Source organism: Streptomyces sp. NPDC047117 (assembly GCF_040643545.1).
Classification (GTDB): domain Bacteria; phylum Actinomycetota; class Actinomycetes; order Streptomycetales; family Streptomycetaceae; genus Streptomyces.
On record NZ_JBEYUN010000023.1, the window covers coordinates 55,801 to 112,530 of the forward strand.

Consider the following 56,730-nt stretch of genomic DNA (forward strand, 5'->3'; position numbering starts at 1 on the left):
TGTGGGGATCCTGGGCGTCCTGGCTCCACTGGCTCATCCCCGAGGTGACGGCGGTGAGCCCCAGGCTCGCCCGGCCGCCCCACTTGCCGACCGTGAGCCACTTGCTACGGCTCGCGGCCGCATACGGCTTGGCCTGCCAGTTCGTGCTCTGCATGCGCCGGTAGGTGTTCTTCCACAGCGGCTCGTTCTTCCACGGCAGATAGCCGTACCCGCCGCCCGGCAGAAATCCCCTGGGCGCGAACTTCCCGTACTTGTAGTAGCCCATCCACGACACGGCGGCCCCGAGCCCCGTCGTCCCGTAGCCGCCGAATCCCAGATACTGGCGCCCCCGCTCGGCCCAGTGGGTGCCGGGGCCGTCATTCGTTGTGTTGATCTTGTCGGCCGCGGTCCGGCAGGCCTCGTCGTACGTGGCGGTCCTGACGCGGACGGCCGAGGCAATACGGTCGTTCTCCTCGACCAGGTCCGGCTTCGTCCGCCAGCCGTCGCCCAGTGGCCTCGCCTTCGCGACCAGGCTCTCGGCATCGCGCTTCAGCTGCTTGAGCGCCTTCTTGACCGGCGCACCGGCATCGACGTACGCCTGCAGGGCGTCCGCGGTGGTCAGCGCGGCCTGGGAGACCTTGCTCGCCTGCTGCTTCACGGGGACCAATTTCTCGGCGAGGACCGCGCCGTTCGGCGCGAGGTAGTTCAGGCCGACGGCCGCGGCCCACGAGCCGTCGATTTCCCCGCCGCGGCGTTCCAGTCCGGCGGCGGCCGTCCGCATCCTCTTGACCGCCGCTTCCACATCACCGAAGTGCACGTCGTCCAGGGACGGGATTTCCGCCGGATCGATCAGCGTGTCCGCCATTCAGCGACCGCCGCCCCGCCCGTACCCACCATTTCCCGGGGAATCCGCGTGTTCGTTTCCCCTGTTCGCATGGCATTTCATCTCGTGGTCACCGTCCACGAAGATGCCGGTCGCCCGGCCGGCACCGTCCACCGTGCTCCCCACCCTGGCCGACATGATGCCCGTCTTCTGCTGGACATCCCCGGAGAACCTGGTCACGGCCCCGGCGACCGCGGCGTCGCTCGCGCATCCCGCGTCATGGAGGGCATCGAGCAGCGTCCGGACCTCCGAGGCGAGGTCGTCGCCCTGCCCGGTGGTTTTCCGACCGGTCGTATGCATACCGCTCGGCGAAATATCGAATTTGAGGCTCACCCCGTTGCCCTCTCACTCGGCTGTGCGAATGCGTCCACCCGCACCGCCCCAGTCAACCGGACCGGGCGACACCAGGACAACCCAGATCCCGAAAGGGCCGCACGCTATTGCCGGGCCGACCTGCTATTGCCAGCCCTACCGGTTATTGCCGGGGATGTCGGACACCGCAGGACGAGCGCGACATCATTCCCGCCCGCACAGCGCCGAGCACCAATGGAAATACATACGGAGGTAAATAATTCGCCAATGGCGGACGCTCCCGCCTCGCTCCGAAGCGGTCCTCGTCGGCGTCGGACAGTGGGCCTCGTCAGGCAGTGGGCCTCGTCAGGTGGTGGGCCTGGTGGCCCCGAGGTCCACGTCGAGGTCCTCGGTCTCCGTCCAGAAGCCGTCGTCCGCCTCCTGGAGCCGCGCCGCGGCGTGCTTCAGGTGGCGGCGGGCGGCGGTGCACGCGGCGTCGGCGTCGCCGGCCTCGATGGCGGCCAGGATGGCGTGGTGCTCCTGCCGCACCGCCTCGAAGAAGTCCTCCCGCCGCGCCTCGTTCGCACGCGTGACGCGGATGCCGCTGCGCAGCACCTCGCCGAGGTACCGCAGTGTCGAGACCATCACCGCGTTCCCGGTCGACTCGGCGATGGACCGGTGGAAGGCGAGATCCTCGTCCGCACCGTCACCACCGGCCGCGACCGCGGCGTCGATGCCGTCCAGGGCCTGCCGCATCCGGGCGAGATCATCGGGGGTGGCGCGGGTGGCCGCCAGCGAGGCGGCCTCCCCCTCGATCGCCCGGCGCAGCTCCACGATCTGCCGCACCTTCGCCGTGGTGTCGGCGGCCTCGGCCTCCAGGTCGAGCGGCCGCGTACGCCGGGGCATGACGAAGACACCGCGGCCCTGGCGCGGTTCGACCAGGCCGGCGTTGCGCAGGCGGGAGACGGCCTCGCGTACCACCGTGCGGCTGACGCCGAGCTGCTTGACCAGCTCGACCTCGGTCGGCAGCTTGTCGCCCTCGGCCAGCCGCCCGGACTCGATCTCGTCGGTCAGCACCGCGGCTACCCGGTCCGCCAGCCGTACGGGACCACTCAACTTGGACAGCATGGTTTCAGTTTACGGACGGGGACTCGTCGCCACGGGCGGGGCGTCGGCGGCGGCCACCGCATCGGCAGCCACCCCATCAACGGTCACCGCGTCGGCGGCCACCCCATCAACGGTCACCGCGTCGGCGTGGTCCCGCACATAGTCCCGTACCACCGATTCGAAGCTCGGGTCGGGCGCCAGCCCCAGCGCGGCGGCCCGGGTGTTGTCGAAGCGGGCCGGCCAGGACCCCACGATCGCCTCGACATCGCGGTCCGGCGCGACCGTCACCAGGTCGGCGACGGCGTCACCGGCCACTCGCCGCAGCGTGTCCAGCATCTCGCCGACCGTGACCGTGAGCGCCGGCAGGTTGACGGGCAGCCGGCCGTCGAGCCGGCCGGGGCCGGTGCCCCGCTCGGCCTCCGCGACGCGCAGGATCCCCTCGACCGTGCGCCGCGGCGAGGCCAGGGCCACCTCCAGGCCGGGGTCGACCGGGCAGGTCGCCGGAAGGCCCGCGAGCGGCTCGCGGACGATGCCGGAGAGGAAGCCGGAAGCCGCCGCGTTCGGCTTGCCCGGCCGCACCGAGACGGTCATGAGCCGGGTCACGCGGCCGTCGATGAAGCCGCGCCGGGTGTACTCCGCGACCAGCTGCTCGCACACGAACTTCTGCACCCCGTAGCTGGACCGGGGCGTCGGCAGGGTCGCTTCGCTCACCACCGGCGGCAACGGCAGCGCGGGGTCGGGGCCGTAGATCGCCACACTGCTGGAGAACACGCTCCGCGGCGTGGGACCGCCGGCGGCCGACTGTGCCCGGGCGGCTTCGAGCAGCGCGCGAGTGGTGTCCACGTTCGCGCTCATACCGAGGTCGAAGTCCGCCTCGCACTCGGCCGAGACCGCGGAGGCCAGATGGATCAGTACGTCCACCGGCTCCGCGAACAGCTCCTGCAGACGGTCCGTCAGATCACCCCGCACGACGTCTACGAGGGGGTCGGCCGTCTCCGGCGCCTCGGACGGTACAAAGCGGTCGGCGAGCACCAGCCGGTCGATCGGCGCACCGCCGAAGGTCCGCGCCTTCAGCAACGCGCCGGCGACCTGCCGTCCCAGGAAGCCGAACCCACCCGTGATGACGATCCTCATGCCTGCTCTCCTCGGTAGTCGTTCAGCCAGCCGAGGCCCTCGCTCGTGCCGGCGCGGGGGCGGTACTCGCAGCCGATCCACCCGTCGAAACCCACCTCGTCGACGACGCCGAACAGATGGCGGAAGTCGACCTCGCCGCGGTCGGGTTCGTTGCGGTCGGGTACCCCCGCGATCTGCAGATGGCCGACCCGGCCGGTCGGTACGTCGCGGCGCAGGGTCGTGGTGAGGTCGCCCTCGACGATCTGGCAGTGGTAGAGGTCGAGTTGGACCTTGAGGTTCGCGGCACCCACTTCCTGCACCACCGCGTGTGCCTGCGCCTGCGTGCGCAGGAAGTAGCCCGGCATGTCCCGGCCGTTGATGGGCTCGATCAGGATGTCGACGCCCGCCGCCGCGGCCCGCTCCGCGGCCAGGGCGAGGTGGTTCAGGTACGTCGCGTGGTGCGCGTTCCGCTCCGCCGGCGACGCGTCCGGCCGTACCAGCCCGGCCATCACGTGCACCCGCGGACAGCCCAGCGCGGCGGCGTACTCCAGCGCCCGGTCGAGCCCGGCGAGCGCCTCGGCCTCGCGCCCGGGCAGCGAGGCGATCCCGCGCTCGCCCGCCTCCCACGCTCCGGGAGGCGCGTTGAAGAGCACCTGCCGCAGCCCGTGGTCGTCGAGCCGGCGGCGCAGCTCGGTGGCGTCGTGGTCGTAGGGGAAGAGGTACTCGACGGCCTCGAAGCCGTCCGCCGACACCGCGGCGAAGCGGTCGAGGAAGTCGTGTTCGGTGTACATCATGGACAGGTTCGCGGCGAACCTTGGCATGGTGGCTCCTGCATTCGGGGCGGACCGGGGGGCCGGTCAACGATTTCGCGTCGGACCGGCTCCGGTCAGCGGTTGACGACCTGCTTCTTGGTGGTGAGCACCGCGGCGGCACCGACCAGGAGGCTGAGCGCCAGGACGTACATCGGGATCGACGCCGAGCCGGTGGCGTCCTTGAGCGCACCGATCATGTAGGGGCTGACGAAACCGGCGAGGTTGCCCACCGAGTTGATCACGGCGAGACCGGCCGCCGCCGCGGTGCCGCCCAGAAACGCGGTGGGAAGTGACCAGAACAGCGGCGCGCAGGTCAGCACCCCGGCCGCCGCGAACGACAGCGCGATCAGGGACAGTACGGTCGACCCGGCCCAGCCGGCCGCCAGCGAGAATCCGACGGCGCCCATGAGGGAGGGAATGACGAGGTGCCAGCGGCGCTCGCGGCGCTTGTCCGCCGACGCGCCGAACACATTCATCGCGACGAGTGCCACCACGTACGGCACGGCGCTGAGCACACCGATCGTGAGGTTGTCCTTGATGCCGGTGGACTGGACGAACGTGGGCATCCAGAAGGTCAGGGCGTACTGGCCCATCACGAAGCAGAAGTAGATGAGGCACATGAGCCACACCTTGGGCTCGCGGAACGCGTCCAGCACCCGCCCGTGCACCGTGTGGTGGGCCGCGTCCTTCTCCAGCGCCCCCTCGACGACGGCCTTCTCCTCGTCGGTGAGCCACTTGGCGCTGCGCACGCTGTTGTCGAGGTAGAACAGCGTCGCCACACCGACGGCGACCGCGGGCAGTCCTTCGAGCAGGAACAGCCACTGCCAGCCCTGCCAGCCGTTCGCACCGTGGAACCGCTCCATGATCCAGCCGGAGAGCGGGTTGCCGAAGATGCCGGCGACCGGGATGGCCGACATGAACATCGCGATCACCCGGGCACGGCGGTACGAGGGGAACCAGTACGTGCAGTAGAGGATCACCCCGGGGTAGAAGCCCGCCTCCGCGGCACCGAGGACGAACCGGAGCACGTAGAACGTCGCCTCGTTGGTGACGAACATGAACGCCGCCGAGACCAGGCCCCAGGTGATCATGATCCGGGCGATCCAGGTGCGGGCGCCGACGCGCTGCAGCATGAGGTTCGACGGAACCTCGAAAAGAAAGTAGCCGATGAAGAAGAGACCGGCACCGAGGCCGTACGCCGCTTCGCTGAACCCGAGGTCCGCGGACATCTGCAGCTTCGCGAAGCCGACATTGACCCGGTCCAGGTAGGAGACGACGTAACACAGCATCAGAAAGGGAACGAGGCGTCTGACGACCTTGCGGAAGACGGCGTTCTCACGGGCGAGACCAGCGGCCTCGGGCGCCGTGGCGGCGGAAGAAGGCATGAGGAACCCTTCGTGCGGCTCAGGGATTCTCTGACGGGGGAATGTCGTGCGTGGGAATGGGGGGAGGTCCGGGGAAGGAGGATCGGGGAGGAAGGGGTCGGAGGGGCTCGTCACCAATCGGCGCCGAACGCCTCCCTCAGCTCCTCGATCGCGTCGGCGGGGAGCGGTTCGGGCTGACGTCCCGTAGTCAGCCAGAGGCGCGCCGTCTCCTCGAGTTCTTCGAGGACGGCGAGAGCCGCCGCCGGGTCCGGGCCCCAGACCACGGGGCCCAGCCGGTCGAGCAGGACGGCTCTGATCGGTGTGCCACTCGCCGCGCGATCGGCGATGCGAGCGGTCACCAGGTCGGCCACGCGCGGGTCGCCGGGCCGGTGGTACGGAATGAGGGGAACGTGCCCGACCTTCATCACGTAGTACGGGGTGAGGGGCGGGAGCACGTCGTCCGGGCTCCACACACCGGCCAGGGTCAGCGCGACCAGGTGCGTGGAGTGGGTATGGATGACGAACCGGGCCGTGGGATCGGCGGCGTAGATGCGCCGGTGGAGCGTCAGCGTCTTACTGGCCCGGTCCCCGGCGAGCTGCTCACCACCATCGTCGACCAGCGCAAGACGGTGCGGTCGGAGGAAACCGAGCGCGGCATCAGTGGGAGTAATCAGATAACAGTCGTCCACCCTGGCACTGATGTTGCCGGCACTGGCGTGAACGTACCCCCGGTCAAACAGACTGGTACCCACCCGAACAATCGCGCGCCGCGCTTCCTCGACGGCGGTATCGGATTGCTGCTGATTCACCAGATCAAGGTCTTTCACGAGGTCTCCTGACCCAGGCGAGCAAATGCGTCGGTGAAAAACTCGGGCCCGCCGAAGTTGCCTGACTTCAGAGCCATGTGAAGCGTGCCCCCGTCGGGGAGGGCGGCCGCGCACCAGGGCACACCGGGGTCGATCTGCGGCCCGATGCGCAGCCCGGTGACGCCGAGCGCCTGCACGACCGCTCCCGAGGTCTCGCCGCCCGCGACAACCAGCCGGCGCACACCGCGCTCGACCAGCCCCTGTGCGACACGGGCGAGGGTACGCTCCACGAGCTCACCGGCCTCGGCGGCACCGAGCCGGCCCTGCACGGTGCGGACCGCGTCGGGCGCCTCGGTGGAGTAGACGAGGACCGGCCCGTCGGCAAGCTGCGACGCCGCGAATTCCAGAGCCTCACCGGCCACGTCCTCGTCGTCCGCGATACGCAAGGGATCCACACTGAACGCGGGCCGCCCACTGCGCAGGAACTGCCGGACCTGCTCGTTCGTGGCAGCGGACACCGACCCGGAGACGACGGCCGCGTGCCCGCCGGCCGGCGGCAACTGCGCGGCGGCGCGGGACGGCTTGAACCCCCAGTTCGCCGGCAGCCCGATCGCCAGCCCGGAACCGGCGGTCACCAGCGGCATCCCCTTCACAGCAGCGCCCAGGCGCACAAGGTCGTCATTGGACACGGCATCAACAACAGCGACCCGACGCCCTTCCGCACGCAGGACGCCAATGCGCCCCCGTATCGTCTCTTCCCCCTCCCCCACCGCCGCATGGTCGATGAGGCCGACCGTTCCCTCCATCTGCGCACCAAGGACGGAAACCAGGTTGGAATCGGTCATCGGGGTGAGCGGATGGTGCCGCATCCCGCTCTCGCTCAACAACACATCCCCAACGAAGAGATGCCCCTTGAAAACCGTACGCCCGTTATCCGGAAACGCCGGAGTAGCCACGGTGAAGTCGCTCCCCAGAGCATCCAGCAAAGCCTCGGTGACCGGCCCAATATTGCCGTCCGCCGTGGAGTCGAACGTCGAGCAGTACTTGAAGTAGATCTGCTCGGCCCCCGCGGACCGCAGCCAGGCCAGCGCCCTCAGCGACGCCTCGACGGCATCGGCGGCCGGCACCGTTCGCGACTTGAGCGCAATGACCACGGCATCCGCGTCCACTACCCCCTCCGCGCCGACCTCCGGCACATCGATCAACTGAATGACGCGCATCCCTGCCCGCACCAGATTGTTGGCCAGATCAGTGGCGCCGGTGAAGTCATCGGCAATGCAGCCGAGTCGGATTCCCATGTTCAGTCAGCCCTCCGTCGACTCGGGGAGTTCGATCCCCGGAAAGATCTTGATGACGGCACTGTCGTCCTCGGCTCCCAGCCCGGACGCCGCAGCCTGCAGAAACATCTGATGCGCGGTGGCGGCGAGCGGGAGCGGGAACTTCTCCGGCCGGGCGGAATCGAGCACGATCCCCAGGTCCTTGACGAAGATGTCGACCGCGGAGAGGGGTGTGTAGTCACCGGCGAGCACGTGCGCCATGCGGTTCTCGAACATCCACGAGTTCCCGGCGCTGTGCGTGATGACCTCGTAGAGCGCGTCGGCCGGAACGCCGGCCTTGATACCCAACGCCATCGCCTCGGCCGCCGCGGCGATGTGCACGCCCGCGAGCAACTGGTTCACGACCTTGACCTTCGACCCGAGTCCGGCCTGCTCCCCCAGGCGGTAGACCGTACTGCTCATGGCCTCCAGCACCGGATCCGCCACCGCGTACGCAGCAGCCGACCCCGAGGTCATCATGGCCAGCTCACCGACCACCGCCCGAGCGGACCCACCGGAAATAGGGGCATCCAAATACAGCACGCCCCTCTCGGCCAACCGCCCTTCAAGCGCGGCGGACCACCCCGGATCAACCGTCGAACACATCACGAAGACAGCTCCGGGCCTCAGCCGGTCGGCCGCCCCCTCAGGGCCGAACAACACCGACTCAACCTGCTCCGCATTGACCACCACACCGACCAGCACATCCACCCCGGCCGCCAACTCCCCAACAGAGCCGAACGCCGCCCCACCCTCCCCCGCGAAGGCCGCAGCCACCTCAGCCCGCAGGTCATGAACCCCTACGTCATACCCCGCCCCGCGCAGACTCCGAGCCATCCCGAGCCCCATGGCCCCAAGCCCCACCACACCCACACGCGGCCGCCCCGCCCCGCCCACCTCGTCCATGCCCACCCTCGCACTCACTACGTCGTCACTACGGCCCCGCTGCATCCCGCCACGGCCAGGACCTCGCCCACTCGGAGGGGGCAACGCGGTCAGGTCATATGATGACCTGAGGACGCGCGATGGGTACATCGTGATGTCGGTCACATTGATGCGGGTCGGGGGCATCGCTGCGGACACGCGACGCGAGCAGTTGACCTGCCCTACGCGCTGCCGTATGCGGACTCCCCACGCAAATTCGGCTTGCTGGGTCGCCTGTCCGCCCCCACTGCGACCGTCAAGCCGCCTACGAATGCGCTCGCAGTGTTTCCGAAGGTGACTCGCCGAATTGTTGGCGGTAGGCGAGGGAGAAGCGGCCCGGGTGGTGGAAACCCCAGCGGGAGGCGACGGCGGTGACGGTTGTGGCGCCCGGGTAGGAGGCCAGGAGTTCCTTGCGTACGCGGTCCAGGCGGACCTCGCGGAGGTACGCGAGTGGTGTGGTGTCGAGGTGCCGGCGGAAGCCTTCCTGGAGGGCCCGTACGCCGACGCCGACGCATTCCGCGACGTCCGCGACCGTGAGTGGTTCCGCGGCGTGTCCCTCGATGATTTCCATGGCGCGGCGGACCGCGGGCGGTGCGACGCGCGGCTGCTCGCCGAGCAGCGCCGGTGTGTAGTTGTTGGGTTGGGCCATCAACAGCTGGGTCATGAGGAGTGACTCGAACTGCTTCATCACGAGCGGCCGGCTTGTCATGTCGCCGGGGCCCTCCGCCTCCCGGCGCATGAGGTCGACGACGTTGAGCCAGGAGCGGGAGCCCGGCGTGGTGAGGTTCATGCCGAGCGAGAAGAGGATCGGGCGGCGCACGGTGCGGCCGAGCAGACTGCCCAGGTGCGATTCCAGGGACGCCCGGTCGAACCACACGATCAGCTGCGGATTGCCGCCACCCCAGCGCATGTCCACCTTTCCGGTCGGAGAGGGGACGGAAGCGAGTTCGGGGGAGGAAATGATCTCCTCGCGGCCGCAGGCGATTTCGGCGTAACCGGCGAGCGGGATCTGGACGAGGAAGAAGCTCTCCAGGTCGCCCGGCGTGATCCGGACTTCCGTTCCGTAATCGAGGTAGTACAGGCCCGTCCGATCGAAGGACGCGCCGTGCAGCCGGGCGTCGAGCGTCGCCGAGCGCTGCACGATGCGCAGCTCATGCGGGCAGAAGGCGCGGCCGACCTCGGCTCGCGCCTCCCAAATGTCCGCTGTGTGGAACTGCTGGTGGTTTGCGAGGGGGAGCTCTTCAGCGGGCATGTGAACCTCCACCGCCGAGATACGCGACCGGGACAGCAACCCGCGTGATCCGGATAGCGAAGGTGATCTTGCCATACCAAGGTTGATCCCCGACCGCCGCGGACCCGAGAAGAAGCCAGGGAATCATTAATGCAGGGAGTGCCGGGCCGGACTGCGCTCGTCACGGGCGGAGTCACGCCCAGCGGACAGCCGGTGGCGTATGGACGGCCCGTGGCCATCGCATACGGACGGCCCGTCGCGTACGCGCTGCGCGTGCCCCGCGCGACGAGAGCCGCCGAGGCCGTACCCCCGCGCGTAGCCCCACCCTTGCGGCGCCGGATGCCGCCGCTCGCCGAGTCGGCCGGTCCCCTCTAGCCGGCCGGGTGCCCCGGGACCCTTCCCCCGGCCCTGGGCAACCCGGCTGCCCGCGGCTGCCCGCCGGACCCCCCGCCGGCGGGCAGCCGCCTTCCGTATCACCGCAGCCCCACTCCGTATCACCGCAGCCCCGCTCCGTATGACCGAAGTCCCACTCGTTGACGCCGCCACGTCAGCGAAGCGCACGACCCGAACCCCCTAACCACTCGTCCCCGCCCCGGAGGCCACCTCATGCGCAAGATCACCATCGTCGGAGCAGGCCAGGCAGGCCTCCAGCTCGGTATTGGCCTGCTCAGCCACGGTTACGACGTCACCCTCGTGTCCAACCGCACCGGGGACCAGATCCGCGAGGGCCGGGTGATGTCGAGCCAGGCCATGTTCGGCACCGCGCTGGCCCACGAGCGCAACCTCGGCCTCGACTTCTGGGGCGACGCCTGCCCGCCGATCGCCGGGCTCGGCGTGAACATCTCCGACGGCCAGGGCGGCCGGGCGCTCTCCTTCGGCGCCCGCCTCGACGCCACAGCGCGCTCGGTCGACCAGCGCGTCAAGATGCCCATCTGGCTGGGCGAGTTCGCGCGCCGCGGCGGCCGTCTGGACTTCCGCGAGGCCGGCATCGAGGACCTGGAGCGGTACGCCGCCGAGTCCGACCTGGTGATCGTCGCGGCCGGCAAGGGCGAGATCGCCGGGCTGTTCGAGCGGGACGCCCAGCGTTCTCCGTACGACGCTCCGCAGCGCGCGCTGGCCCTGGCGTACGTCACCGGCATGGCGCCGCTGCCCGACCGTCCCGGCGTCAGCTTCAACGTCATCCCCGGTGTCGGCGAGTACTTCACCATGCCCAGCCTCACCACCAGCGGCCCCTGCGACATCATGTTCTTCGAGGGCATCCCGGGCGGCCCGCTCGACTGCTTCGACGGGCTCACCCCCGACGAGCAGCTGGCGAAGTTCCAGGAGCTGCTGCGGACGTACGTCCCGTGGGAGGCCGAGCGCTGCACCGATGTCGCGCTCACCGACCAGAACGGCACCCTCGCTGGCCGCTTCGCGCCGACCGTCCGCAAGCCCGTCGCCACGCTGCCGTCGGGCGCGCAGGTGCTCGGCCTGGCCGACGTCGTCGTCCTCAACGACCCGGTCACCGGCCAGGGTTCCAACAACGCATCGAAGTGCGCGGCCGCCTACCTGGCCGCCATCCTGGACCACGGCGGGCGCCCGTACGACGCCGCGTTCATGGAGCTGGCCTTCGGCCGCTTCTGGGACAACGCGCAGTCCGCCACCGCCTGGACCAACGCGATGCTCGGCGCCCCGCCGCAGCACGTCCTGGAACTCTTCGGTGCGGCGAGCGCCAACCCCCGTGTCGCCGCGCGCTTCGTCAACGGCTTCGACGACCCGCGTGACTTCTTCCACTGGTTCATGGACCCGGCCGCCGCGAAGAACTATGCGGCGGAGGTCGGCGCCTGAACGTTCGGCAGTGTCAGCGGGGCCCCGCCCCATCAGGCTCTGACGATGCGTCAGCAACAGTACGTACGTAACGAGAGCAGGACAGCAGGACCATGAGAAGGATCGCGGTGATCGGCGCCGGGCAGGCGGGGGCCCAACTCGCACTGGGGCTCCAGGCGCACGGCTACGACGTCACCCTGGTCACCGACCGCGGCCCCGACGAGGTACGTCGCGGCCCGGTCATGTCCAGCCAGTGCATGTTCGACACCGCGCTGCAGAGCGAGCGCGGCCTCGGCCTGCACCACTGGGAGGACCGGGCCCCGGACATCACCGGCATCGCGCTCTCTCTCATCGGTCCGCACGGCACTCCGGAACTCTCCTGGCGTGCGCCGCTGGAGGGCCCCGCCCACTCCGTCGACCAGCGGGTCAAGTGCGCGGCCTGGATGGAGCAGTTCGCGGAGGGCGGCCGCGGCGAGATCGTGCTGCACGAGGCGGGCGTCAACGACCTTGAGTGGTACGCCCGTACGCACGATCTCGTCGTGGTCTCCACCGGCAAGGGCGAGCTGAGCCGCCTCTTCCCGCGCAACGCCGAACTCTCCCCGTACGACCGGCCGCGCCGCGTGCTGGCTCTGACGTACGTCACGGGAACGGCACCGCGGGAGGGGGAGGACGCCGTCCACTACCGCATGGTCCCCGGCGTCGGCGAATACTTCACCTTCCCCGCCCTCACCACCACAGGACCGTGCGACATCATGGTCTTCGAGGGCGTCCCCGGCGGCCCGATGGACTGCTGGGACGACATCCACACGCCCGAAGCCCATCTCGGCCGCTCCCTGGAGATCCTCCGCCGGTTCTTCCCGGACGAGTACGAGCGCTGCCGGCACGCACAACTCACGGACAGCGGAGGCGTGTTGCGGGGCGCGATCACTCCGACCGTCCGGCATCCCGTCGCCCGGCTCGCCTCCGGACGGCACGTGCTCGGCATGGCCGATGCCGTCGTACTCAACGACCCGATCACCGGCCAGGGGTCCAACAACGCCGCCCAGGCCGCGTCCCACTACCTCGACAGCATCCTCCGCCACGGCGCCGCCGAGTTCACCCCGCAGTGGATGCAACGCACCTTCGACAACTTCTGGCGCGGCTGGGCCCAGTGGGCCGTCGGGTGGACCAACTCCCTCCTGGCCGACCTGGCCCCCCACCACCGCGAACTCCTCTCCGCGGCGGCCGAAATCCCCTCGGTGGCCGGTGCACTCGCCGCCGGATTCGACGACCCGCGCACGCTGTACCGCTGGTGGTTCGAGGAGGGGGAGGCGCAGCGCTTCCTCGCCGAGAAACGTGCCCAGCACGCCGCTCGCTTCGACAACCGCGAGCTGCGCCGCGCGCTGGGCCAGTACGCCACCGGCGTGACCGTGGTGACGGCTCGCGCCCCCGACGGCCGCAACGTCGGCATGACCGCGAACTCCTTCACCTCCGTCTCCATGGACCCGCCCCTCGTCCTGTGGTGTCCCGGCAAAAACGCCCCGAGCCTGCCGGACTTCACCGACGCCTCGCACTTCGCCGTCCACGTACTGGCCGCCGACCAGCACCACCTCTCCCGGCAGTTCGCCACCCCGGCCGACGACAAGTTCCGCGGTATCCCCACCACCCCCGGCATCGCGGGCACCCCGCTCCTGGACGGCGCGGTCGCCCGTTTCCAATGCCGCACCGTCCAACGCATCGACGCCGGCGACCACATCATCTTCCTCGGCGAGGTCGAACAGTACGAGGCCGACGGCGGCGCTCCCCTGGTGTTCCACTCCGGGTACTACCACGTGGCGACGAAGCATCCGGATCTGTGAACGAGAGGAACGAGAGGAGCGAGAGGAACAAGAAGACAGTCGGCACCGTGCCGTGTCAGGCGCTCTCCCTGATGGCGTCACGCGATGAGGCGGCCATGGGCGGAGAGGTACCCCAGCTCCATGGCGAAGGCAGCCAGCTCGCCGGCCCCGCGGAACGCGCGTACCCACTCGGCCTGGTGGACGGCCGCGCAGATTACCGGCTTCCATACCCGGTCCGAGCGCCTCGGGGACTTCGGGCGCCTCGACGTCCGCCGAACGATCCTGAACCTCACCCTGGTCCTGGCCCTGATACGGCGAGCGTCTGAACGAGGTCACATTCGACGGGGTACGGGTACCGGTCGGCAATCGCATCGGTGACGAGAACGACGGGTGGCAGGTGGTCGGATCGGCACTCGCGGTCGAACGGCACGTCCAGTTCCCGCCGAAGCGGATTCGGCGGGAACTGCAGGACCTCCTCGACTGGGCGGAGAAAACGGGCCTGTGCCGAGATCCCGCCGTCCGCCGACGGCTCACCGACCTTGCCGTGAAAGTCACGGAGGTCGAGGCGCTGGCACTGGCCTTGCTCGGCGAGATCACCAGCGGTCAGCCATCGGCGGTCCCGGCGGCGTATCACAAACTGGCCGGCACACTGCTCACACAGGAAATCGCTCGTTCGGCCATGGAATTCGGGTCACCCGAGGCACTCGTCAAAGGCACCGATGTCGAGTTCATGCGGCGCCAGACGATCCTGGAAACGATCGGTGGCGGAACATCGGAGATGATGCGCGGCCTCATCGCACGACAGGCGTTCGGCCTCGAAAGCAAGGTCTGACCGCCGAAGGCTGAACGCTACCCCTGCGGGCTCTCCCCCGCCTGAGACGTCTTTCCTCCGGACCGTGCCCCGTTAATGTACTGATCGGCCCAGGCACTGATGATGTGGGCGGCGCGCTGTGCCTGTCCTCGTGCGGTCAGGAGGTGGTCCGCGCCTTCGAGCGAGACGAAGCTTCGCGGGTGCCGGGCCTGGCTGAAGATCTCCCCGGCGTTGTCGATATCGACGGTGTTGTCGGTGGGGGAATGCAGGACGAGCAGCGGCATGTCCAGCTCGGCGATCCGGTCGCGCAGATGGGCACGGCGGACGTCTTCGACGAAGGCGCGCTTGAGGACCAGAGTCCGCCCGCCGACGAACCACTCGTGCTCCCCTTCACCGAGCACACGATCGACGACCGCATCGTACTGTCGCTCGACATGGCTGGGGTCAGCAGGCGCCCCGATCGTGGCGACCGCGCGGACGCCGGTCGCCTCGGCCGCCGCGGCGATGGCAGCGGCGCCACCCCAGGAGTGCCCCACCAGCAGGTCCACCGGCGTACCCCGCTCCGCCATCAGAGCTGCCGCCCGGACCGTGTCCTGGACCTTGACGGTGAAGGAACCGTCCCCCCAGTCGCCGTCGGAGTCGCCGATCCCGAGGTTGTCGTAGCGCAGCATGCCGATCCCCTCGCGTGCCAGCTGCTTGCTGACGCGCGCGGCGGCCGGCGAGTCCTTGCCGAGTGTGAAGCCGTGCACAAAGAGCCCCCAGCCTCGGATCTCGCCGTCCGGGAGGTCGATCGTTCCGGCCAGTTCGGGGCCGACGACACTCTGGAATCGCACTTTTTCACTCATGTTGTGTTCACCTGGGGAGAGGGCTGTTCATGGGGACGAGGGGAGGCGAGGGCGACACCGGGCGGTTCCCCGCGCGCTCCGAGCGGTGGAACAGCGAAAGCGGTGGCCGTCGCTCTCAGTACATCAGACGGTCGGCCTCTGCCCGGTGTCCGACTTCTGCACGTCGGCCGGCTCGGTGGTGAGCAGTGCGGTGATCTCGTCGGCGAGGTGCGGGCCGAGCGTGCCCCAGCCGTCCTTGTAGCCGTACACGCCGGCCAGCGTGCGGGCTTCGTAGTCGCCGTTCATGATCTCGATGTCGGTGGCCGTGATGAGTGCCGGGTGGGCGACGCCGACGGCCGCCGATATCTTCATCAGCTCCTTGCGCAGGGTGCGCAGGTAGTCGGCGGTCCGGGTGGCCTTCGAGGCCGGGTCGATGCCGCGGGCCAGCCGCGCGTTCTGGGTGGCGACGCCGGTGGGGCACTTGTCGGTGTGGCACTTCTGCGCCTGGATGCAGCCGATCGACAGCATCGCCTCACGCGCCACGTTGATCATGTCGGCGCCCAGCGCGAAGGCGACCGCGGCGTTCTCGGGCAGGCCGAGCTTGCCGGAGGCGATGAACGTCAGGTCGTCGGTCAGCCCCCGTTCGGCGAAGACGCCGTAGACCCGCGAGAAGCCCATCCTGAAGGGCAGCGACATCGAGTCGCTGAAGGTCAGCGGCGCCGCCCCGGTGCCGCCCTCGCCGCCGTCGATGGTCACGAAGTCCACCCCGCGGTCGCCACGCGCCATCAGCGTGGCCAGTTCCTGCCAGAAGTCCATCTCGCCCACCGCGCTCTTGATCCCGACCGGCAGACCGGTCTCGGTGGCGAGGAGTTCGACGAAGTCGAGCATCGAGTCGACGTCGCTGAACGCGGTGTGCCGCGACGGGGAGGCGCAGTCCTCGCCGAGCGGGATGCCGCGGATGTCGGCGATCTCCGAGGTCACCTTCGCGCCCGGCAGCATGCCGCCAAGACCCGGCTTGGCGCCCTGGGAGAGCTTGATCTCGATCGCCTTCACCGGGGCGCCGGCGACCACGTCCTTGAGCTTGTCGAGGTTGAAGCTGCCGTCCTCGTTGCGGCAGCCGAAGTACGCCGTACCGATCTGCAGGACGAGGTCGGCGCCGTTGCGGTGGTACGGCGAGAGGCCGCCCTCCCCCGTGTTGTGCATCGCGCCTGCCAGTGCCGCCCCCTTGTTGAGTGCCGTGACCGCCGCGCCGGAGAGCGATCCGAAGCTCATCGCCGAGATGTTGACCACGCTCGCCGGCCGGAACGCCTTGGCCCGCCCTCGCGGCCCGCCCAGCACCTTGGCCGACGGCAGTGGGGCCTCCGGGTCGTGCATGTCGGGCAGCGCGCCGGCGAACGTCCGCTGCTTCAGGTACGCGTGCCCCTGCATGTGCTCGACGTCGTTGTCGGTGCCGAACCCGAAGTAGTTGTTCTCCCCCTTCGACGACGCATAGATCCAGGTGCGCTGATCACGACTGAACGGGCGCTCCTCGTCGTTGGAGGTCACGATGTACTGCCGCAGCTCCGGCCCTATCGTCTCCAGCATGTACCGCGCGTGCCCGACCACCGGGAAGTTCCGCAGCAACGAGTGCTTCTTCTGAACAAGGTCACGGGCGGCCACCAGCCCCAGTGCTGCTGCGGTGGCTACGGCTATGCTCCGGGCGCGCATGTACGTATCTCTCCTCGATGCTCGACTCCATCGCCATGCGGTGGACGTCGTCGTGCCATGGCAGGCGTTGAGCGGCGGACACAGCAAGCAACGCCAAGGTCCGTCGGAGAACGCGAAACGATAGTAGAGGTCACACAGCCACCCATGCGGCCAGGGGCAGCGACGGCAGGCCCGCACCGAGGGTGACGTTACCGGCGCGTTCAGGCGTACCGAGCGTCGACCCAACGCAAAGTGCTGGTCGGGATAACTCCCGGCCAGCACTTGGTGGTGAATCTTATGTGTCCGAGGGGGGACTTGAACCCCCACGCCCGATAAAGGGCACTAGCACCTCAAGCTAGCGCGTCTGCCATTCCGCCACCCGGACTAGGTGTCGTCGGCGCGGGGCCTTGCCCGCGGCGACATGGACAACAATACCAAGGTTTCGGAGTGGGTTTCACATCCATATCCGCGCAGGCATAAGGGTGGCTTATGACTCGGGTGTGGCGGTGACCTGGCGTGCTTCGTTCGACGTTTCCGCTGATCACAGCATGTGTGGCCGGTCTGTACGGATGGTGATCGAGAGGGTGATCAACGTGACGGTCGGCTGTGGGAGTGGCGGGGCGGCCGGGCTGTGGCTGTTTTCGCTGTTTCTGAAGAGAGTGGCGGAACGCGTGGGGGCGGCGCTTGATCACCGTACGCTCGTCGCATGACTGTGCGATCCACTGACCACGAATCGCCTCGACCGTTCCCGCCCGGTCTCACGGTGCGGCATCCGCGGCCCTCGGACCACGCGGTGCTTCAAGGAGCGCTGACCGACTGGTGGGGCGGTCAGGGGGGTGAGGCGGGGGCCCAGCAGCGGCGTCTTCTGGTGCCGCGGCTGTTCCTCCAGCACTTTGCGGGGACGAGCCTTCTTGTGGAGGAGGGCGGGGCCGCCGAGGGGGCGGCGCTGCGGGCGTTCCTCATCGGATTCTTGTCGCAGACCGACCCCGAGACGGCGTACATCCACTTCGTGGGCGTGCACCCGGAGGCGCAGCGTGGCGGCCTGGGCAGCGCGCTGTACTACCGCTTCTTCGACCTCGCCCGAGGGCACGGCCGGTCTCGCGTCCGCTCCATCACGAGCCCGGTCAACCGGAACTCGATCGCGTACCACTCCCGGATGGGCTTCCGGGTCGAGCCGGGCGACCGCGTGGAGGACGGGGTGGCGGTGCATACGGACTACGACGGGCCGGGGCTGGACCGCGTCTCCTTCGTAAGGGAGCTGTGACCGTACGCACGCCAAGCGCCGGTAGCGGTGTCAGCGGGCGCGCTCTTCCGCTTCTGCGTTCTGGGCGATCGCTTTGTGGTGTCGGACGACCTCTTCGATGATGAAGTTGAGGAACTTCTCGGCGAAGGCCGGGTCGAGTTTGGCGTCTTCTGCGAGGCGGCGGAGGCGGGCGATCTGCGTGGACTCGCGGGCCGGGTCGGCGGGCGGCAGGCTGTGCCGGGCCTTGAGTTCGCCGACCTGCTGCGTGCACTTGAAGCGCTCGGCGAGCAGGTGCACCAGCGCGGCGTCGAGGTTGTCGATACTGCCGCGCAGGTACAGCAGCCGCTCCCGCGCCGCCTCGTCCGATACGGAGGCCGCGTGGGAGCGCGGGTCTCCGCCGGCCGTGGTCGGCGTGGCGGGCGTCCACTCGCTCATGTCGTGTCGCCAATCTGGGTCGGGTAGTGCGTGATCGTGGGGCACACTACCCGGCCCGGACGAGGAGCACGTAAGGGACGGAACCGCCGTCTCACGGAGTGGCTGCCCGGAGCGGCGGCTCCCCTACCTGCACGAAGGCGGTGCTATCCACGCAGGTGAAGGAGGTGCCGCGCGGAGCGGCGGGCCGTGGTGAGGGAACCGGCGGGGTTGGCGGCCGGGTCGACGGCGTCATCACGTTCGACGAGCCAGTTGTGGCGCTGACGGCCCGGGAGGCGGTCCACGCGGCTGATGAAGCGGCGGTAGTCGATGTCGCCGTCGCCGACGTCGACCATCCGGTAGCCGTCCCGCTCGGCCTCGTCGTGCTCGCCGTCCTTGACGTGGAAGAGCGGATAGCGGGCCGGGTCGGCGAGGACGTAGTCGAGCGGCTCGAAGGGCGCCGCGGTGCCGTCCGGACGCTTGGAGAAGCGGTACTGCGCGACGTACGCCCAGTAGATGTCCATCTCCAGCTTCACGAGGCGCGGGTCGGTCTCGGCAAGAAGGACGTCATAGAGCCGCACCTTCGGGTTGTCGGTGGCGAAGGCGAACTCCTCCGCGTGATTGTGCTGGTAGAAGTACATGCCGCGGGCCCTGGCGGCCGCTCCGTAGGTGTTGAAGTCCTCGGCCGCGCGCTTCCAGCCGTCGACGGTGTTGCCGTAGCGGTCGGGGCCCGAGGCGGTGCCCACGTACGGCAGGCCGAGGGCCTCGGCGTCGTCGAGCACCTTCGTGAGGTTGGTGGCGAAGGTGTACGCGTTGGGGTCGGAAGAGTAGTAGCCGACGTGGCTGCCGATGCCCCGCAGGCCGTTGTTCCGCATGAGGCGCTTCAGCTGGGCGAGCGTGATGGCTCCGGCCGAGCCCTGTGTGTACCCGGCGAACTCGACCTCGTCGTATCCGTAGCGGGCCAGTTCCTCGAAGACTCTGGCGAAGCCCAGGGACGAGGTCTTGTCGCGGAGTGTGTAGAGCTGGATGCCGAGGCGGCCGGGCGGGACGACGGGGCGGTGGCCGCCGGCACCGGCGGGCTCGGGGCGCGCGCCGGGCTGCGCGGCCTGAGCCTGCGAGGCGCCGAGGACGGCCGCCGCGGTGGCACCGGCGGCCACGCCGAGGAATCCGCGGCGGGCGAGGGTGCGCGCGAGCTCGGGGTGGCGTGAGGTGCGCGGGTTGGGAACGTCGCTGGTCATTGCGGCTCCAAAGTCGATTGTCAGTGCCGTGCGGCAAGCTTGAGGAGCAAGGACTTCACTTCGGTCGCATCAAGGGGGGTGGTGAGCGTGCCTGCGGTGGAGCAGATCAGGACGGGCCCGTCGTCCTCGTGGTCCGGGATACGCCCGTGACTGCCGCGCACGGGCTCGGGATCGAGGGGGACGACGGCCATGCGATAGCGCATGCCGGTCTTCTTGCGGGCCAGTGCGGTGGCGGCGCGTAGCCGTACGTAGGGGTCGCGCGGGTCCATGAAGAGTTCGGCGGGGTCGTAGCCGGGCTTGCGGTGGATCTCGACCAGGCGCGCGAAGTCCGGTGCGCGCGCGTCGTCGAGCCAGTAGTAGTACGTGAACCACGCGTCGGATTCGGCGACGGCGACGAGTTCGCCGGCGCGCGGGTGATCCAGTCCGTGCTGCTTCTTGCCCTCGTCGTCGAGGAGTTCGGCGATGCCGGGCAGGTCCGCCAGGGCTTCGCGGGTCGCGTCGAGGTCTTCGGGGCGGCGTACGTAGACGTGCGCGATCTGGTGGTCCGCGACGGCGAAGGCGCGGGACGCGGTCGGGTCGAGGTATTCCATTCCGTCCTGGGTGTGCACCTCCAGCAGGCCGGCCCGGCGCAGTGCGCGGTTGATGTCGACGGGGCGGCGGGCGCGGGTGATGCCGTACTCGGACAGGGCGACGACGGTGACGCCGGCCGAGCGCGCGTCGTCGAGGAGGGGGGCGATGACGGTGTCGAGTGCGGCGGCGGCCGCGTGCGAGCGGGGGTCGTCGGGGCCGTAGCGCTGCAGGTCGTAGTCGAGGTGCGGGAGGTAGCTGAGGGTGAGATCGGGATGGCGGGTGCGCAGGATGTGGCGGGTCGCGTCGGTGATCCACCGGGAGGAGGTGAGGGAGGCCGTGGGCCCCCAGTAGGTGAAGAGGGGGAACGGCCCGAGCAGCTCGGTGAGTTCGTCGTGGAGGGCGGGCGGCCGGGTGTAGCAGTCGGGCTCCTTGCGGCCGTCGGCGTAGTAGACGGGCCGCGGTGTGACGGTCCAGTCGACGTCCGCGCCCATGGCGTACCACCAGCAGACGTTGGCGACGGTGTAGCCGGGGTGGGCGCGGCGGGCCGCGTCCCACAGCTTGTCGCCGCCGACCAGGGCGTTGTGCTGCCGCCAGAGGTGGACCTCGCCGACGTCGCGGAAGTACCAGCCGTTGCCGACGATGCCGTGCCGGGAGGGGAGCGTGCCGGTGAGGATCGTGGACTGCACGGTGCAGGTGACGGCCGGCAGGACGGTACGCAGCGGGACGTACGAGCCCTCCGTGGCCAGCGCCTTGAGGTGCGGCATGTGGTCGAGGAGGCGGGGGGTGAGGCCGACGACGTCGAGGACCAGGAGGGGCTGGGGCGGTGGCGCGGGGTCGGCCGGGGCCGCGGCGGTGTCTTCGGCTCCGTCGGGGGCGCCGGGGTCGTCGGGGTGGCTCTCGTGCGCGGTCATGGCAGTTCCTTGAGGCCGAGGTCGATCAGCAGGTCGCGGGCGAGGGAGAGCTCGGCGGCGATGCCGTCGGCGAGCCGGGCGCGGGTGCGCGGCCGGAGCTCGGGCGGCAGGGCCTGCCAGGTGTACGTCTCGACCTCCAGGTGATGCGTACGCGGCGGCGCGGCCGGGCCGACGAGACGGGCGAGCGTGTCCTGAAGCACCGGCAGCGTGGAGGTGAGGGGCGGCTGCGGCGGCGCGTGCAGCGGTACGTGGAAGTGGGCGCGCCACGGCGCTCCGGTCGGCAGGCCCGTACCGCTCCCCCGGTCACCGAGCGCCTCGTCGAGGTCGTCGGTGGCGAGCAGTGCGCCCTGCGCGGAGCGGGTGCGGGTCTGGTGCAGGAAGCGCGGTTCGGCGAAGGCACCGAGCGCTTCCAGGACGTCCGCACGCGCGGGCTCCTCGGCGTGCAGGGCGGCGGAGAGCTGAGCCTTGACGACGGGGATGCCCGCCCGGTGCAGGGCGTCCAGCGCCGGGCCGGGCTCCTCGAAGGAGGTGGCGAGATGGCAGGTGTCGACGCATACGCCGATGCGGTGGGTGGGGACGGTGGCGGCCGGTGCGGCTGGCGTGTCTGGGATACCTGAAGTGTTCGGATGGCCTGGGGTGATCGGAGTACCTGGGATACCTGGCGTGATTGCGGTGTCCGTAGTACCTGGGGTGCCGGGGGTCCCGGTCAGGGCTTCCAGGGCGTCGGCGAGGGTTTCGATGGTGCAGCCGGGCTCCGGTTCCAGGCCGACGCGGATGGAGCGGCCGGTGGTGTCCTGGAGCGCGTCCAGGCGTGCGCCGAGGGTGTGCAGTGCCTTCAGTGCGACGGTGCGCCGGTGCTCATCGAAGTCCGTGCGCCAGGCGAGCGGGAGGGTGGAGATGGTGCCTTCGGTGGCATCGTCGGGCAGCAGTGCGGTCAGCAGCCGGGCCAGGTCGGCGGTGTACTCCAGCCGGGCGGGCTCGGTCCAGTCCGGCCGGTAGACCCGGTATTTGACGTGGCTGTCGCCGAACCCTTCGTACGGGAAACCGTTCAGCGTGACGACCTCCAGGCCGCGCACGTCCAGCTCCTTGCGCAGGAGGCGGAGGGCCGCGGGGTCCGCGGTCAGTGCGCGGGCCGCGGCACGGGCCAGCCAGAGGCCGATGCCGAGCCGGTCGCGGCCGAGCCGTTTGCGCACGGGCTCGCAGTGGTCGCGCAGCTGGTCGAGGATGCCGTCCAGGGTCTCGGCCGGATGAACGTTGGTGCAGTACGCGAGGTGGACGGTCGAACCGTCGGGGTGCCGGAAGCGCATGGGTCCGCCCGCCTCCTCATTCCCCGCCGCGGAGGATGGAGTTGCCCTCGTGGAGGGCGCCGGGATCGGCGATGTCCAGGGACAGCCGCCCGCTCTGGCCGTAGAACTCGACGGGGTTCCGCCACAGCACCTGGTCCACCTCGTCGTCCGAGAATCCGGCGGCGAGCATGGCCTCGCCGACGTGGCGGGTCTTGAGCGGGTCGCTGCGGCCCCAGTCCGCCGCGGAGTTGACGAGCACCCGCTCCGTGCCGTGCACGCGGAGGATCCGCACCATCCGCTCCGGGTCCATCTTGGTGTCCGGATAGATGGAAAAGCCCAGCCAGCAGCCACTGTCAGTGGCGTCCCCTACCGTTGTCTCATTGAGGTGGTCCAGGACGACGCGAGCGGGGGGCAGGTCGGATTCGCGCAGGACGTCGAGGGTGCGTTTGAGCCCGGCGGCCTTGTCGCGGTGGGGGGTGTGGACGAGGGCCGGCAGGCCGTGGTCCACGGCGAGTTGGAGCTGAGCGGCCAGGGCGTTGTCCTCGGCCGGGGTCATCGAGTCGTAGCCGATCTCGCCGACGGCGACGACCGAGTCTTTTACGAGGTAGCGGGGCAGTGCATCGAGGACGGGGGTACAGCGGGGGTCGTTCGCCTCTTTGGGGTTGAGCGCGATGGTGCAGTGGTGGGCGATGCCGTGCTGGGCGGCCCGGAAGGGCTCCCAGCCGAGAAGGGAGTCGAAGTAGTCGAAGAAGCTCGCCGGTGAGGTCCGCGGCTGCCCCAGCCAGAAGGCCGGCTCGACGAGGGCGCGCACGCCCGCCGCGTACATGGCCTCGTAGTCGTCGGTGGTGCGGGAGGTCATGTGGATGTGCGGATCGAAGATACGCATCGGGGTTACGCCTCCTCGGAGGACGGGCCAGGGGACGGACTGCCGGACGAGCCGATGGACGGGTTGCCGGAGCGGTCGGCGGACGGGCTGACGGACGGGCTGGCCGACGAGTCGGGGGAAGTGTCGGCGGACAGGGGGGACATCTGGGTGAGAGCGAGAACGCGAGGGAGATCGTCGGGTACGGGACGGCCGGCTGAGGTGCGTTCACGGGCGTAGTCGCCGAGCATGCGGGCGAGTTCGCCGTCGCCGCGGGAGCGTTCGGCGAGACCGGCGACGGCGTCCACCGACACACCGGTGAACAGGCACTTGAGCACGGCGTGCCGCCAGGCGTGCGCATCGAGGTGCCGTGCGGCGTACGGGCCCACGGCCGCGGCGACCAGCCGCGTGTCGTTCGTCCGCAGGGCGTCCTCGATGAGCGGCAGGCCGGGGCGGCCGTCGGTACCCAACGGCAGCCGCGGCAGTGCGAGGAGCACGGCCCGGCGCTCAGCGGCCGTGCCGTGCTCGTAGAGCCGGGTGACGGTGGGGCCGTCGGCACGGGCGGTGCAGAGGATCAGCACGCGCGCGGCTTCGGTGGCCTCCGGGTCGGGGTGGCGCGACGGTTCCTCCCGTACGCACCACCGCCCGGCGGACGCGAACCGCATCTCCCACGCGGCGGGGGTGCCTGCGCCGCGGGCTTCGCCGGCGGCGGAGTGGGCGAAGGCATCGGTCGCGGCGGGGGCGTCGGTTGCAGCGGCGTGGCCGGTGGCTCCGGGCGCCGCATGGGCGGTGGCTTCGGCGAGGGCCTCGTCCAGCCAGGCGCGGGCGTCAGCATCGAGGCGGTCGCGGAGTGCCTTGGCCAGACGGGCGATCCAGGCGTCGTCGGGGGTCAGCACGGTGCACCTCCGTTGCGGGTGACGGCGGCGGTGGTCGCGGTGGCTCGGAGCGGGGCGCCTTCGGTGCGGGTGGTGGTCGCGGCAGTGGTGGCCGTGTCAGCGGTGGACGTGACTGTGGTGGGCGTGACTGTGGTGGGCGTGACTGTGGCGGGCGTGACTGTGGCGGGCGTGACTGTGGCGGGCGTGACTGTGGCGGGCGTGACTGTGGTGGGCGTGGCTGTGGTGGGCGTGGCTGTGGTGGGCGTGGTGGCCATGTCAGCCGTGGTCGCGGCAGTGGTGGCCATGTCAGCGGTGGTCGCGGCAGTGGTGGCCGTGTCAGCCGTGGGCGTGGCTGTGGTGGCCCTGGCAGCGGTGGGCGTGGCAGGGGTGATCGTGGAGAGAGCTGAGTGGAGGTAGTGGAGGGAGGTTTGGGCCTGGGTGGGGCCGGCGTGGGAGTGGCGGGGCAGCTCGACGCTCACCAGGCCCTGGTAGGCGGTGTCGCGGAGGGCGGCGAGTACCGGCGGGAAGTCGATCTCGCCGTCGCCGAAGGGGAGGTGCTCGTGGACGCCGCGGCGCATGTCCTCCAGCTGGACGTGCCGGGTCCAGGGGGCGGCGGCGCGTACGCAGTCGGCGGGCGGCAGTGGCTCCAGGCACTGGCAGTGGCCGATGTCCAGGGTCAGCCCGAGTACGTCCGGGTCGGGCTCGCCCAGCAGCGTACGGAGGTGATGGAAGCCGGCCAGGTCGGAGAGGAGGTGGCCGGGCTCAGGTTCCACGGCGAGCGGCAGGCCGGCGTCGGAGGCCGCTTCGGCGACCGGGGCCAGGGCGTCAGCCAGGCGCTGCCAGGAGTCGGTGTCCGGGCTGCCGGGATCGCGTACGCCGCTGAAGCAGTGGACGGCGGTGGCGCCGAGGTCGGCGCCGATGCGTACGGCGGTGCGCAGCAGGTCGGCGCGGGCGGCACGGGCTTCCGGGTCGGGATCGATGAGGGCGGGGTGGTGTTTGCGGCGGGGGTCGAGTACGTAACGGGCGCCGGTTTCGATGGCTACGGCGAGGTTCGTGGTCCGTAGCGCTTCGGCCACTCGCGCGGTGCGGGCGGCCAGGCCCGGGGCGACGGGGTCGAGGTGCATGTGGTCGAGGGTGAGCGCGACGCCGTCGTAGCCGAGGTCGGAGAGGAGGGCGAGGGCGTCGGTCAGGCGGAGGTCGGTGAGGCCGTTGGTTCCGTAGGCGAGACGGAGCGGTGACAGCGTTGTCGACGGCCGCGGGGGTGTCGGGGTCATGTCGGGCTGACCTTCCGTGACAGGCGACGGGCGACGGGGATGAGCGCGAGCACCGCGGCGCCGGTGACCGGCGCACCGGCTCGTGCGGCGAGGGCCGCCTGCAACGGGATCATCGCGCGGATGCCGCCGCCGACGGCCCGTTGGAGGAAGTGGGGCGAGGGGTTGAGCGTCGCGAGGAGAAGGGGGCGGGCGGCGGTGGCTGCGTAGGCGACGGCCAGGATCCGAGCCGCCACCTCGGCGGGAGCGAGAGCGGGAGCGGGAGCCGGAGTGGGAGTGGGAGGAGGGGCCGGGGTCGGGGATGCGGGGAGGCGGACGAGGGAACGGGCGCCGGCCGCGGTGTGGGCGAGGGCGGTGACGGCTGCGAGGGACAGCAGGGGCAGGGACGAGGACGAGCCCTGGGCCTCGCGGCGGGAGACCGTGGTGACGGTGAAGGTGTGCGCGCCGAGCAGAGCGGCTGAGGGGAGGGCGCGGCGAGCGACGGGGCTCGCGGGAGAGTCGGGTGCGGTGGTGGCGACGGCGCCTTGGAGGAGGTCGAGGGTGCGGGCGCAGGCCATGGCCGCGGGGCCGGCGACGGTGTTCTTGAGGTGCAGGTCGTAGGCCCAGACGGTGGCGGCCAGGGCGGTACCGGCGACCAGGGCCGGGCGGCCGGCGGCTGCCGCGCAGGCGAGGCCGGCCGCTGTGAGGCCGCCGGCCGCGGCGAGGGCCGCGCCGGGGGTGATGCGGCCGGAGGGGATGGGGCGGTGCGGGCGTTCCACGGCGTCGATGTCGCGGTCGGCCCAGTCGTTCAGGGCCATCCCTGCCTCGTACAGGAAGAGGGAGGAGAGGGTGGCCAGGGCGGTACGGGTGTTGGGGCGCAGGCCGGCGGCCGCGGCGCCGGCGAGGAGGTCGCCGGGGACGCTGGCCGGTGCGGAAATCCGGAGCAGTTCCGCCCAGGCCCGCAGCGATCCGGAGGAACGAAGGGAGCGGAATGGGTGGCGGGAGGACCGGGAGGAGAGGGCGTGGAGTGCGTGAGTGGGGAGGAGGGCGCGGAGGGCGGTTGAGCTGCGGCAGCCGCATACGGCGGGGTGGGGCGACGCGTGGTGATCGCCGGGCGCGGGGGCGGGGGATGCGAGGTCCGTAACGTTCGTAGGCCCCGGGGAACCCGCGGAGTTCACGGCAGCCAGGAAACCTGCGGAAGCCGGGGGGCTCGTACGGCGCCCGGGGCCGGTCAGGCCGACCGGGGCGTTCAGGTCGGTGGGGCGGCGGGGCGAGGGGCGGTGGGGGCGGGAGGACGGGCGGAGGAAGCGCGGGAGGGGGATCATGCGTGGGCCTCCCGGAGTCGGGTGGCGAAGGTGGTGGTGAGGGCCGTGTACTGGTCGGCCAGTGCGGCCGGGCCGCCGTCCGGGTCCTTGAAGTAGAAGCCGAGTTCGGGGAGCGGGCCGCTGAGGCCGGCAGCGTGGGCGGCGGCGACCAGGCGGGCCAGGTCGAGGACGAGCGGGGCGGCGAGGGCGGAGTCGCAGCCCTGCCAGATGGTCTGGAGGATCACCCGGCTGCCGAGGAAGCCGTCGACCGCGATGTGGTCCCAGGCCGTCTTCCAGTCGCCCAGGGCCGGGACGTTGTCGATGTGGAGGTCGCCGGGCGGGAGTTCGCCGAGGGTGTCGCGGAGTACGGCGGCCTTGCCCGCGTTCTTGGCCGCGGCGGCGGCCGGGTCGGCGAGGGCGGCGCCGTCTCCGCCGCCGAGGAGGTTCGTACCGGACCAGGCCCGTACGGTCAGTGCGCGCTGGGCCATCATCGGTGCGAGGACGGAGCGCAGCAGGGTCTGGCCGGTCTTGCCGTCCCGGCCCGCGTACGGGAGGCCGCTGCAGCGGGCCATGTCCCGGAGGAGGGGGTGGTGCAGGCCGGTGGAGGGGGTGAAGTTGACGTACGCGCAGCCCGCCCGGAGCGCGGCGAGGGCGTAGCGGGAGCTGGCGGGGAGGCGCTCGGCGGGCGACCCGGGCCTTTCACCGGCCGGCCGCCCGACGGCCCCTCCCCCGTCGACACCGCCAACGCCACCGACGCCCCCGGCCCCCGGTGCTGCCTCGGTCGACGCCACGTTGATGAGGACCACGCGGTCCAGGGCGTGTGTGCTGCGGAAGGTGCGGAGGTCCGCGGCGAAGGAGGCGATCAGCGTCTCGTCGTCGCGGGCGTCCCCCGGACCCGGGCCGCCGGGGCGGATCTCGGCGTCGGCCGCGGCGAGTTCGTTCTGTACGGAGCGGGGCAGGCCGTGGGGCAGGACGCCGCCGGCGGCCAGTTGCTCGGCGCGCTTCGGGAGCGGGCAGGAGGTGATGTCATGGCCGCCGAAGACCAGGGACTCCAGTGGCGGGAGCGGGACGTCGGCGAAGGCCGCCGACTCGGTGACCATGCCGGTCGGCTCGTGCAGGCCCGCGACGAGTGCGGCGCAGCCCGCGATGACGGTCGTGGCGACCGAGCCCCGCGCGCCGATCAGCCACACCCCGGTGCGGCCGGTCCCCGAACCCTCGGGCCCGTTCCCCGTTTTTGCCGTGCCCGTCTCGGGACCCGACGCTCCCGCGCTCGTACCCGTACCCGTACCCATGCGCCCTCCCATGTCCGTGCCCATGTGCGTGCCGTGTCCGAAACCGTGCCTGCGCCCTGGTTGGCCGTCCTGTCGCTCACCCCGTCCCTGCGGCACCCGCCTCTGCCCGCACGCTCCGCGGGCTCACCCCCGAGGCCCCCGGCCGGCCCCCACTCCCTCGATCACCGTCCGTCGGTCTTCTGGCCCAGCTGCTTGATCCGAATGTTCCGGAAGGAGACCTTGTCGTCGGGGCCGTGGTTCTGGATGCCGATGTATCCCTGGCGGAGGGAGCGCGCCGGGTCCTGGTTGGTGAAGTCGTTGATCTTGCGGCCGTTGAGATACACCTTCAGGCGTTCGCCCTGGACGCGGAGCTCGTAGGTGTTCCACTCCCCCGGCGGGTTCAGGGCCGCGTCCCTGGCCTTGGTGTCGGCGGCCTGGAAGCCGTAGACGGAGCCGGTGGTGTGGTCGGGGGTGTCCGTGGCGTCGATCTGGATCTCGTAGCCGTTGTTCACGGCGGACCAGGGGTCGTCGGAGGCCGGGAAGCCCACGTAGACGCCGGAGTTGTCGTCCCCGGACTCGCTCGCCATCTTCCAGTCGAGCTTGAGGGAGTAGCCGCGCTGTTCCTTGGCGGCGTACCAGAGCATGCCCATGCCGCCGTCGGAGGTGAGAGTTCCGTCGTCCTCGTTCAGGGTGAAGGTGCCGGGGCCCGCCTGCTTCCAGCCCTCCAGGCTCGTGCGGGTGCCGTCGAAGAGGGGGGTGTAGCCCTGCTCCGGGCGGCAGTCGGCCTGGGCGAGGCCCGTGGCGTAGCGGATGCCGCCGAGGAGGTGGGTGCGGAAGGCGGGGTCGGCGTAGGACTCCTTGGTGTGGCCCGCGCCGGTGTAGAAGGCGCGGCCGCCGCGGTACTCCTGGCACCAGGCGAAGGGGTGGTCCTCGCCCATCGAGCCGCCGGTGTACGTGGACTCGTCGAGGGTGGCGAGGACGTGGGCGCGGTCGCGCGGGTTGGTGCGGTAGTTGTACCACTCGTCGGTGCGCTCCCAGGCCGCCGGCAGGTGTGCGGTGGCGGGGTGGGCGCGGTCCTCGACGCGCAGGGTGGCGGGCTGGATCGCCGGGTGGGACTGGAAGTACGCGCCGGCCAGGCCGCCGTAGAAGGGCCAGTCGTACTCGGTGTCGGCGGCCGCGTGCACGCCGACGTAGCCGCCGCCCGCGGCGATGTACTTCTCGAACGCGGCCTGCTGAGTGGCGTCGAGGACGTCGCCGGTGGTCGACAGCCACACGACCGCGTCGTACTTGGCGAGGTTGCCGGGGGTGAAGGCGCCGGCGTCCTCGGTGGCGTCGACGGCGAAACCGTGCTGGGCGCCGAGGTCCTTGACGGTGGCGATGCCGTCGGGGATCGAGTCGTGGCGGAAGCCGGCGGTCTTGGAGAAGACCAGGACCCGGGCGTCGTCGGCCGCGCTTCCTGCTTCGGGGGACGCGGCGGCACCGGGCAGTGCCATGGTGGCGAGCAGGGTCGCGGCCGCGGCGGCGGTGATGCCGAGCCGCCGTACGGCCTGCCGTCTCGCCGTGGGCTGGTACGCGTGCATAGGGGGAGTCCTTCCTCCAGCAGCGGGGGGTGGCTGGGCAAGGGGCCTCTGGGCAGAGGTGGCCGGGCGGGGCGGACGGACCGGACGGCCCGCCCGCCCCTCGGCGCGCGGACCTACTTCGTCGTGATGTCGAAGTCGTCCACGTCGTACAGCGCTCCCGTGCCGCTGCCCTTGAAGACGAGGTAGAGCGTCGTCGTCCCGGTGGGCGGCTTGGTGAGGGCGGTGCTGACGTCCGTGTACGTCTCCCAGCCGCCGGTGACCGGCACCTTGGCCGTGCCGAGCAGCTTGCCGTCGGGCTTGCCGGTGCGGATCTCCAGCGTGCCGCCGGCGCCTGCCGAGGCGACCCGGGCGGTCAGCTTCGTGGCGTTGCCGACGCGGTACGGGGTGAAGCCGATCCAGTCACCGTTGTGGATGTCACCGACGGTCTTGCCGCCGTGCGCCGGCGTGTGGTTGACCGCCTTGACGCCCTTGGAGGTACCGAAGTGCTCGGCCTGCCGGTGCTTGGGCTGGGTCATGCTCTGGGCGTGCGTGGTCAGCGGCGGCTGGCCGTTGGCGCCCTTGTCGGTGTACTCGGCGTCGAAGACACCGAAGATGTTGGCGTTGGCGTCGTGCTCGCCGTCGGCCAGGGTCTGGATGGTGCCCTCGCAGCCCTTGGCCGAGGTGACGGCGTGGCCGTGGCTGTCGTGGCCGAGGATGTGGGTGACGGTGACCTTGGAGCAGTCGATCTTCCCGTCCTCGGGGTCAGTCACCTTGACCTTGAAGGGGACCTTGTCACCGAAGGTGAACAGCTGCCCGTTGCCCGGGAGTTCCAGCGTCACCTTGGGCGCGGTGTTGCCGACCGTGAGGTGGACGCTGGCCGAGCCGGTGCGGCCCGAGGCGTCCTTCGCGGTGACGGTCGCGGTGTAGGTGCCGTTCTTCTTGTACGTGTGCGACGGGTTCTGCGTCGTGGACTTGGAGCCGTCGCCGAAGTCCCAGGCGTAGGTGATCGCGTCGCCGTCGGCGTCGGTGGCGCTCGCGCTGAACCTGGCCTTCAGCGGGGCCTGGCCGGAGGTGCGGTCGACCTTGGCCTCGGCGACCGGCGAGTGGCCGTCGGTGGCGTTCTCGATGCGGTACAGCGCGGAGTTCTCGTCACCGTTGAAGTAGCCGGTGCCGTAGTCCAGGACGTACAGCGCGCCGTCCGGACCGAAGGCCATGTCCATCACCTGGGTGCCGGTCCAGGGGAAGGCGTTGATGGACTGGACGGTGCCGTCGTCGCCCTTCTCGATGCGCTTGATCCAGCGGCGGCCGAACTCGCCGGCGAAGAAGTCGCCGTCGTAGGCCTCGGGGAACTTCACCTTCGAGTCGAGGGCGGCGTCGTAGCGGTAGACCGGGCCGCCCATCGGGGACTCGGAGCCGCTGCCGAACTCCGGTACGGAGGCGTTGTCGTACGGGATCCACGCGGCCTGGGCCGGGGGCAGGTCGGTCAGGCCGGTGTTGTGCACCGAGGTGTTCTTCGGCGCGGCGCAGTCGAAGGCCTCGCCGGACTTCCCGGTGGCGAAGTCGTAGTCGATGAAGGGGTCGTTGTCGCCGGTGCAGTACGGCCAGCCGTAGTTGCCGGCCTTGGTGACGCGGGCGAACTCGACCTGTCCGGCCGGGCCGCGGGTGGGGCTGGCGGCGCCGGCGTCGGGGCCGTAGTCACCGACGTAGACGATGCCGGTGGGCTTGTCGACGCTCATCCGGAAGGGGTTGCGGAAGCCCATCGCATAGATCTCGGGGCGGGTCTTCTCGGTGCCGGGCGCGAAGAGGTTGCCCTCGGGGATGTCGTACGAGCCGTCGTCCTTGACCTTGATGCGCAGGATCTTGCCGCGCAGGTCGTTGGTGTTGCCCGCGCTGCGCTGGGCGTCGTACGCGGGGTTGCGGTCGGCGCGCTCGTCGATGGGCGTGTACCCGTCGGAGGCGAACGGGTTGGAGTCGTCGCCGGTGGAGAGGTAGAGGTTGCCCTGCGCGTCGAAGTCGATGTCGCCGCCGACGTGGCAGCAGGTGCCGCGGGAGGTGGGCACCTCCAGGATCTTCTTCTCGCTCGCGGTGTCCAGCGTGCCGTCCTCCTTGAGGACGAAGCGGGACAGCCGGTTGAGGCCGTCGAACTTCGCGAAGTCCGCCGCGGTGCCGTTGTCGGGCGCGTCACCGGCGGGGGTGTCCAGCGGCGGTGCGTAGAAGAGGTAGATGAAGCGGTTGTCCTTGAAGCCGGGGTCGACGCCGACGCCCTGGAGGCCCTCTTCGTCGTGGGTGTAGACGGGCAGCTTGCCGGCGACCTTGGTGTAGCCGGTGGCGTCGGTCAGCCGCAGTGTGCCGTCGCGCGCGGTGTGCAGGACCGAGCGGTCGGGGAGGACGGCGAGCGTCATCGGCTCGCCCATCTCCGGCTCGCCCTTGGCGAGCGTGACCTGCTGGAAGTCCTCGGCCTTGGGGGCCGGGTCCGCGGCCGGGGCCGCGACCGAGGGGGTGCTGCCGAGCGAGAGCGAGCCGGCCGCGAGCAGGCCGCCGGCGAAGAGTGCGAGTGCGGAGCGGATTCTGAGACGTCTTCTGTGCACGCGGTGCCTCCCGGGCGGGTTGAGTGCCGTGCGGTGGGCGGTGCTGGGGAGTTCAGTGCGCTGTGCGAGCCGTCATGTACGTGTACGTGACACCAGAGGCGAAGGTAGTCGCGTCGGCCCGCTACGGATAGACCTTTGACACGAGAGAGCGAGGACTTCTGCCCTCAGGAGGACAAAGGAGTGTGGTGCGTCAGGCGTCCGAGCGGCCGAACGCCGCGTCGAACGACGCCGTGGGCGGCTCGAAGTCGTACGCCTTGAGGCGGGCCAGCGCCTCGGGCGCGCCCTGCCGGCGGTCCATGCCGGCGTCCTCCCACTCGACCGAGACCGGGCCCTCGTACCCGATCGAGCGCAGCATCCGGAAGCAGTCCTCCCAGGGGACGTCGCCGTGGCCCGCCGAGACGAAGTCCCAGCCGCGGCGCGGGTCGCCCCAGGGCAGGTGCGAGCCGAGCCGGCCGTTGCGGCCGTCCAGGCGCTTCCTGGCCTCCTTGCAGTCCACGTGGTAGATCCGGTCGCGGAAGTCCCACAGGAAGCCGACCGGGTCCAGGTCCTGCCACACGAAGTGCGACGGGTCGAAGTTGAGCCCGAAGGCGGGCCGGTGGCCGACGGCTTCCAGGGCCTGGTGGGTGGTCCAGTAGTCGTAGGCGATCTCGCTGGGGTGGACCTCGTGGGCGAAGCGGACGCCTTCGGCGTCGAAGACGTCGAGGATGGGGTTCCAGCGCTCGGCGAAGTCCTCGTAGCCGCGCTCGATCATCGACGCGGGGGCCGGCGGGAACATGGCGACCAGGTGCCAGATCGACGAGCCGGTGAAGCCGACGACGGTGTCGACGCCGAACGCGGCGGCCGCGCGGGCCGTGTCCTTGATCTCGGCCGCCGCCCGCTGCCGTACGCCCTCGGCCTCGCCGTCGCCCCAGATACGGGCGGGCAGGATCGCCTCGTGCCGCTCGTCGATGATGGCGTCGCAGACCGCCTGGCCGACCAGGTGGTTGGAGATGGCCCAGCACTTGAGGCCGTACTTGTCGAGCAGTGCGTGGCGCGAGTCGAGGTAGGCGGGGTCGGCGAGCGCCTTGTCGACCTCGAAGTGATCGCCCCAGCAAGCGAGTTCGAGGCCGTCGTAGCCGAAGTAGCGCGCCATGCGGCAGACCTCCTCCAGCGGGAGGTCGGCCCATTGGCCGGTGAAGAGAGTGAACTGGCGTGGCACGGTACGGGACCTCCTCAGGCCGATACGGGGGTGTAGACGCAGTTCTTCGCGGCGCTCTTCTCCACGGCGGCCAGCACGCGCTGCACGCGCAGCCCGTCGGCGAAGGAGGGCGCCGGGTCGGTGCCGGCGGCGACGGCGTGCACCAGGTCGCGGGCCTGGTGGACGAAGGTGTGCTCGTAGCCGAGGCCGTGGCCCGGCGGCCACCACCCCTCCAGGTACGGGTGGTCCGGCTCGGTGACCAGGATGCGGCGGAAGCCGGCCGCGACGGACGGTTCGGTGTGGTCGTGGAAGGACAGCTCGTTGAGGCGTTCCAGGTCGAAGGAGAGGGAGCCGCGGTCGCCGTTGAGCTCGATGCGGAGGGCGTTCTTGCGGCCCGCCGCGACCCGGCTGGCCTCGAAGGATCCCAGCGCGCCCGAGGCGAACCGGCCGGTGAACAGCGCGGCGTCGTCCACCGTCACCTCGTCCGTGCCGCCCGAGGGCAGCGGGCGCCGCGGTACGAACGTCTCGGTGACGGCCGAGACCCCCGTCAGCGGCTCCCCCGCCAGGTGCTGCGCGAGGTCGACGATGTGGGCGCCGAGGTCGCCCAGGGCACCGGACCCTGCGCTCTCCTTGCGCAGCCGCCAGGTCATCGGGGCCTGCGCGTCGACCAGCCAGTCCTGGAGGTACGTGGCGCGCAGGTGGCGCAGCGTACCGATGCGGCCCTCCTCGACGAACCGCCGGGCGAGCGCCATCGCGGGTGTGCGCCGGTAGTTGAAGCCGGCCATGGCGATCCGGCCGCGGGCCCGGGCCGTCTCCGCCGCCGCCACCATGGCCTCGGCCTCCGCGACCGTGTTGGCAAGCGGCTTCTCGCACAGCACGTGCTTGCCGGCTTCGAGGGCCGCGATGGCGATCTCGGCGTGGCTGTCGCCGGGCGTGCAGATGTCGACCACGTCGACGTCGTCGCGGGCGATCAGGGCCCGCCAGTCGGTCTCCGCCGCGGCCCAGCCGAGCCGGTCGGCGGCGGCCCGTACGGCGTCGGCGTCCCGGCCGCAGACGGCGTTCATGGCCGGGCGCAGCGGCAGGTCGAAAACGCGGGCCGCGGTGCGCCAGCCCTGGGAGTGGGCGGCACCCATGAAGGCGTAGCCGACCATGCCGATGCCCAGTGCGGGGCGGCCGTCGGGGGTGGGGTCCTTCGTGTTGTCGTCCATGCATCACCTCATCGGTGGCAGTCGGGTGTGGGGGACGGGGCGCGGCCGGACGGCACGGCGGCCGGCCGGCGGGCGCGCGCCGCGTCAGTTGAAGCCGGTCGGGAGGTAGTCGTCGACGTTGTCCTTGGTGACGACCGCGGAGTACAGGGTGATCGAGGCGGGGATCTCCAGCTCGGCCATGCCGCTGACGCCCTTGCCCTGGCCGAGCGCGCGGGCCAGGTCGATGGCGGAGGCGGACATGGTGGGCGGGTAGAGCACCGTTGCCTTCAGGACGGAGTTGCCGGCCTTGATGGTGTCCATGACCTTGCGGGAGCCGGCGCCGCCGACCATGAGGAAGCCGTCGCGGCCGGCCTGTTCGATGGCCCGCTCGGCGCCCACGCCCTGGTCGTCGTCGTGGTTCCACAGGGCGTCGAAGTCGGGGTGCGCCTGGAGCAGGCCCGCCATCTTGGACTGGCCGGACTCGACGGTGAACTCGGCGGCCTGCCGGCCCACCTTCTTGATGTTGGGGTAGTTCTTCAGGGCGTCGTCGAAGCCCTGGGTGCGCTGCCGGGTCAGTTCCAGGTTGTCGATCCCGGCCAGCTCGACGACCTTGGCGTTCTTCTTGTCCTTGAGCTGTTCGCCGATGTAGTGCCCGGCGTTGAGGCCCATGCCGTAGTTGTCGCCGCCGACCCAGCAGCGGTAGGCCTGCTGGGAGGCGAAGACCCGGTCGAGGTTGACGACGGGGATGCCGGCGCGCATGGCCTTCAGTCCGACCTGGGTGAGCGCCTTGCCGTCGGCGGGCAGGATGACCAGGACGTCGACCTTCTTGTTGATCAGGGTCTCGATCTGCCCGATCTGCTGTGCCGTGTCGTTGGAGCCCTCGGTGATCTCCAGGGTGACGTCCTCGTACTGCTTCGCGCGCTCCTTGGCGTTCTGGTTGATGGCGTTCAGCCAGCCGTGGTCGGCCTGCGGCCCGGCGAAGCCGATGGTGACCTTCTTGCCGGGCTTGTCGTCGACCCCGCCGGCCTGCTGCTTGCCGGTGCCGGCCGAGGCGTTGTTCTCGTTGCTGGTGCAGGCGGTGAGGAACGCGCCGGCGGAGACGGCCGCGGCACCGAAGAGCATGTTTCTGCGGCTGGTCGACGGAGTCTGTGGGATGCGCTCGGTCATGACTTGCGGCCCTTCTGTACCAGTACGGCGGCGACGATGATGGCGCCCTTGGCGATCTGCTGGACGGCGGTCTCCAGGTTGTTCAGGGCGAAGAGGTTGGTGATGAGGGTGAAGACGAGGACGCCCAGGACGGAGCCGGTGATGGTGCCGCGGCCGCCGCTGAGCAGGGTGCCGCCGATGATGGCCGCGGCGATGGCGTCGAGCTCGTAGAGGTTTCCGTTGGTGTTCTGTCCGGAGCCGGTCAGCACGATCAGCAGGAAGGCCGCGATGCCGCAGCACAGCCCGGACAGCAGGTAGAGCAGCAGCCGCTGGCGGCGTACGTCGATGCCGGCCAGCCGGGCCGCCTCGGGGTTGCCGCCGACCGCGACGGTGCGCCGGCCGAAGGTCGTACGGTTCAGCAGCAGCCAGCCGACGACGGTGACGACGGCGAAGACCAGCACGATGGGCGGGATGCCGAGCAGGTAGGCGTCCCGGCGGCCCAGCGCGAGCACCGGCTCGACGGACACCACCTGGGTGCGGCCTTCGCTGATCTGGAGGGCGAGGCCGCGGGCCGAGGCGAGCATGGCGAGGGTCGCGATGAAGGGCACCAGTCCGCCGAGCGACACGAGCAGTCCGTTGACCAGTCCGCAGCCCAGGCCGACGCACAGCGCGCACAGCAGGATGCCGCCGAGGCCGAACTCCTGGGTGGCCAGGGTCGTCGCCCAGACGGTGGCCAGGGCCACCATCGCGCCGACCGACAGGTCGATGCCGCCGCCGATGATGACGAAGGTGACGCCGACGGTCACCACGCCGATGACCGAGGCCTGGGTGAGCACGAGCTGGAGATTCTGCACGCTCAGGAACTGCTCGGGCTTGGTGAGCGCGCCGACCAGGACGAGCGCGGCGAGGACGCCGAGCAGCGAGAGCTTGTGCACGTCGGGGCGGTGCCGGACGCTGCCGCGCCCGCTGTCCTTGGCCACCGGCGCTGCGGGGCCCGGCGGGGGTGCGCTGCCCGCCTCGGCCGGGAGGGCGTGTCCTTCGGAGGTGTTCACGGGCGGTCTCCTCGCGGTGTCGGGGCCGGCGTCTCCTCGGGCGCGGTGCCTGCCGGGGCCGGTACGGGCCCCGGTCCGTCGCTCATGACCAGGTCCAGGACCCGGTGCTCGTCCAGTGCGGCCGCTTCTCCCTCGTGCACGACCCGGCCCTCGCGCAGGACGAGCACCCGGTCGGCGAGCCCGAGCACTTCGGGCACCTCGCTGGAGACCAGCAGTACGGCCATGCCCTCGTCGGCGAGCCGCCGGATCAGCGCGTACAGCTCGGCGCGCGCGCCGACGTCCACGCCGCGGGTCGGCTCGTCCAGGAGCAGGACCCGGCAGCCGCGGAGCAGCCAGCGGGCCAGTACGGCCTTCTGCTGGTTGCCGCCGGACAGGGTGCGGACCGGGCGGTCGGGGTCGTCGGGGCGCAGCGAGAGGTCGCGGGTGGCCGCGCGGGCGCCGACCCGTTCGGCGTGCCGGTTCAGCCAGCCGGCCCGGGAGAAGCGGGGCAGTGAGGAGACGGTGACGTTGCGGCTGACGGATTCCAGGAGCAGCAGCGCCTGGGACTTGCGTTCTTCGGGGGCGAGGCCGAGTCCGGCGCGTACGGCGGCGGTGACGCTGCCGGGGCGCAGCGGCCGGCCGTCGACCAGGACCCTGCCCGCGGTGGGCCGCCGGGCGCCGAAGACGGTCTCCAGGATCTCCGAGCGGCCGGAGCCGACGAGCCCGGCGAGGCCGAGGATCTCGCCGGGGTGCAGCGCGAAGTCGGCGGGCGCGAACTCGCCCTCGCGGGCGAGCCCTTCGACGCGGAGGACGGGTGCCGGGCGGTCGGTGGCCGCGCGCCGCTCGGGGAAGACGTACTGGACGTCGCGGCCGGTCATCAGGGCGACGATGTCGCGAGTGGGGGTGGCGTGCGCGTCCAGGCCGCGCGCCGCGGTACGGCCGTCCTTCAGTACGGTCACCCGGTCGCCGATCCGGCGGATCTCCTCCAGGCGGTGGGAGATGTGGACGACGGCGACGCCGGACGCGGTGAGGGAGGCGACGATGCGGAAGAGGTTGTCGACCTCGTCGGGGTCGAGCGCCGCGGACGGCTCGTCCATGACGATCAGCCGTACGTCGTGCGAGAGGGCGCGGGCCATGGACGCGATCTGCTGTCCCGCGGCGGAGAGCCGGCCGACCAGGGTGCCGGGGTCGATCTCGGGGTGGCCGAGCCGGGCGAGCAGTTCGGCGGTCCGCTCGCGGGCCTCGCCGGTGCGGACGAAGCCGCCGGTGGCGCGTTCGTGGCCGAGGAAGACGTTCTCCGCGACGGACATGTGCTCCACCAGGTCCAGTTCCTGGTAGATGGTGGCGATGCCCAGCCGCATCGCGGCGATCGGGGACTTCAGGGAGACCGTTTCGCCGCGCCAGCGGATCTCGCCGCCGTCCGGCTGGTGGGCGCCGGCCAGCACCTTGATCAGGGTGGACTTGCCCGCACCGTTCTGGCCGAGCAGACAGTGCACTTCCCCCGCCGTCACGTCCAGGTCCACCCCGTCCAGGGCGCGGACGCCGGGGAAGGACTTGGTGATGCCGGTCATGGTGAGCAGGGGTCCGGTGGCTTCGTGCGCCGCGGACGGCGGCGGTGCGGGGCGGTGCGCTGGTGCCATGGCGGGCCTCCTCGGCGGTACGCCGGCGAGCGGGCAGGGCGGAGCGGTGCGCATGCGGGCATGCGGCATCGCGGAAGGGCGCGTGGGACGGTGGTGCTGCGGTGCGGCTCGTACGGGTGCGGCGGCTCGTGCGGCTCGTGCGGCGTACGGATGGGGCAGGTGGAGCGGACGTACCGGTCACGCGGGCGGAGCGGTGCTGCTGACGTGCGGGTCGCGCGGGCGGAGCGGTGTGGTGCCGTCGTGCGGGTCGAGCGCCGCCCCGGGTGACGGTGCGTCACCCGGAACGGAAGTCCGGGGCCGGCTCAGGCCGGCGAGAACAGGTGGTCGCTGATCAGCCGGGCCGCTCCGGTCACGCCGGCCAGCGGGCCCAACTCACCCAGGACGATGGGGAGGTTGCCGGTCGCGAGGGGCAGCGACTGGTGGTAGACCTGCGTGCGGATCGCGGCCAGGAGCGTGTGGCCGAGGCCGGTCACCCCGCCGCCGATCACCACGAGTCCGGGGTTGAAGAAGCTGACGAGTCCGGCGATGACCTGTCCGGTGCGGGTGCCGCCCGCCTTGATCAGCCCCAGTGCGGTGGTGTCACCGGCGGATGCGGCGACCGAGACGTCCGACGCGGCGAGCGTGCCGGCGGCGGCGAGCCGCTCGGCGAGCGCGGCCGAGCGGCCCTCGCGCGCGGCTTCCTCCGCGTCGCGGGCGAGCGCGGCACCGCCGAAGTACGCCTCCAGACAGCCGGCGTTGCCGCAGGCGCAGCGGCGGCCGTCCGGCTCGACCTGGATGTGGCCGATGTCGCCGGCGCTGCCGGTCGTACCGCGGTAGACCGCGCCGCCGACGACGATGCCGCAGCCGATACCGGTACCGATCTTGACGCAGAGGAAGTCCTGCGAGGTGCGGGCCACGCCCGCGTGCTGCTCCCCCAGCGCCATCAGGTTGACGTCGTTGTCGACCATGACCGGGCAGCCCAGTTCCTGGCTGAGCGCCTCCCGTACGGGGAAGCCGTCCCAGCCCGGCATGATCGGCGGGGCGACGGGCACGCCCTCGGGGAAACGGACCGGGCCCGGCACGCCGATGCCCGCTCCGTCGAACCCCTCGGCGAGGCCGCTGTCCTTCAACTTGGCTGCCAGCGCGAGGACTTGCTCGAAGACGGCGACCGGCCCCTCGCGTACGTCCATCGGCTGGGTGAGGTGGCCGAGCACCTCCAGCTCGGCGTTGGTGACCGCCACGTCGACCGAGGTCGCGCCGATGTCCACGCCGAGGAAGCGCAGGGTGGGCGCGAGCCGGATGTTGTGGGAGCGGCGGCCGCCGCGAGAGGCGGCCAGTCCGTCGGCGACGACGAGCCCGGTCTCCAGCAGCCGGTCGACCTCCACCGCGAGCTTGGAGCGCGAGAGGTCGACCTGGTCGCCGAGCTGGGCACGGGAGTTGGGTCCCTGATCGCGCAGCAGATGAAGGAGTCGCGCCTGATGCGCGTTCGCGGGCCTGGCCGTCATGCGCCTCACGCCGCCCCTCCAGCCGTCCTCGGCATAGACCGACATCGCCATCGGCGGGTGCAGACGGGCGCGTGTACGCCGTCTCGCCGGGCTTTCGAGGGGAACGTAGCAGCGCTTGTCCGCAGGAGGAAGTACTACGGACGGAATCCGCAGTGACTTTCTCCTGTCTCAGGACAAAGAGTGGGGCGCGCCGACTCCGGCGCCCTCGCCCCTACTTCGCACCCTCGCGCTCGTGGTACGAGCGGCGGGTGTGCTCGGTGTGAGCGCGCATGATCTCGGTGGCGCGCCGTTCGTCCTTCTTGGAGATGGCATCGATCAGCTCGCGGTGCTCGGCCCAGGACCGCTTGCCGCGCTGCCGGGCGACCGGCGTGTAGTACCAGCGCACCCGCCGGCCGACCTGCTCCGCCAGCCCGGCCAGCACGGTGTTGCCCGCCAGCTCCATCACCTTGGCGTGGAACTCGGCGTTGGTGGCGACGGCGAGGTCCACGGCGTCCTCGCGGACCGCCCGCTCGCCCCGGTCGCACAGCGCCGACAGCTCCTCGATGCCCGCCTTCGTGGCGTTCGCCGCGGCCAGCCGGGCCGCCTCGGCCTCCATCAGGGTGCGTACGCTGAGCAGTTGGTCGGCCTCCTCCTCCGTCGGCTCGTGCACGAACGCGCCCTGCGCGGGGCGCAGATCGACCCAGCCATCGGTGTTCAGCCGCTGCAGCGCCTCGCGCACCGGCTGCCGGGACACCCCCAGGTGTCCGGCGAGTTCGCTCTCGACCAGGTGCTGACCCGGCTGGAGCGCGCGGGTGGTGATCAGTTCGAGCAGCGCTTCATAGACCCGTTCACGCAGCGGGCCGGGGCGTTCGAGCTTCGGCACGGTCCCCTGCGGCAGTCCAGCGGACAGCATCGCGGTCCCCCTCTACGACTCGGATCCAGCACTCCACGATTGGTTATCGTCTACAGTCTACTGAGCGCAACCGGCCTGCCACCGTACGCTCCGGTGATCTGTGTCACCCGGATTCACCGGCCGGGCCCCCGGATTGGCTGTGTTGACCTCCACTCGACGGGTACGCGGGGAGCCCTGAACGTTCCCAGAGAGGAGGAGCCCGGACCATGTCGAAGATCGAAGAGTCGGTCGAGGTTGCCGTCCCGGTGACGAAGGCCTACAACCAGTGGACACAGTTCGAGGAATTCCCCCGCTTCATGGACGGGGTCGAACGCATCGAGCAGAAGACGCCGACGCTGACCCACTGGGTCACCAAGATCGCCGGGGTGAAGCGCGAGTTCGACGCGCAGATCACCGAGCAGATCCCCGACGAGCGGGTGGCCTGGACCACGGTGGAGGGAGAGGCCCGCCAGGCCGGCGTGGTGACCTTCCACCGCATCGACGACCAGCACACCAAGGTCATGCTCCAGTTGGAGCACGACCCCGAGGGCATCGCCGACACGGTCGGTGACAAGCTCGGCTTCGTCCGCAGCAAGGCCACCACGGACCTGAAGAACTTCAAGAAGTTCATCGAGTCACGCGGTACGGAGACCGGCGCCTGGCGCGGCGAGGTCTGACGCGACACCGTTGCCGCGGACGCGGGCACCACTGCCGCGGAGCCACGGAAAGGCGGCCCGGCCGGAGGCATCTCCGGCCGGGCCGTCGGCGTGTACCGGGGGCGGCCCGCGCGGCCGGGAACGGCCGTCGCGCGCCGGAACAGCCCCCGGGGCAGGCGCGTTGCGGCGACCATGGAACCGCGACTGAGGCTCCCGGACGGCGCCCGGCTCGCCCACGACACGACGGGGGCGGCCACCGGGTCCGAGGGGCCGCTCGCCGTGTACGCGCACGGCATGTCGCTCAGCCGCCGCGTCGAGACGGAGATGGACCTGTTCAGCTGGGACGCGGTGGCCGCGCTTCCCGGGCTGCGGCTCGTCCGCTACGACGCGCGCGGGCACGGCGGGTCGACGGGCGGCGCCGACCCGGCCGGCTACACCTTCGGACACTTCGCCGACGACCTGCTCGCGCTGCTCGACCGGCTCTCCCCCGGCCGGCCCGTCACCGGCATGGGGTCCTCGCTCGGCAGCGGCACCGTGCTGACCGCCGCCGTACGGGAGCCCGCGCGCTTCGACCGGCTCGTCCTGCTCATCCCGCCGACCGCCTGGGAGACCCGCGTCGCACAGGCGGACCTCTACCGCAGGCTCGCGGACGCGGCCGGGACCGGCGGCCCGGAACTGCTCGCCAAGGCGCTGGCCGCCGCGCCCGTACCGGCCTCCCTCACCGAAGCCCCCGGCTACCCGGCGCGCTCGCTCGGCGTGCACCGCGAGGCGCTGCCATCCGTACCTGGGGCGACCGCATCGCGGACTTCCTGGCCGGCTGAGCGGGACGGGCGGCGGCCGGACCGTGGGCGGGTCTCGGCCATTCGTGCCACGTACAGGACAATGAGAGGAACGGGCCGGTCCGCCGGCCGCCACCACGCACAGAACCGGGATGATCAGTTATGGGCAGGGTCACCGAGCGACGGCGCGTCATCCGCATCCGCGACGGAGCCGTGAGCACCCGCCCGGACACCCTGGTCGCCGAGGAGCCGCTGGAGATCCGGCTCGGCGGCAAGCCGCTCGCCATCACCATGCGCACGCCCGGCGACGACTTCGCGCTCGCGGCCGGCTTCCTGGTCAGCGAGGGCGTACTGAGCGGCGCGGACGAGCTGGCCAACATCGTGTACTGCGCGGGCGCCACGGAGGACGGCAGCAACACGTACAACGTGGTGGACGTCCAGCTCGCGCCCGGTGTCGCGCTCCCGGACATCACCCTTGAACGCAACGTCTACACGACGTCCTCCTGCGGACTGTGCGGCAAGGCCAGCCTGGACGCCGTGCGGACCACGGCGCGGTTCGCGCTGCGGGACGACGACGGGATGACACTCACCCCGGAGACGCTCTCCGTCCTGCCCGACCGGCTGCGCGCCGCCCAGCGGGTCTTCGACCGTACGGGCGGGCTGCACGCCGCGGGGCTGTTCACGGCCGACGGCGAGCTGCTGGACCTGCGCGAGGACGTGGGCCGGCACAACGCGGTCGACAAGATCATCGGCCGTGCGGTGCAGCAGGGCCGGCTGCCGCTGTCCGACACCGTACTGATGGTCTCCGGGCGCGCCTCCTTCGAACTCGCCCAGAAGGCCGTGATGGCAGGCATCCCCGTGCTCGCCGCGGTCTCCGCGCCGTCCTCCCTCGCCGTCGACCTGGCCGCCGAGACCGGCCTCACCCTGGTCGGCTTCCTGCGCGGCACGTCGATGAACATCTACGCCGGCGAACAGCGCATCGCCCTGGACTCCCTGGACTGACGCACCGTCGGAAGCGCGGGGGCGGCTCGCCGCGGCCCGCCGTCCGGGTCAGGGGCAGTGGTTGTCCAGGCCCGGGGTCGCGATGCGGGTGAGCAGGTCGATGAGCTGGTCGCGCTCGGCGGGGGTCAGTGCCGCGGTCAGTTCCGCGTTGGCCGCGTCGCCGAGTCTCTGCGTACGGCGCAGCGTGCGGGTGCCGGACGGCGAGATGGTGACCGCGTTCTTGCGGCGGTCGCGCGGGTCGGGTGCGCGGGTCACCAGTTCCTCGGCGACCAGGTCGTTGACGATCGTCACCATGTCCTTGGGGTCGATGCTCAGGCTGCGGCCAAGGTCCGCCTGGGAGACCGGGCCCAGCTCGGCAACGGCCGACAGTACGGCGTGGTGCATCATCCGCATGCCTTCGCGGGCGAGCGCCTCGGCGACGAGCCGGTGACCGCGGGCGGCGGCGCGGCCGAGGAGCCAGCTGGGAAGGGCGCGGATCCGCGTGGGTACGTAGGGGGTTTCGGCCATGCCTTCAGCCTATCGAGCGAACGCAAAAACATTGGGGGGCCCAAGGGTTCTTGTATTACCGTTGGGCTTACCAATGTTTCTGCCGAGTGCGGGAGGTATGCGTGCGGCGTATCCGGTTCCATGAGTACGGCGGCCCCGAGGTGCTGCGGTGCGAGGAGGCCGAGGCGCCCGCGCCGGGCCCCGGCGAACTGCTGGTGCGTACCGAGGCGATCGGGGTGACGCTGCCGTCCGTGCGCGCGGTGCGCGGCGACGGCAACGGCGGCGGCCCGCCACTGCCCGGCGTGCTCGGCGGCGAGGTCGCGGGAGAGGTCGTCGGCACCGGCCCCGGCGTCACGGCGTACGCGGTGGGCGACCGGGTGACGGGGCTGCCGTTCACCGGCTCGTACGCCGAACTGGTCACCCTGCCGGTCGCCCTGACGAGCCGGATACCGGACGGCGCGAGCGCGGTGGACGCGGTGGCACTGGTGCGCGGCGGCCATGTGGCGCTGGCCGCGCTGCACACCGCGCGGGCCGTGGCGGGCGCGTCCGTCCTGGTGACGGGCGCGGCCAGCGCGACCGGCCACCTCGCCGTGCAGCTGGCGCGGGTGCGGGGCGCGCGGCGGGTGGTCGCCGCGGTGGGCCCCTCGTCCGGTCCGGCCAAGGCGGAGTTCCTGCGCGGGCTGGGCGCCGACGAGGTGGTGTCGTACGAGGACGTGTCCTGGGGCGAGCCGGCCGAGGTGGTCCTCGACGGCGTCGGCGGCGACGTGCTGCCGCGCGCACTCGCCGCGTGCGCGCCGGGCGGGCAGCTGGTCTTCTTCAACTCCGGCGGCGGCACGGTACCGGCGTACGAGCTGCTGGCCGGCGCGAAGACCATGACCGGTATGACGATGCGCCACTTCGCCGCGCACCTCCCGGAGGTGTACGCGCGGCACGGGGCGGAGCTGTGGGCGCTGGCGGGGAGCGGGCGGCTGCGCCCTGCGGTGCACGCGCGGTTCCCACTGGCGGAGGCCGCCCGCGCGCACGCGCTCATCGAGGCGCGCGGCAACCTCGGCAAGGTCGTACTGATCCCCTGACGCCGCGTCGGGAACGGGCGACGGGTCCCGGCCAATCCGAGTGACGCACACTTCTTGCCGGGGCGCCTGCGGGACAAGTACCTTCCTCCGCACGAACATGGGACGTGGGATGTCCGTACGTGGGATGTCCAGATGACCCGTCCGGCGGGCCACCGGGGACACCCCGGGGCCCGCCGCGCGGCCGACGCCGATGCCTCGCCGATCTCTCGAAGGGCAGGTCGGACCATGACGTCAGATCCGAGCGCACACAACAGTCCCGGCCCGAGACCCGGGCGACGCCGCTGGTGGGCCACGCTGGCCACGGCGACGCTCGCCTTCCTCCCCCCGATCCCCGCCACCGCCCAACCCCCCACCGAGGCCGCCCCCGGCGGCCTCAGCCAGCAGGTGCTGTTCAAGGCCTCCCAGGAGAAGGGCTACGCCTGCTTCCGTATCCCCGCGATCGTGACGACCCCGCGCGGCACGCTCCTCGCCTTCGCCGAAGGCCGGGTGAACAACTGCGGGGACGCCGGCGACATGGACCTGGTGATGAAACGGTCCACCGACGGCGGCCGTACCTGGAGCCCGCTCCAGGTCGTCAACGAGGGCGGCGGCGACACGCACGGCAACCCGGCACCGGTCGTGGACCACCGCACCGGGCGCGTCGTCCTCGCGGAGACCTACAACAAGGGCCGCGACGACGCGGCCAACTGCGACGTGCCCTGCGACCGCAGACCGCACATGCAGATCAGCGAAGACGACGGACGCACCTGGTCGAAGCCGAAGGACATGACGCCGGCGCTCCGGCCGCCGTCGTGGAACTCCTGGTACGCGACCGGTCCCGTGCACGGCATCCAGCTGACCCGCGGCCGGCACGCCGGGCGCCTCGTCTACACCGTCAACGCCGAGAGCTACGGGGGCGGCCGCATAACGGCCAACCACGCAGCGCTCATGTACAGCGACGACGGCGGCCGGAACTGGCGCACCGGGGCGCTCGACACCTGGCGCACCGCACAGGACGGGACGTTCCGTCAGAAGCCTTCCGAGATGACGCTCGTGGAGCGCTCGGACGGCACCGTCTACGTCAACGGGCGGGAGCAGGACGGCACGGACCTGGGCCACCGTACGGCGGCCGTCAGCCGGGACGGCGGCAAGTCCTTCGCCCGGCCGTTCGAGGCCATTCCCGACCTGTACTCCCCGATGGTGCAGGGCTCGCTGGTGCGGCTGCAGTCGCGGTCGCCCGGCGGTCAGGGGCGGCTGCTGTTCGCCGCGCCCGCCGACCCCGACCGGCGCCGCACCATGACCATCCGTTCCTCCTACGACGACGGCCGCACATGGGAGGGTGCGGACCGGGGCGCGCGGATCACCACCGACTGGTCCGGCTACTCGGACCTGGCGAACATCGCGCCCGGCGAGGTCGGGCTGCTCTACGAGGGCGGCGCCGTGGACGCACGGGACGAGATCCGCTTCGCGCGGTTCACCGAGGACTGGCTCGGGCCGCGCCGCGGCCCGGATCCGACGACCCCGGACCGCGGGTCCGGTGCCCGTCCGGCGGCGGTCCTGGGCGGTGCCCGGGCCACCGACGGACGCTTCGGAAAGGCGCTGGCGTTCGACGGCAAGGACGACGCCGTGCGGCTGCCGTTCCGCTCGTCACTGCCGCTGGGCGACCGCGACTTCACCTGCAGCCTCTGGTTCCGGTACGAGGCGAAGAGCGGTGAGCAGCCGCTGCTGTGGATGGGCGGCGTGGGCAGCAGGGCGCCGCAGGTCGCGTTGCGCGCCGACCCCGCCAAGGACCGGCTGACGGCGGACCTCACGGCGCTGACCGGCGCCGGACCCGCCAAGTCGGCGCAGGTCACCGCGGCCGGCGCGGCCAACGACGGGCGCTGGCACCATCTGGCGCTGCGCCGGTCGGACGGCCGGCTGACGCTCACGGTGGACGGGACGAAGACCGCTTCGGCGGCGGACGTGCCCGGGTCGGTCAGCCGGAACGACACGTTCGGCGTACACCTCGGCCAGAAGCCGGACGCCCGGTCGCACTTCACCGGCGCGCTGGACGAGGTACGCGTCTACGGACGTGCCCTGAGCGACGGGGAACTGGCGCTGGTCCGCGAGCACAACACGCCGGCCGCGGCGCCGGCCGTGCTCCGGCTGCCGCTGGACCGGGTGCGCGGGAGCTAGCGGCCCGCGTTCGAGGAAAGGTGCGGAGGGGACGGCCGGTCAGCGGGTCTGGGTGCGCTGCGCCAGGTCCGGATAGCCGACGATCAGGCCGTCCCCGTCGCACTCCAGGTCGCGCTGGAAGGTGCCCGAGGTGTACTGCACCAGGGCGCCCTCGTCCGTACGGGCGAGGTGTTCGTACCGCTGCGGGGACGGCTGGACCGCCAGCTCCGGCACCGACACCCACGCCATCACGAAGTCGTGCGCGCCCGGCGAGCGGTGCAGCCCGTGGCGCAGCAGCGGCATGGTGTTGGTGAGCGGGCAGAGCCCGAGGTCGCAGTCGAGCGCCTCCTCCAGGCCCGCGAGCGGCTCACCGCCCGCGGTCCACCGGCCCTCGTCGTCCCGCCGCAGATCCAGCTCGCGGCTGCCGGCCGCGCTCTCGGCGCGTACCCGCAGCCGCCGCGTCACGAAGTCCTCGCCGGTCTCCAGCTCGTACGTGATCCAGTAGGCCTCCGGTACGGTGCCCACCGCCCGGCCGTGCGCGGACAACGTCCGCTCGCCGAGGTCCACCCACGCGGTCTCGATGCCCTTGCTTGCGGTGACGTCCCAGGTGAGGACGTGTTGGCCCGTCATGCAGGCACCCTAGCGGCGCGCTCCCACCGCATCGTCGGCCGACACGGCGCGGGACCGACCGTCCTCCTCCCCGGGCCCGGCGGCCGCCGACTGCTCCGCGGTCCCCGGTATCTCCGCCGTCTCCGAGGCCTCCGCGGCCTCTGCCCGGCGGGCGTAACGCTTGGCGATCACCGCGCACACCATCAGCTGCATCTGGTGGAAGAGCATCAGGGGCAGGACCGCGAGGCTGGCCTGGGCGCCGAAGAGGACGCTGGCCATCGGCAGGCCGGCCGCCAGGCTCTTCTTGGAGCCGGCGAAGGTGATCGCGATGCGGTCGGCGCGGGGGAAGCCGAGCTTACGCGAGCCGTACGTGGTGAGCGTCAGCATCACGGCCAGCAGGACGGCTTCGACGGCCACCAGCTCGGCCAGCCGCCAGAAGGAGACCTTGCTCCAGATGCCCTGGACCATGCCGGTGCTGAACGCGGTGTAGACGACCAGCAGGATCGAGCCGCGGTCGACGTAGCCGAGCACCTTCTTGTGCCGGGTCAGGAAGCCGGAGATCCAGCGGCGCAGCAGCTGCCCGGCGAGGAACGGCACCAGCAGCTGGAAGACGATCGAGAGCAGCGAGTCGGCGGAGAAGCCGCCGCCGTCCCCGCCGAGCAGCGCCGCCGCGAGCAGCGGCGTGATCACGATGCCGACCAGGCTGGAGAAGGAGCCCGCGCAGATCGCCGCCGCGACGTTGCCGCGCGCGATGGAGGTGAAGGCGATCGAGGACTGGATCGTGGAGGGCACCAGGCACAGGAAGAGCAGCCCGGTGTAGAGCTGCGGCGTCAGCAGGTACGGCACGAGGCCGCGGGCGGCGAGGCCGAGCAGCGGGAAGACGGCGAAGGTGAACGCCAGGACCGTGAGGTGCAGGCGCCAGTGGCGCAGCCCGTCCATCGCCTCGCGGGTGGACAGCCGGGCGCCGTACAGGAAGAAGAGCAGGGCGACGGCGCCGGTCGAGGCGCCTTCGGCGCCGGTGGCCACGGCGCCTCTGGCGGGCAGCAGCGCCGCCAGCACGACCGTGCCGACGAGCGCGAGGATGTATCCGTCCACGGGGAGCCAGGAGGGGATCTTCAGCTGAGGGCGGCGCATGGTCTCTCTATCGGTCGGCGGCTCGGGCCGGGGCGTGCGGTCTGTCGCGCCCCGGGGCATGGACGGTGCCCTCTCCAGAATGCGCCTGATCACGGCCATCGGGAAGCCCTCTGACCGTAGTCACTGTCATGTCGGAACGTGATGGGTGGGGGTACGCTCGGGGCGTGTTCGATCCCGTACAGCTGCGGACCTTCCTGGCCGTGGCGCAGACCCTGAGCTTCACGCAGGCCGCGCAGCGCCTCGGGGTGCAGCAGTCGACCGTCAGCCAGCACGTGCGGAAGCTGGAGGCGGCGTCCGGGCGCCGGCTGTTCGCGCGGGACACCCATGGGGTGGACCTGACGGAGGACGGCGAGGCGATGCTCGGCTTCGCGCGCACGATCCTGGAGGCCAACGAACGGGCCTCGGACTTCTTCGCGGGGACGCGGCTGCGCGGCCGGCTGCGGTTCGGCGCGTCCGAGGACTTCGTGCTGACCCGGCTGCCGGAGGTGCTGGAGGGGTTCCGCCGGGACCATCCGGAGGTGGACCTGGAGCTGACCGTCGAGCTGTCGGGGACGCTGCACGAGCGGCTGGCGGCGGGACGGCTGGACCTGGTGCTGGCCAAGCGGCGCCCGGAGGATCCGCGGGGGCGGCTCATCTGGCGGGACAAGCTGGTGTGGATCGGCAGCGAGCGACTGCGGCTGGATCCGCAGCGGCCGGTGCCGCTGGTGCTGTTCCCGCAGCCGGCGCTGACCCGGGGCCGCGCGCTCCAGGCGCTGGAGGAGCAGGGCCGCGAGTGGCGCATCGCCTGTACGAGCGGCAGCCTGAACGGGCTGATCGCAGCGACCCGCGCCGGGCTCGGGGTGATGGCGCACTCGCTCGGCATGATCCCGCCGGGGCTGGTCCGGGTGGGGTCCCGGGCGGGCCTGCCGGACCTCGGCGGCGTCGACTTCGTCCTGGTGCACGGCCGCCCGGACGGGCCCGCGACCGGCCCGGCCGAGGCGCTGGCCGCGGCGATCCTGGCGGGCGGCGACCGGCTGCATCTGTGAGCGCGCGCGGCCGGCAGGACGGTCGGCAGCCGCTGTCCCGGCAGTCGCCGTCTCAGAAGCCGCCGTCTCAGAAACCGCTGTCGTCGAACTGGTCCAGGAGGACGTCGGCCGGGGTCTCGACCGGTGCCACGCTCGCGCCGTTGAGCGGCTGCTCCGTCCAGATGACCTTGCCGCCGGGGACGTACCGGGTGCCCCAGCGCTGCGCCAGGTGCGCCACCAGGAAGAGTCCGCGGCCGCCCTCGTCCATGCTCGTCGCCCGGCGCAGGTGCGGCGCGGTGCTGCTGCCGTCCGCCACCTCGCAGATCAGGCTGCGGTCGTGGAGCAGCCGGAGGCGGACCGGCGCCGCGCCGTACCGGATCGCGTTGGTGATCAGCTCACTGAGGATCAGCTCGGTGCTGAACCCGATGTCGGCCAGCCCCCATTCGCGCAGCTTCGCGCCGCACTCCGCACGCAGCCGGCCCACCTCCGCCGGGTCCTGCGCCACCTCCCAGTCCGCCACCCGGGACGGATCGAGCAGGCGGGTGCGGGCGATGAGCAGCGCGATGTCGTCGGACGGGCGCTCGGGCACCATGGCCTCGACGGCCGCCCGGCACATCTCGTCCGGGCCGCGGCTCGCGGCGCCCGCCAGCGCCGTGCTCAGCATGTCGAGGCCGGTGTCGATGTCCCGGCCGCGGTCCTCGATCAGCCCGTCGGTGAACAGCACCAGGTCCGTGCCCTCGGGCAGCGGGAACTCGGTGGTCTCGAAGGGGTGGCCGCCCAGGCCGAGGGGCAGGGAGGGCGGTACGTCCGGATAGCTGACCGTGCCGTCGGGGGCCACCAGCGCGGGACCCGGGTGGCCCGCTCTGGCCATGGTGCACAGCCCGCTGACCGAGTCGTAGATCGCGTACAGGCAGGTCGCTCCGGTGACGCCCTCCCAGCCGCGCAGCTCCTGGCCGGCCTCCTCCTCGCTGTCGATCCTGGTGACCAGTTCGTCCAGATGGCCCAGCAGTTCGTCCACCGGCAGGTCCAGCGTGGAGAAGTTGTGCACCGCGGTCCGCAGCCGGCCCATCGTCGCCGCGGCGTGCAGCCCGTGCCCCACCACGTCCCCGACGACCAGCGCCACCCGCGCGCCCGGCAGCGGGATGACGTCGAACCAGTCGCCGCCGACCCCGGCCTGGGCCGGCAGGTACCGCCAGGCCACGTCCAGCGCGTCCTGTTCCGGGAGGCCGCGGGGCAGCAGGCTGCGCTGGAGGGTGACGGCCATGGCGTGCTCGCGGGCGTAGCGGCGGGCGTTGTCGATGCAGACGGCGGCGCGTGCGCTGACCTCCTCGGCGAAGGACAGGTCCTCCTCCTCGAACGCCGGGGAGTCCTCCGTCCGCCAGAAATTGACCATGCCCAGGACCACGCCGCGGGCCCGCAGCGGCACCGTCACCAGGGAGCGCACGCCGGCCTCCAGCAACGCGGCGCCCCGGGCCCGGTCCTGGTCGGACCACTCGACCGTCCGGGTCAGGTCCGGCACGAGGGCCGCCCGGCCCTCCTCCAGCGCCCGCACCTGAGGGGTGGTCGACACGAAGTGGATCAGCTCGCCGACGGGGTAGATGCCGGGCTCGCCCGGCCCGCCCCTGGCCGCGGTCCGCCGCATCCGCCAGCCCGCGTGCACCGAGGGCTCGTCGCCCGCCGCCACCGCCTCCAGCAGGTCGACCGTGACGATGTCGGCGAACCGCGGCACCGCCACCTCCGCGAGCTCCTCCGCCGTACGCACCACGTCCAGCGTCGTACCGATCCGCACGCCCGACTCGTACAGCAGCTTCAGCCGCTCCCTGGCGACCTCGGCGCGGCCGGTCAGCGCGGCGAGTTCGGTGGTGTCGCGCAGGGTGGCGACGCTGCCGCGCGGTCCGCCGGCGCGTTCGGTGGACCGCACGTTGACGGCCAGCAGGCGGCCACCGACGTGGTGCACCTCGTCGGTGGCCGACCGCCCGGACCGCATCAGCTCCTCCAGCCGGTCCGGCAGCCCGACCTCGTCGACGGCCCGGCCCTCGGCGAGGTCGGGGAGGCCCAGCAGGCGCCGCGCCTCGTCGTTGACCAGTTGGATCCGGCCGTCCGGGCCGAGGATCACGACGCCTTCGCGTACGGCGTGCAGGACCGCGTCGTGGTGTTCGTACATCCGGGTCATCTCGGCCTGGCCCAGGCCGTGCGTCTGGCGCCGGAGCCGCCGCGTCACCAGGCCCGTGCTGCCGGCGGCGAGCACCAGGCCGAGTCCGGCGGCGCCGAGCAGGACCGGCATCTGGCGGTCCACGGTGTTCTCCGCGCGCTCCAGGGTGATGCCGGCCGAGACCGCCCCGACGAGAGAGCCGTCGGGGCGGTTGATGGGGGCCGTGGTGTCCACGGCGGGGCCGAGCGGGCCTTCGTCGATGACCTCGGTGTAGGGGCGGCCCTGGCGGGCGGCGTCGATGGCCGCGCCGAAGGCTCCGACGACGTGCTTGCCGATGAGCTTGCGGTCGGGGTGGGTGATGCGGATGCCGTCCAGGTCGAAGACGACGAGGTAGTCCAGCTTGGCCCGCTTGCGCACCGCTTCGGCCTGCGGCTGGAGCACGGCCGTGGGGTCGGGGCTGTCCATCGCGCGGGCCACGGCGGGCGAGGAGGCGAAGGTCTCGGCCACGGACAGCGACCGCCGCTCGGCCGACTGCTTGCTGTCCCGCTTGGCCTGGAGGGCCAGGGCCGTCACCGCGGCGACCACGACGAGCACCACGATCACGGCCTGGAGGATGAAGACCTGCCCGGCGAGGCTGCGCGGATTCAGCAGGGAGCGCGGCCACGCCCATGACTGCTGCCGCATCCGACGAAGTCCCGCCATATCCAATTTTTAACACTGCTGCTCCCCTCCCGCCGCAGAGCCGCGCGTCCGGCTCACCGGCGCGGGCGCGCGGCTACCGGGCAGGGGCGTGCGCGCCCTGATCGGCCGTCACCCGGGGAGCGGCCGACAGGGGCTCGGTGGCGGGCCCCGGACGGAGCCGGCTCAGCCCGAACATCAGTACGCAATTGATGGCCACGGCGACCAGCCCGGCGTTGATGCCGCCGAGCCCGGGGTCGGTCACGTACAGCACGATGGACGCCGCGATCCCGCCGAGCATCCCCGCCGAGACCGCCCACGGCTGCACCCGGCGGCAGAACATCAGCGCCAGCCAGCCCGGTACGAGCTGTCCCAGCAGGTAGTACGTCAGGTTGAGCACCGTCAGCATCAGCGTCGAGGCGGTGAGCGTGAGGACGGCGGCGGCGACCAGGAAGACGGCGACCACCGCCGTGGTGGTGCGACGCTGCGCCTCGGGGCGGATGTTCGGCGCGAGATTGCGGGAGACGATGCCGCCGATGGTGAGCGCGGTGACGGCGAGGACCAGTACGCCGGAGAGGCCGGCGCCCGCGGCGACCACGCCCACCAGCCAGTCCGGGAGCCGGTCCTGGACGATCGCCATGAAGACAGTGTTGGGGTCCTTGACGTCCGGCCGGTCGGCGAAGGCGAAGTAGGCGGTGGCGACCAGGAACGGATACATCAGCATGTAGACCGGCATCCATACGGTCGAGGACTTGATCGCCCGCTCGGACTTGGCGGTGAAGATGTACGCCGCGGAGAAGCCCAGGTAGAAGGTGACGCTCTGGAAGACGATGGTGGTCAGCGCGAACACCATCGGCGAGCCGCTCATCGTCACCTGTGACCGGGGCACCGCGCCCGGCCCGAAAACCTCCGCCGGGCCGCCGCCCGCCACCACCGCCACCACCCCGGCGACGACGATCCCCAGCACCATCAGCACGTCCTTCAGGATCGCGACGAAGGCGGGCGAGCGGACGCCGGAGACGGCGAGGTAGAGGAAGGCGATCACACCCGCCAGCACCACCGACTGCACCGGGCTGATCGGCAGCCCGAGCGCGCCGAGCACCACCTGCATGCCGATGAACTGGTACTGCCCCCAGGGCACCAGCGCCACCAGCAGCGCGCCCGCCGTGACCAGCTCCAGGCTCCGGCTGCGGAAGTGCCGCCCGAACACGTCGGGCACGGTCATCGCGTCGTACCGCACCCCGGCCCGCCAGATCAGCGGCGCGATGTAATACCCCAGCGGATAGGCCAGCAGGATGTAGCCGAGGAACCAGACGCCGTAGCTCGCGCCGCCCGCGTAGATGCCCGCGGGGAAGCCGATCATGGTGCCGATGCTGTAGATCTCGCCGACCGCGAGGAAGTACAGCAGCCAGGGCGGGAAGGACCGGCCGCCGACGAGGTACTCCCCGATCGACATGTTCTTCATCCCGCGCCGCGCGCTGAAGGCGACCAGCACGGAGAGCGCCATGAAGCCGAAGAAGACCGCCGCCGTCATCTCCCGGCCCCCTCTCCCGCCGGCCCGGCCGCCGGGTCCTCCCGGAACCGCGGCTCGTCGATCCGCCAGGCCGCCCACAGGCACAGGCTGGTCAGCGGGAACCACGCGAACAGCCACAGCCACAGCAGCGGGATCCCGAGGACGTACACCCCGATGTCCGCGAGCAGCGGCATGACGACGAGGATCGCCACGACCGGCAGCCCGAGCCCGATGGCGAGGCTCTTCCGGCTGTCCCTCATCGGCCCTCCCCTCCCCCGCCCTGCCCCGCGGCAGCCGGCCCCGTGCCGCTCCACACGACCTCGCCGCCGATGACGGTGGCGTCCACCCGGAGGTCCCGGAGCGTGTCCGGCGCGACGGTCCCCGGGTCGGCGGAGAGCACCGCGATGTCGGCGAGCTTGCCCGGCTCCAGGCTGCCCTTCGTCTCCTCCTCGAAGGCCAGGTGGGCGGCCTGGCTGGTGTAGCCGCGCAGCGCGGTGTCCACGTCCACCCGCTGCTCCGGCCCCAGTTCGTGGCCGTCGCGGGTCGTCCGGCGCACCGCGCACCAGATGCCCTCCAGCGGCGGTACGGGCACCACCGGGGTGTCCGAGTGCAGCCCGAACGTGACGCCGTGCTTGCGCGCCGAGGCGAGCGGGTCGATGCGGCGCGCCCGCTCGGGGCCGAGGAACCGGTCCCGGTGCCGGTCGCCCCAGTAGTAGACGTGCTTGATGAAGAAGGACGCGAGCACCCCGGCCCCGGCCATCCGGTCCAGCTGCTCCTCGCTGACCATCTGGCAGTGTTCGATGCGGTGCCGCCGGTCGCCCTCCTCCGGGCCGAGGCCGAGCTTGCCGTACGCGTCCAGGACCGCCTGGATCGCGGCGTCGCCGTTGCCGTGGATCGCGACCTGCCAGCCCGCCTCGTGGAGCGTGGCCACCCGCCGGGCGAGGTCGTCCTGCGGGAAGATCAGCAGTCCGTTCTTGTCCGGGGCGCAGGCGTAACCCTCCGAGACGCAGCCGGTCAGCCCCTGGAGCGAGCCGTCGGCCCACATCTTCACGCCGGCGATCCGGAAGAGTTCGTCGCCGAGCCCGGCCACGCCCGCCTCGACGGGGCTGAGCTCGCCGCGCGAGAGGCCGGGGAAGAGATCCTGCACGAGGTACGCCTGGATGCGGTTGCGCAGCCGTCCGGTGCGGCGCGCCAGCCGGTACGCGTCCAGCTCGGCGGGCCCGCCGACCAGGCCGAGCCCGGTGTCGTGGACGGTGGTGACGCCGGCGGCCAGGTAGGCGTCACCGGCCAGCCCGATCGCCTCGGCGAGGTCGGCAGCCGCCGGCTTGGGCATCGCGGCGTACGCGGCGAACGCGGCGGTCTCCGCGAGCACCCCGTCCGGCTCGCCCGACGCGTCCCGGTGGATCGCGCCGCCCACCGGGTCGGGGGTGTTCCGGTCGATGCCGAGCAGCCGCAGCCCGGCGGAGTTCAGTACGCAGAAGTGGCCGGAGATGTGCTGGAGGCAGACCGGCCGGTCGCGGGAGACCGGGTCGAGGTCGGCGCGGGTGGGGTGCCGGTCGTCGGCGAGCAGGGTGTCGTCGTAGCGGTAGCCGCGCACCCAGGTGCCCGGCTCGGCGTCGGCGGCGGCCTGCTCCACCCGGGCGGCGATGTCCGCGATCGTGACGTTGGGCGGGCTGCCCGCGTCGACCTCGGCGGCCAGTGTGAGGCCGAAGAACGTGGGGTGGTTGTGGGTCTCGATGAAGCCGGGCACCGCGCACCGGCCCTGGAGGTCGAGCACGCGGGTGTGCGGTCCGATCAGCCCGTGCACCGACGCGTCGTCGGTCACGGTGAGTACGCGTCCTGCGCGGGCGGCGAGCGCGGTGCGGGTCGTGCCGGCCCGGTCCATCGTGCGGACCGTGCCGTTCAGCAGGACGAGGTCGGCTGCCGTGCATGAATCGGCGGTACGGGGTACCTCGGACATCGGGCGGTCACCACCTGACGCAGGACGGGGCTTGCCTGTCGGGACGGGATTCCCGACATGCTGCCTGCTCCGCGCCCCTGGTGACAGGACCAGATGAGGGGCGTCGGAAGGAGTCCAGCGGCCCGGGTGACCGTACCGGCCCGGCCCTTCCCGGGGTGCGGGCCGGCAACGGGTGGGGCAGCGTGGTTGCCGTCCCGCCGAACGAGACGAAGGAGTTCCGGCATGGCCGACAAGGGCGCGATGGACAAGCTCAAGGGCAAGGCCAAGGAGATGGCCGGCAAGGCCACCGGCGACAGCCGGATGAAGGGCGAGGGCCGCACCGACCAGACCAAGGGCAAGGCCAAGGACGCCGTGGACGAGGCCAAGGAACAGGGCAAGGGGATCAAGGACTCCCTGACGGACCGCGACCGGACCGACGAGTCCTGACCGTCGAAGTCCGACCGCACGGGCTCACACTGCGGCCCGTTCCCGCACGAGGGTGCGGGGACGGGCCGTCGGCGTGCCGCGCCGGTCAGCGGTCGCGTACGCCGTCTTCGCCCTGGGGGCCGGCGCACTCGGCGAGGTCATCGGGCTCAAGGCGGTGTTCTTCTGGGTGCTCGTGGTCCTGATGGTGGTCGACGGCGCGTTCTGCGGGCTGCTGCACCGCACCTATCCGGCCGACGTGCGGGCGGTCCGGCAGGAGCCGGCCGCCCGCAACGCACGGTCTTCGCTCTAAGAGTCGGTCCCCCTAGCCCTTCTGCTCCACCCGTACCCAGTCGATCTCGGCCTGGACGCCGCCCTGGGCTATCCGGTCGACGCTGGACTGCGGCAGGCCCCAGTACGGCTGGGTGACCTTGTTCCAGCCGGCCGGGTAGGCGCCGCCGAGTGCGAGGTTCAG

The 56,730-nt window shown here is 71.6% G+C and carries 50 protein-coding genes, 1 tRNA gene and 1 pseudogene (2 of these 52 cut by a window edge); 13 read left to right on the forward strand and 39 right to left on the reverse strand.

The annotated features are described in order from the left end of the window. The 10 genes from ABZ840_RS32710 to ABZ840_RS32755 form a co-directional block, all read right to left on the reverse strand. Nucleotides 1–844: the 5' portion of a hypothetical protein gene (locus tag ABZ840_RS32710; RefSeq protein WP_361566002.1), read on the reverse strand. 230 nt of this gene lie to the left of the window's left edge; 844 of the gene's 1,074 nt are visible here — the first part of the coding sequence; its start codon is at nt 842–844; its stop codon lies beyond the left edge, outside the window. Further along, on the reverse strand, nt 845–1,195 hold the full coding sequence (locus ABZ840_RS32715) for a DUF6507 family protein (protein WP_361566005.1): 351 nt from the start codon (nt 1,193–1,195) through the stop codon (nt 845–847). 324 nt (nt 1,196–1,519) lie between these two features. After that, nucleotides 1,520–2,281, reverse strand: coding sequence for a FadR/GntR family transcriptional regulator (locus ABZ840_RS32720; protein ID WP_361566008.1), 762 nt, complete (start codon nt 2,279–2,281; stop codon nt 1,520–1,522). 9 nt (nt 2,282–2,290) lie between these two features. Continuing rightward, nucleotides 2,291–3,394 carry a D-erythronate dehydrogenase gene (gene denD / locus ABZ840_RS32725; RefSeq protein WP_361566010.1) on the reverse strand — a complete coding sequence of 368 codons (1,104 nt, stop codon included), beginning with the start codon at nt 3,392–3,394 and terminating at the stop codon, nt 2,291–2,293. Continuing rightward, nucleotides 3,391–4,194: a 2-oxo-tetronate isomerase gene (otnI, locus tag ABZ840_RS32730; protein WP_361566013.1), complete on the reverse strand. Its 804-nt coding sequence runs from the start codon at nt 4,192–4,194 to the stop codon at nt 3,391–3,393. The genes denD and otnI overlap by 4 nt, the downstream gene beginning before the upstream one ends. 65 nt (nt 4,195–4,259) lie before the next feature. Then, nucleotides 4,260–5,570 carry an MFS transporter gene (locus ABZ840_RS32735; protein ID WP_361566016.1) on the reverse strand — a complete coding sequence of 437 codons (1,311 nt, stop codon included), beginning with the start codon at nt 5,568–5,570 and terminating at the stop codon, nt 4,260–4,262. A gap of 110 nt (nt 5,571–5,680) precedes the next feature. Beyond that, nucleotides 5,681–6,376 (reverse strand): aldolase, encoded by a 696-nt coding sequence (locus ABZ840_RS32740; RefSeq protein WP_361566019.1) that lies wholly within the window; start codon nt 6,374–6,376, stop codon nt 5,681–5,683. Further along, on the reverse strand, nt 6,373–7,653 hold the full coding sequence (gene otnK, locus ABZ840_RS32745) for a 3-oxo-tetronate kinase (RefSeq protein WP_361566022.1): 1,281 nt from the start codon (nt 7,651–7,653) through the stop codon (nt 6,373–6,375). Before otnK ends, ABZ840_RS32740 begins: the two co-directional genes overlap by 4 nt. A gap of 6 nt (nt 7,654–7,659) precedes the next feature. Beyond that, nucleotides 7,660–8,577: an L-threonate dehydrogenase gene (gene ltnD / locus ABZ840_RS32750; RefSeq protein ID WP_361566025.1), complete on the reverse strand. Its 918-nt coding sequence runs from the start codon at nt 8,575–8,577 to the stop codon at nt 7,660–7,662. A 283-nt stretch (nt 8,578–8,860) separates the two neighbouring features. Next, nucleotides 8,861–9,847 carry an AraC family transcriptional regulator gene (locus tag ABZ840_RS32755; protein ID WP_361566027.1) on the reverse strand — a complete coding sequence of 329 codons (987 nt, stop codon included), beginning with the start codon at nt 9,845–9,847 and terminating at the stop codon, nt 8,861–8,863. A gap of 585 nt (nt 9,848–10,432) precedes the next feature. On the opposite strand from ABZ840_RS32755, the gene ABZ840_RS32760 reads away from it, so the two are divergent. The 3 genes from ABZ840_RS32760 (at nt 10,433) to ABZ840_RS32770 (ending at nt 14,281) form a co-directional block, all read left to right on the forward strand. Next, on the forward strand, nt 10,433–11,653 hold the full coding sequence (locus ABZ840_RS32760; RefSeq protein ID WP_361566030.1) for a styrene monooxygenase/indole monooxygenase family protein: 1,221 nt from the start codon (nt 10,433–10,435) through the stop codon (nt 11,651–11,653). A 92-nt stretch (nt 11,654–11,745) separates the two neighbouring features. Then, the gene (locus ABZ840_RS32765) at nt 11,746–13,470 is read left to right on the forward strand and encodes a styrene monooxygenase/indole monooxygenase family protein (RefSeq protein ID WP_361566033.1); all 1,725 of its coding nucleotides are present in this window, start codon (nt 11,746–11,748) and stop codon (nt 13,468–13,470) included. A 349-nt stretch (nt 13,471–13,819) separates the two neighbouring features. Further along, on the forward strand, nt 13,820–14,281 hold the full coding sequence (locus tag ABZ840_RS32770) for an acyl-CoA dehydrogenase family protein (RefSeq protein WP_361566148.1): 462 nt from the start codon (nt 13,820–13,822) through the stop codon (nt 14,279–14,281). 17 nt (nt 14,282–14,298) lie between these two features. Here ABZ840_RS32770 and ABZ840_RS32775 read toward each other — a convergent pair whose 3' ends face one another. The 3 genes from ABZ840_RS32775 to ABZ840_RS32785 form a co-directional block, all read right to left on the reverse strand. Next, nucleotides 14,299–15,093 (reverse strand): alpha/beta fold hydrolase, encoded by a 795-nt coding sequence (locus tag ABZ840_RS32775; protein ID WP_361566036.1) that lies wholly within the window; start codon nt 15,091–15,093, stop codon nt 14,299–14,301. Nucleotides 15,094–15,228: 135 nt separating this feature from the next. Continuing rightward, nucleotides 15,229–16,791, reverse strand: coding sequence for an FMN-binding glutamate synthase family protein (locus ABZ840_RS32780; protein ID WP_361566039.1), 1,563 nt, complete (start codon nt 16,789–16,791; stop codon nt 15,229–15,231). A gap of 279 nt (nt 16,792–17,070) precedes the next feature. After that, nucleotides 17,071–17,155, reverse strand: a tRNA-Leu gene (locus ABZ840_RS32785). Nucleotides 17,156–17,270: 115 nt separating this feature from the next. On the opposite strand from ABZ840_RS32785, the gene ABZ840_RS32790 reads away from it, so the two are divergent. After that, nucleotides 17,271–17,480: a hypothetical protein gene (locus tag ABZ840_RS32790; RefSeq protein WP_361566042.1), complete on the forward strand. Its 210-nt coding sequence runs from the start codon at nt 17,271–17,273 to the stop codon at nt 17,478–17,480. Continuing rightward, on the forward strand, nt 17,477–18,034 hold the full coding sequence (locus ABZ840_RS32795; protein WP_361566045.1) for a GNAT family N-acetyltransferase: 558 nt from the start codon (nt 17,477–17,479) through the stop codon (nt 18,032–18,034). Before ABZ840_RS32790 ends, ABZ840_RS32795 begins: the two co-directional genes overlap by 4 nt. 30 nt (nt 18,035–18,064) lie before the next feature. Here the strand turns inward: ABZ840_RS32795 and ABZ840_RS32800 are convergent, their stop codons facing one another. From ABZ840_RS32800 to ABZ840_RS32885, 18 genes and pseudogenes are all read right to left on the reverse strand, one after another. Beyond that, complete coding sequence (locus tag ABZ840_RS32800; protein WP_361566048.1) at nt 18,065–18,448, reverse strand: chorismate mutase; 384 nt, start codon at nt 18,446–18,448, stop codon at nt 18,065–18,067. Between the two features lie 143 nt (nt 18,449–18,591). Next, nucleotides 18,592–19,662: a sugar phosphate isomerase/epimerase gene (locus ABZ840_RS32805; protein ID WP_361566050.1), complete on the reverse strand. Its 1,071-nt coding sequence runs from the start codon at nt 19,660–19,662 to the stop codon at nt 18,592–18,594. A 20-nt stretch (nt 19,663–19,682) separates the two neighbouring features. After that, entirely contained in the window at nt 19,683–21,143 is a 1,461-nt protein-coding gene (locus tag ABZ840_RS32810; RefSeq protein ID WP_361566053.1) for a nucleotide pyrophosphatase/phosphodiesterase family protein, read from the reverse strand. Further along, nucleotides 21,140–22,450 (reverse strand): metabolite traffic protein EboE, encoded by a 1,311-nt coding sequence (gene eboE / locus ABZ840_RS32815; RefSeq protein WP_361566056.1) that lies wholly within the window; start codon nt 22,448–22,450, stop codon nt 21,140–21,142. Before eboE ends, ABZ840_RS32810 begins: the two co-directional genes overlap by 4 nt. A 16-nt stretch (nt 22,451–22,466) precedes the next feature. Continuing rightward, nucleotides 22,467–23,315 (reverse strand): TatD family hydrolase, encoded by an 849-nt coding sequence (locus ABZ840_RS32820; protein WP_361566059.1) that lies wholly within the window; start codon nt 23,313–23,315, stop codon nt 22,467–22,469. Nucleotides 23,316–23,320: 5 nt separating this feature from the next. Further along, the gene (locus ABZ840_RS32825; RefSeq protein ID WP_361566151.1) at nt 23,321–24,154 is read right to left on the reverse strand and encodes an EboA domain-containing protein; all 834 of its coding nucleotides are present in this window, start codon (nt 24,152–24,154) and stop codon (nt 23,321–23,323) included. 422 nt (nt 24,155–24,576) lie between these two features. After that, a pseudogene (locus tag ABZ840_RS32830) lies at nt 24,577–25,440 on the reverse strand (sugar phosphate isomerase/epimerase family protein); the annotation flags it as partial. Next, a complete protein-coding gene (locus ABZ840_RS32835; protein ID WP_361566153.1) occupies nt 25,437–26,381 on the reverse strand; it encodes an SCO3242 family prenyltransferase in 945 nt (314 codons plus the stop codon). The pseudogene ABZ840_RS32830 and the gene ABZ840_RS32835, both read right to left, overlap by 4 nt. Before the next feature lie 356 nt (nt 26,382–26,737). Beyond that, nucleotides 26,738–28,012, reverse strand: a complete 1,275-nt coding sequence (locus tag ABZ840_RS32840; RefSeq protein ID WP_361566062.1) for an inositol-3-phosphate synthase — start codon at nt 28,010–28,012, stop codon at nt 26,738–26,740. A gap of 161 nt (nt 28,013–28,173) precedes the next feature. Then, nucleotides 28,174–29,484, reverse strand: a complete 1,311-nt coding sequence (locus ABZ840_RS32845; protein WP_361566156.1) for a ThuA domain-containing protein — start codon at nt 29,482–29,484, stop codon at nt 28,174–28,176. A gap of 200 nt (nt 29,485–29,684) precedes the next feature. Beyond that, nucleotides 29,685–32,138, reverse strand: a complete 2,454-nt coding sequence (locus ABZ840_RS32850) for a PQQ-dependent sugar dehydrogenase (RefSeq protein WP_361566065.1) — start codon at nt 32,136–32,138, stop codon at nt 29,685–29,687. Between the two features lie 190 nt (nt 32,139–32,328). After that, nucleotides 32,329–33,336 carry a sugar phosphate isomerase/epimerase family protein gene (locus tag ABZ840_RS32855; RefSeq protein ID WP_361566068.1) on the reverse strand — a complete coding sequence of 336 codons (1,008 nt, stop codon included), beginning with the start codon at nt 33,334–33,336 and terminating at the stop codon, nt 32,329–32,331. A gap of 14 nt (nt 33,337–33,350) precedes the next feature. Further along, nucleotides 33,351–34,523 carry a Gfo/Idh/MocA family oxidoreductase gene (locus ABZ840_RS32860; RefSeq protein ID WP_361566071.1) on the reverse strand — a complete coding sequence of 391 codons (1,173 nt, stop codon included), beginning with the start codon at nt 34,521–34,523 and terminating at the stop codon, nt 33,351–33,353. Between the two features lie 84 nt (nt 34,524–34,607). Further along, nucleotides 34,608–35,669 carry a substrate-binding domain-containing protein gene (locus ABZ840_RS32865; RefSeq protein ID WP_361566074.1) on the reverse strand — a complete coding sequence of 354 codons (1,062 nt, stop codon included), beginning with the start codon at nt 35,667–35,669 and terminating at the stop codon, nt 34,608–34,610. Next, nucleotides 35,666–36,628 (reverse strand): ABC transporter permease, encoded by a 963-nt coding sequence (locus ABZ840_RS32870; protein ID WP_361566159.1) that lies wholly within the window; start codon nt 36,626–36,628, stop codon nt 35,666–35,668. The genes ABZ840_RS32865 and ABZ840_RS32870 overlap by 4 nt, the downstream gene beginning before the upstream one ends. Before the next feature lie 68 nt (nt 36,629–36,696). Continuing rightward, the gene (locus tag ABZ840_RS32875; RefSeq protein ID WP_361566077.1) at nt 36,697–38,319 is read right to left on the reverse strand and encodes a sugar ABC transporter ATP-binding protein; all 1,623 of its coding nucleotides are present in this window, start codon (nt 38,317–38,319) and stop codon (nt 36,697–36,699) included. A 302-nt stretch (nt 38,320–38,621) separates the two neighbouring features. Further along, entirely contained in the window at nt 38,622–39,803 is a 1,182-nt protein-coding gene (locus ABZ840_RS32880) for an ROK family transcriptional regulator (RefSeq protein ID WP_361566080.1), read from the reverse strand. A gap of 211 nt (nt 39,804–40,014) precedes the next feature. Next, nucleotides 40,015–40,695, reverse strand: a complete 681-nt coding sequence (locus ABZ840_RS32885; protein ID WP_361566082.1) for a GntR family transcriptional regulator — start codon at nt 40,693–40,695, stop codon at nt 40,015–40,017. A 206-nt stretch (nt 40,696–40,901) separates the two neighbouring features. Here ABZ840_RS32885 and ABZ840_RS32890 point away from each other — a divergent pair, with 206 nt between their 5' ends. The 3 genes from ABZ840_RS32890 to fdhD all read left to right on the forward strand — a co-directional run bounded on the left by ABZ840_RS32890 (nt 40,902) and on the right by fdhD (nt 43,111). Then, nucleotides 40,902–41,351, forward strand: coding sequence for an SRPBCC family protein (locus ABZ840_RS32890; protein WP_361566085.1), 450 nt, complete (start codon nt 40,902–40,904; stop codon nt 41,349–41,351). A gap of 171 nt (nt 41,352–41,522) precedes the next feature. Beyond that, entirely contained in the window at nt 41,523–42,326 is an 804-nt protein-coding gene (locus ABZ840_RS32895; RefSeq protein WP_361566088.1) for an alpha/beta fold hydrolase, read from the forward strand. Then, the gene (fdhD, locus tag ABZ840_RS32900) at nt 42,272–43,111 is read left to right on the forward strand and encodes a formate dehydrogenase accessory sulfurtransferase FdhD (protein ID WP_361566091.1); all 840 of its coding nucleotides are present in this window, start codon (nt 42,272–42,274) and stop codon (nt 43,109–43,111) included. Before ABZ840_RS32895 ends, fdhD begins: the two co-directional genes overlap by 55 nt. Before the next feature lie 48 nt (nt 43,112–43,159). Here fdhD and ABZ840_RS32905 read toward each other — a convergent pair whose 3' ends face one another. After that, nucleotides 43,160–43,618: a MarR family winged helix-turn-helix transcriptional regulator gene (locus tag ABZ840_RS32905; RefSeq protein ID WP_361566094.1), complete on the reverse strand. Its 459-nt coding sequence runs from the start codon at nt 43,616–43,618 to the stop codon at nt 43,160–43,162. A 101-nt stretch (nt 43,619–43,719) separates the two neighbouring features. Between ABZ840_RS32905 and ABZ840_RS32910 the strand changes: the two genes are divergently transcribed. Beyond that, nucleotides 43,720–44,670: a zinc-binding dehydrogenase gene (locus tag ABZ840_RS32910; protein ID WP_361566097.1), complete on the forward strand. Its 951-nt coding sequence runs from the start codon at nt 43,720–43,722 to the stop codon at nt 44,668–44,670. 225 nt (nt 44,671–44,895) lie between these two features. Beyond that, entirely contained in the window at nt 44,896–46,824 is a 1,929-nt protein-coding gene (locus ABZ840_RS32915) for a sialidase family protein (RefSeq protein ID WP_361566099.1), read from the forward strand. 39 nt (nt 46,825–46,863) lie between these two features. Here ABZ840_RS32915 and ABZ840_RS32920 read toward each other — a convergent pair whose 3' ends face one another. Both ABZ840_RS32920 and ABZ840_RS32925 read right to left on the reverse strand, forming a co-directional pair. After that, nucleotides 46,864–47,433 carry a putative glycolipid-binding domain-containing protein gene (locus tag ABZ840_RS32920; RefSeq protein WP_361566101.1) on the reverse strand — a complete coding sequence of 190 codons (570 nt, stop codon included), beginning with the start codon at nt 47,431–47,433 and terminating at the stop codon, nt 46,864–46,866. 9 nt (nt 47,434–47,442) lie between these two features. Continuing rightward, the gene (locus tag ABZ840_RS32925; protein ID WP_361566104.1) at nt 47,443–48,546 is read right to left on the reverse strand and encodes a bile acid:sodium symporter family protein; all 1,104 of its coding nucleotides are present in this window, start codon (nt 48,544–48,546) and stop codon (nt 47,443–47,445) included. Nucleotides 48,547–48,710: 164 nt separating this feature from the next. Between ABZ840_RS32925 and ABZ840_RS32930 the strand changes: the two genes are divergently transcribed. Then, nucleotides 48,711–49,571, forward strand: a complete 861-nt coding sequence (locus tag ABZ840_RS32930) for a LysR substrate-binding domain-containing protein (protein WP_361566107.1) — start codon at nt 48,711–48,713, stop codon at nt 49,569–49,571. 67 nt (nt 49,572–49,638) lie between these two features. Here ABZ840_RS32930 and ABZ840_RS32935 read toward each other — a convergent pair whose 3' ends face one another. From ABZ840_RS32935 to ABZ840_RS32950, 4 genes are all read right to left on the reverse strand, one after another. Then, nucleotides 49,639–52,404, reverse strand: a complete 2,766-nt coding sequence (locus tag ABZ840_RS32935; protein ID WP_361566110.1) for a SpoIIE family protein phosphatase — start codon at nt 52,402–52,404, stop codon at nt 49,639–49,641. A 73-nt stretch (nt 52,405–52,477) separates the two neighbouring features. Further along, nucleotides 52,478–53,914 (reverse strand): sodium:solute symporter family protein, encoded by a 1,437-nt coding sequence (locus tag ABZ840_RS32940; protein ID WP_361566113.1) that lies wholly within the window; start codon nt 53,912–53,914, stop codon nt 52,478–52,480. Further along, entirely contained in the window at nt 53,911–54,153 is a 243-nt protein-coding gene (locus tag ABZ840_RS32945; protein ID WP_361566116.1) for a DUF3311 domain-containing protein, read from the reverse strand. Before ABZ840_RS32945 ends, ABZ840_RS32940 begins: the two co-directional genes overlap by 4 nt. Further along, nucleotides 54,150–55,853, reverse strand: coding sequence for an amidohydrolase (locus ABZ840_RS32950; RefSeq protein WP_361566119.1), 1,704 nt, complete (start codon nt 55,851–55,853; stop codon nt 54,150–54,152). The genes ABZ840_RS32945 and ABZ840_RS32950 overlap by 4 nt, the downstream gene beginning before the upstream one ends. Before the next feature lie 222 nt (nt 55,854–56,075). On the opposite strand from ABZ840_RS32950, the gene ABZ840_RS32955 reads away from it, so the two are divergent. Continuing rightward, complete coding sequence (locus ABZ840_RS32955) at nt 56,076–56,279, forward strand: CsbD family protein (RefSeq protein ID WP_361566121.1); 204 nt, start codon at nt 56,076–56,078, stop codon at nt 56,277–56,279. 73 nt (nt 56,280–56,352) lie between these two features. Beyond that, nucleotides 56,353–56,568, forward strand: coding sequence for a hypothetical protein (locus ABZ840_RS32960; RefSeq protein ID WP_361566124.1), 216 nt, complete (start codon nt 56,353–56,355; stop codon nt 56,566–56,568). A gap of 12 nt (nt 56,569–56,580) precedes the next feature. Here ABZ840_RS32960 and ABZ840_RS32965 read toward each other — a convergent pair whose 3' ends face one another. After that, a protein-coding gene (locus ABZ840_RS32965; RefSeq protein WP_361566127.1) for a discoidin domain-containing protein crosses the window boundary here: on the reverse strand, nt 56,581–56,730 show its final stretch. It continues 1,761 nt past the right edge of the window; the window shows 150 of its 1,911 coding nt (coding positions 1,762–1,911); its start codon lies beyond the right edge, outside the window; its stop codon occupies nt 56,581–56,583.

Coding starts and splice junctions, on each gene's coding strand:
- ABZ840_RS32720 (WP_361566008.1), bottom strand. CDS start 2,281: ATGCTGTCCAAGTTGAGTGGTCCCGTACGGCTGGCGGACCGGGTAGCC.
- denD (WP_361566010.1), bottom strand. CDS start 3,394: ATGAGGATCGTCATCACGGGTGGGTTCGGCTTCCTGGGACGGCAGGTC.
- otnI (WP_361566013.1), bottom strand. CDS start 4,194: ATGCCAAGGTTCGCCGCGAACCTGTCCATGATGTACACCGAACACGAC.
- ABZ840_RS32735 (WP_361566016.1), bottom strand. CDS start 5,570: ATGCCTTCTTCCGCCGCCACGGCGCCCGAGGCCGCTGGTCTCGCCCGT.
- otnK (WP_361566022.1), bottom strand. CDS start 7,653: ATGGGAATCCGACTCGGCTGCATTGCCGATGACTTCACCGGCGCCACT.
- ltnD (WP_361566025.1), bottom strand. CDS start 8,577: ATGGACGAGGTGGGCGGGGCGGGGCGGCCGCGTGTGGGTGTGGTGGGG.
- ABZ840_RS32755 (WP_361566027.1), bottom strand. CDS start 9,847: ATGCCCGCTGAAGAGCTCCCCCTCGCAAACCACCAGCAGTTCCACACA.
- ABZ840_RS32760 (WP_361566030.1), top strand. CDS start 10,433: ATGCGCAAGATCACCATCGTCGGAGCAGGCCAGGCAGGCCTCCAGCTC.
- ABZ840_RS32765 (WP_361566033.1), top strand. CDS start 11,746: ATGAGAAGGATCGCGGTGATCGGCGCCGGGCAGGCGGGGGCCCAACTC.
- ABZ840_RS32780 (WP_361566039.1), bottom strand. CDS start 16,791: ATGCGCGCCCGGAGCATAGCCGTAGCCACCGCAGCAGCACTGGGGCTG.
- ABZ840_RS32795 (WP_361566045.1), top strand. CDS start 17,477: ATGACTGTGCGATCCACTGACCACGAATCGCCTCGACCGTTCCCGCCC.
- ABZ840_RS32800 (WP_361566048.1), bottom strand. CDS start 18,448: ATGAGCGAGTGGACGCCCGCCACGCCGACCACGGCCGGCGGAGACCCG.
- ABZ840_RS32805 (WP_361566050.1), bottom strand. CDS start 19,662: ATGACCAGCGACGTTCCCAACCCGCGCACCTCACGCCACCCCGAGCTC.
- ABZ840_RS32810 (WP_361566053.1), bottom strand. CDS start 21,143: ATGACCGCGCACGAGAGCCACCCCGACGACCCCGGCGCCCCCGACGGA.
- eboE (WP_361566056.1), bottom strand. CDS start 22,450: ATGCGCTTCCGGCACCCCGACGGTTCGACCGTCCACCTCGCGTACTGC.
- ABZ840_RS32820 (WP_361566059.1), bottom strand. CDS start 23,315: ATGCGTATCTTCGATCCGCACATCCACATGACCTCCCGCACCACCGAC.
- ABZ840_RS32840 (WP_361566062.1), bottom strand. CDS start 28,012: ATGGGTACGGGTACGGGTACGAGCGCGGGAGCGTCGGGTCCCGAGACG.
- ABZ840_RS32845 (WP_361566156.1), bottom strand. CDS start 29,484: ATGGCACTGCCCGGTGCCGCCGCGTCCCCCGAAGCAGGAAGCGCGGCC.
- ABZ840_RS32860 (WP_361566071.1), bottom strand. CDS start 34,523: ATGGACGACAACACGAAGGACCCCACCCCCGACGGCCGCCCCGCACTG.
- ABZ840_RS32865 (WP_361566074.1), bottom strand. CDS start 35,669: ATGACCGAGCGCATCCCACAGACTCCGTCGACCAGCCGCAGAAACATG.
- ABZ840_RS32875 (WP_361566077.1), bottom strand. CDS start 38,319: ATGGCACCAGCGCACCGCCCCGCACCGCCGCCGTCCGCGGCGCACGAA.
- ABZ840_RS32880 (WP_361566080.1), bottom strand. CDS start 39,803: ATGACGGCCAGGCCCGCGAACGCGCATCAGGCGCGACTCCTTCATCTG.
- ABZ840_RS32885 (WP_361566082.1), bottom strand. CDS start 40,695: ATGCTGTCCGCTGGACTGCCGCAGGGGACCGTGCCGAAGCTCGAACGC.
- ABZ840_RS32890 (WP_361566085.1), top strand. CDS start 40,902: ATGTCGAAGATCGAAGAGTCGGTCGAGGTTGCCGTCCCGGTGACGAAG.
- ABZ840_RS32895 (WP_361566088.1), top strand. CDS start 41,523: ATGGAACCGCGACTGAGGCTCCCGGACGGCGCCCGGCTCGCCCACGAC.
- fdhD (WP_361566091.1), top strand. CDS start 42,272: ATGGGCAGGGTCACCGAGCGACGGCGCGTCATCCGCATCCGCGACGGA.
- ABZ840_RS32905 (WP_361566094.1), bottom strand. CDS start 43,618: ATGGCCGAAACCCCCTACGTACCCACGCGGATCCGCGCCCTTCCCAGC.
- ABZ840_RS32915 (WP_361566099.1), top strand. CDS start 44,896: ATGACGTCAGATCCGAGCGCACACAACAGTCCCGGCCCGAGACCCGGG.
- ABZ840_RS32920 (WP_361566101.1), bottom strand. CDS start 47,433: ATGACGGGCCAACACGTCCTCACCTGGGACGTCACCGCAAGCAAGGGC.
- ABZ840_RS32925 (WP_361566104.1), bottom strand. CDS start 48,546: ATGCGCCGCCCTCAGCTGAAGATCCCCTCCTGGCTCCCCGTGGACGGA.
- ABZ840_RS32935 (WP_361566110.1), bottom strand. CDS start 52,404: ATGGCGGGACTTCGTCGGATGCGGCAGCAGTCATGGGCGTGGCCGCGC.
- ABZ840_RS32940 (WP_361566113.1), bottom strand. CDS start 53,914: ATGACGGCGGCGGTCTTCTTCGGCTTCATGGCGCTCTCCGTGCTGGTC.
- ABZ840_RS32945 (WP_361566116.1), bottom strand. CDS start 54,153: ATGAGGGACAGCCGGAAGAGCCTCGCCATCGGGCTCGGGCTGCCGGTC.
- ABZ840_RS32950 (WP_361566119.1), bottom strand. CDS start 55,853: ATGTCCGAGGTACCCCGTACCGCCGATTCATGCACGGCAGCCGACCTC.
- ABZ840_RS32955 (WP_361566121.1), top strand. CDS start 56,076: ATGGCCGACAAGGGCGCGATGGACAAGCTCAAGGGCAAGGCCAAGGAG.